Origin of the sequence: Herbiconiux moechotypicola (assembly GCF_024979255.1) — a bacterium.
Classification (GTDB): Bacteria; Actinomycetota; Actinomycetes; order Actinomycetales; family Microbacteriaceae; genus Herbiconiux; species Herbiconiux moechotypicola.
In genome coordinates this window covers 56,382-104,749 of the sequence record NZ_JANLCN010000015.1, presented here as the reverse complement: position 1 = coordinate 104,749, position 48,368 = coordinate 56,382, and the positions used below count along the sequence as shown (strand labels likewise).

Here is a 48,368-nt window from a genome sequence, read left to right as displayed (position 1 = left end):
CCCCCAGATGGATGCCTCCGAACGCGACCGCCAACTCCGCAACTGGAAGAAAGCCGTCACCAAGACCCTCGACTGGGTCGACGACGACGTCAGCTGACCTGGCCGCACGCCCCGCGTATCCGGGTCACTGGACGCCCGTCACCGGGCGGTGGCCGCCACCCACTTGTCGAGGGTGGCGGCCGCCGCACCGGAGTCGATGGCCTCGATCGCGAGAGCCTGCTTCTCGGCCAGGCGCTCTAGCAGCGGACGGTCGACCTGAGCGGGGTCACCCGCGAGTTCGAAGGCGGCGAGGCCCGCGGCGGCGTTCAGCACCACCATGTCGCGCACCGGGCCCTCCTCGCCCGCAAGTACCCGGCGCACCACCTCGGCGTTGTGGTCGGCGTCTCCACCACGGAGATCGTCGATGCGCGCGGTCGGGATGCCGAGATCGCGGGGGTTGAGGTCGTGCTCCTTCACCGAGCCGCGCGAGACCTCCCAGACGTGGCTGTGCCCCGTGGTGGTGAGCTCGTCGAGACCGTCGTCGCCGCGGAAGACGAACGCGGTCGCGCCACGGGTCTGGAACACGCCCACGATGAGCGGCACCCGGTCGAGGTGCGCCACACCCACGGCCGAGGCCTCGGCCCGCGCGGGGTTGCAGAGCGGCCCGAGGAAGTTGAACACCGTGGGCACCCCGAGCTGCGACCGCACGGCCGCGGCGTTCTTGAAGCCGGGGTGGAACTTGGCGGCGAAGGCGAAGGTGATGCCGGCCTCGGTGAGCACCTCGGAGACACGCCCGGGCTCGAGGTCCAGGTCGATGCCGAGACTGCGCAGCACGTCGGAGGACCCCGAGAGCGAGCTCGCCGCCTTGTTGCCGTGCTTGATCACCGGCACGCCGGAGGCCGCCGAGACGATGGAGGCCATCGTCGACACGTTCACCGTGCCGTAGCGATCGCCCCCGGTGCCCACGATGTCGAGTGCCATCGGGTCGACCTCGAGCGGCAGAGCGTGGTCGAGGATGGCGTCGCGGAAGCCGACGATCTCGTCGACAGTCTCTCCCTTGGCCCGCAGAGCCACGAGGAAGGCCGCCAGCTGGGCCTCGGTGACCGAGCCCTCCATCACGCCGTTCATAGCCCAGCTGGCTTCCGAGATGCTGAGATCCGCTCCGGAGAGGAGTCGGGCGATCAGGGTGGGCCAGCTGAGCTCGTCAATCATGTCTGCGATCCTACTTGCGGCGTGTTGCCCGTCGTGGCGCGGAACGACGCGGTGAGCGGGGTGCGCCGCACCCCCAAATGCAAAACGAGCCTGTGAATTCGGACATAATGGAGGAGTGACGAGCAGCTCATTGACCTCAACTCAGACTGCCCCCGTGGTCCAGCGCCCCAACATCGTGGCGGTCGGCACCATCGTGTGGCTCGGCAGCGAGGTCATGTTCTTCGCGGGCCTCTTCGCGATCTACTTCACGCTCCGCTCCACCAACCCGGCCGCGTGGGCCGAACAGGCGAGCATCCTGAACGTGCCGTACGCGCTCGTCAACACGATCATCCTGGTGATCTCGTCGTTCTGGTGCCAGTTCGCCGTCTGGGCCGCCGAGCGCGGCCAGGCCCACCGCACCAGCTGGAAGCCCCGCGACTGGGGTGTGACCGAGTGGATGTTCCTGGCCTACGCCTTCGGCGCCATCTTCGTCAGCGGTCAGGTGCTCGAGTACGCCACGCTCGTCAGCGAGGGCATCACCATCGACGGCGACGCCTACGGTTCGGCCTTCTATCTCACCACCGGTTTCCACGCCCTCCACGTCACCGGCGGTCTCATCGCGATGCTCCTCATGCTGGGGCGCGTGTTCGCGGTCAAGAACTTCGGGCACAAGGAGGCTACGAGCATCATCGTGGTCTCGTACTACTGGCACTTTGTCGACGTGGTCTGGATCGGCCTGTTCCTCGTCATCTACGTGCTCAAGTAGCACCGCCCATCCGCTTCACCGACGTCGACCCGAACAGAGAGTAGAGAGCATGCCCCGCAAGAGCAGGAAAGCCAACAGACGCCACCCGCTGGCAACTGTCGTGCTGATTGCGATCGGCCTGGCGTTCACGGGTGGCGGTTACGCGCTCTTCAGCAGCACCACGACCGCCACCGCCGAGACCACCGTGAGCCAGTCGACCATCGACGAGGGCGAGAAGCTCTTCGCGGCCAACTGCGCCACCTGCCACGGCATGAGCCTCGAGGGCACGCCCGACGGCCCCAGCCTCATCGGCGTGGGAGCCGCGGCCGTCAACTTCCAGGTCGGCACCGGCCGCATGCCCATGGCGATGCAGGGCCCGCAGGCCATGCAGAAGCCCACGCAGTTCACCGACGAGCAGATCGCCGCCCTCGCCGCCTACGTGGCCTCCATCTCCCCCGGTCCCGCCATCCCCGACGAGAGCCTCCTGCAGGCCGACGGCGACGCGGCCAACGGTGCCGAGCTCTTCCGCATCAACTGCGCCATGTGCCACAACGTGCACGGCGCCGGCGGTGCGCTCACCGAGGGCAAGTTCGCGCCCGAGCTCACCGGCGTGCTGCCCACGCACATCTACGAGGCCATGCTCACCGGCCCGCAGAACATGCCCGTCTTCAACGACGACAACCTCTCGCCCGAAGACAAGCGCGACATCATCACCTACCTGAAGTACCTCGAGGCCAACCCCTCCCCCGGAGGAAACGAGCTCGGCTCGCTCGGCCCCGTGGCGGAGGGCCTCTTCGTCTGGATCTTCGGACTCGGTGCGGTCATCGGCCTCATGGTCTGGCTCACCGCGAAGTCGAACTAGGCCCCGTGGTCTCCACAACACTTGAAGCTCGAAAGGGACAACAATGGCACATGACGAGGTGAGCGGCCACGACGCGACCGCCTCCGATTCGTCGGCCGTCGAGGCGAGTCGAGGCACGTCGACCGGTACCGCGGTCATCGCTTCCGACGTCGCCAACCCGGGAGAGCCGCCGCACCGCGAGCGGATCACGGATCTCGACCCCAAAGAGGCCAAGAAGGCTCAGCGTTCCATCTACACGCTGTTCTACCTCTCCATCGCGGGCAGCATCTTCGCCCTGGCCGCCTACATGGCGTTCCCGATCGAAGACGGCGACATCTCGGCCATCCGGCTCAACACGATGTTCATCGGAATCGGCTGCGCCCTGGCGCTGTTCGGCATCGGTCTGGCCGCCGTGCACTGGGGCAAGGCCCTCATGTACGACAAGGAGGGCATCGACGAGCGTCACCCGGTGCGGGGCACCGACGAGACCCGCGCCCGTGCCGTCGAGATCTTCCACGAAGCCGACCAGGAGTCGGGCTTCGGGCGCCGCACGCTCATCCGCAACTCCCTCATCGGTGCGATCATCGCCTTCCCGCTTCCGGGTCTCGTGCTCTTCCGCGGCCTGGCGCCGCAAGACCAAGACCCGGTGGAGCTGCTCAGCCACACCATGTGGGAGAAGGGCGCGCGGCTCACGCTCGACCCCTCCGGCATCCCGGTCAAGGCCTCCGACGTCACCATCGGTTCGGCGTTCCACATCATCCCCGAGGGGCTGAACGACCGGCACGACTGGCTCGAGCAGAAGGCCAAAGCGGCCGTGCTGCTCATGCGCCTCAACCCCGACGACCTCAACATCACGCCCGGCCGTGAGAGCTGGTCGTACGACGGCATCGTCGCCTACTCCAAGATCTGCACGCACGTGGGCTGCCCGGTGGCGCTCTACGAGCAGCAGACGCACCACCTGCTCTGCCCCTGCCACCAGTCCACCTTCGACGTGGTCAACGAGTGCGAGGTCATCTTCGGCCCGGCCAAGCGGCCGCTTCCGCAGCTGCCCATCACCGTCGACGACGAAGGCTACCTCGTGGCGCAGAGCGACTTCCACGAGCCCGTCGGCCCTAGTTTCTGGGAGCGTCAATGACCAGCACCATCGACCGCACGGAGCACGGCTCCTCGGCACCGGCCGACGCGAAGCCCGCCCCCAAGGGCGGTGGCTTCACCGGTGCCGCGGCCAACTACCTCGACGAGCGCACGAGCATCTCGGCCGTCGTCAAGGAGTTCGGCCGCAAGATCTTCCCCGACCACTGGTCGTTCATGCTCGGCGAGGTGGCCCTCTACAGCTTCGTGGTGATCGTGCTCTCGGGCACCTTCCTCACGTTCTTCTTCCAGGCCTCCATGGTCGAGACCCACTACGACGGCGCGTGGATCCCGCTGAAGGGCGTCGAGATGTCGGCGGCCATGGAGTCGGCTCTGCACATCTCGTTCGACGTGCGCGGCGGCCTGCTCGTGCGGCAGATCCACCACTGGGCGGCGCTGCTGTTCATCGCGGCCATCGGTCTGCACATGCTCCGCGTGTTCTTCACGGGTGCGTTCCGCAAGCCGCGTGAGCTCAACTGGGTCATCGGCTTCATGCTCTTCGTGCTCGCCATGGCCGAGGGCTTCACGGGCTACTCTCTCCCCGACGACCTGCTCTCGGGCAACGGCCTCCGCATCATCGACGGCCTCATCAAGGGCATCCCGTTCATCGGCACCTGGACCTCGTTCCTGCTGTTCGGCGGCGAGTTCCCGGGCACCGCGATCGTGGGGCGTCTGTACACGCTGCACATCCTGTTGCTGCCGGCGATCCTGGTCGCGTTCCTGGCCCTGCACCTCGTGTTCGTCGTCGTACACAAGCACACGCAGTTCGCGGGACCTGGCCGCACTGAGAAGAACGTGATCGGCTACCCGATCCTCCCGGTGTACGCCGCGAAGGCCGGTGGCTTCTTCTTCCTGGTGTTCGGCGTCATCGCCCTCATGGCCTCGTTCTTCACGATCAACCCGATCTGGAACTACGGACCCTACGACCCCTCCCCCGTGTCGGCCGGTACCCAGCCCGACTGGTACATCGGCTTCGCCGACGGCGCCCTGCGACTCATCCCGCCGGGCTGGGAGTTCGTCTGGCTCGACCACACCTGGTCGTTCAACATCATCGTGCCCGTGCTGGCGCTGCTGGTGCTGCTCGGTGCGGTGGCAGCGTATCCGTTCTTCGAGAGCTGGGTCACCGGCGACAAGCGCGAGCACCACATCCTCGACCGCCCGCGCAACGCCCCGACCCGCACCGCCATCGGCGCGGCCGGCGTCACCTTCTACGCGGCGCTGTGGGCGGCGGCCTCGTCCGACCTCATGGCCACCCACTTCCAGCTATCGATCGAGGGCGTCATCCACGTGGTGCAGGCCTGGGCGGTGCTCGGTCCGTTCATCGCGTACTTCATCACGAAGCGTGTGTGCATCGGCCTCATGAAGAAAGACCGCGAGATCGTGCTGCACGGCTACGAGTCCGGCCGCATTGTGCGTCTCCCCGGTGGCGAGTACATCGAGGTGCACGAACAGATGGACGAGTACGACCGCTGGAAGCTCGTCGACTTCGAGCAGTACGAGCCGATCATGCTGCGCCCCAACGCGCAGGGCAAGATCACCGGTGGCATGCGATTCCGTGCCCGCGTCTCGCGCTGGTTCTTCGAAGACCGCATCGCTCCCGCCCAGCAGCGCGAGCTCGGTCACGGCCACGACGACACCCACGGCGAGCTCGAGGGCGGCAAGGGCCACTAGCCCACGCTGCACTCCGCTCCCCCGAAGGGCCCGCACACTCCAGTGTGCGGGCCCTTTGTCGTGAGTACCAACTGCTTATAACCGTCATCCGCGCTGCTCGGCGAGGATGCACCCATGAACTCGCCCACACCCCACCGCTCCGGCCGAAGGCGCACTCAGGCGCTGCTCCTCACTGCGACCATCCCGCTCACCGTCGCTGTCGCGATCTCGTCCGTGCCCGCGTCCGCCGCCCCGGGGATCTCCGCGGAGATCTTCTGCCCACCGGCCAGTATGACGATCGGCGTTCCCACGAGCACCGACATCTACGACACCGACGGCGGTTCGTTCACTCCGAGCATCTCCGCCGGCACACTCCCCACCGGCCTGGCGCTCGTCAACCCGGCTCCACTCGCCGCCCAGGTCGTCGGCACTCCAACCACCCTCGGATCATTCGTCTACTCGATCAAGCTCACCGACAACCTCGGGCGATACGCCGAGAAGACCTGTATGACCGATGTGCTGCCGGTCGGGTCCACAGTGTCACGTCTGGGCGGACTCGACCGCTACCACGAGTCTGTCCTCATCGGCGACCAGGTGACCAAGGGGGCCGACGCTCCTCTCGTCTACGTCGCGAGCGGCGAGAAGTACGCCGACGCCCTCTCCGCTGCGTCGGTCGCAGCGCAGCGCGGTGCTCCGCTGCTCCTCACCACCACAGACAGAGTGCCCGAAGTCGTCACCCAGGCGATCGTCGCCTACAAGGCGCGACAGATCGTCGTGGTCGGGGGTGAGAGTTCCATCAGCATGACCGGCATGGCCCTCCTCTCCGTCGGTACGTCCGCCACCGTCACCCGCATCGGCGGCGTCGACCGCTACGACACGTCGAGAAAGCTCATCAGCGACACCACCTTCGGGGCAAAGCCCTCGACAGAGCTGTTCGTGGCGAGCGGAACGAAGTTCCCCGACGCCCTCAGCGCGAGTCCGGCAGCCGCCACCATCCCCGCACCCGTTCTGCTCGTGAACGGAGCCGAACCCACGCTCACGGCCGCCGAGCACTCACTGGTCACAGGACGTGGGGTGAAGAAGGTCACCGTGTTCGGCGGCGAAGACACGCTGAGTCGGGGACTCAACGACAGTCTGGCCGCGGCGGCAGGTGCCTCTTCGCGCATCGACGGTGCTGACCGCTATGCGGTTGCTGCTCGCTCTGTCGCGAAGCATTTCCCGTCCACCATCCCGAGCGACACGGTCTATCTCGCCACCGGCACGGACTTTCCCGACGCCCTGGCTGGAGGAGCACTGGCAGGTGCGAATCATGCGCCCATCCTCCTCGTCAGCAAGAGCTGCATGACCAGGGAGACCGCCGCGGAGATCACCCGGCTCAAGCCCCAGCACCTCGTGCTCCTGGGTGGCCCCAACACCCTCGACGCCGCGCTGGGCAGACTGCCGATCTGCAACTGAGATGACGGCCGTCGCGACAGCGCCCCCGATGTACGCACCGAGAGTAGTCACATTCGACCTGCCCTTACAGGCGCGCCTCTCGACCAGCTCGGCGCCGGAGGACTCGTGTTCGAACATGTGACGGCAGAATCGCTGCTGCAGCACCGATCGCTCAAACATGCCTACAAGGCCCTTGACCATCCCGAGTCGAGCATCAACGCCTGGTCTGATCTGCAACTGAGCATTCCGGCAATGGAGGGCACCGCGAGCGATTTCGCTGCGCTGATCGAACGACTTACGAGTGATGGGCGTGAAGACGTCATCGCAACAGTCGTCCTCAACCCACGAGTGCCCATGAAATCACTTCTCATGCTCGCCGAGCGAGGGCTCGCCGTGGAGGCGCTCGCTCATCTCGATCGCGGCTACGAGCTCGCTCGCGTGATCGCTGATCTTCACGGGACCAGCGAAGCGGTCACCACCGTGGCGATCGCGCTCTACACATCTCCCTCGATCTCGGCAACCGAATTCGCGTGCTACGTAGCACACCATGTGGACGACGAGATGGTCCTGTTCAACTTGGAATTGAATCAATCACACGGAGGCTCACCAGAGAAGCAAGATATCCTCGCCGCTCTCATTGAGTATGACTCCAAGGGAGGGTGAACCGGCACGCAGAAGGCCCGCACTCCCGAGTGGGGTGCGGGCCTTCTGCTGCGGCGCGGGCGCGACGCAGCGCGACTCGGCTCAGCGGGCGAAGTTGCCGCGGTAGTACTCGAAGGTCCAGCCGACGACTGCCACGAGGGTGAGGGCGGCGGCGATAAAGGAGATCCAGATACCCACGGCGAGGCCGAGCATGAGCAGGGCACCACCACCCGCGAGCATGATGGGCCACCAGCTCCAGGGGCTGTAGAAGCCCATCTCGGGGTCGCCGTCATCGATGTTGGAGTCGAGGCGGTCTTCGGGTAGTTCGGCACCCTGCGCCTTGTGCACACGGCTGAGGTAGAAGGCCAGGAACGCCGAGAGGATGGCTGCGAGGCCGATAGCCACGGTGCCGACCCACTCGACCTCGCCGTCGTACCAGATGAGCGACCAGATCGTGTAGGCCACGTCGGCCAGCAGCATGAAGACGAACAGGATCCAGAAGAGATTGGTGTTGACTCTCACGGCTCTACTTCACCTTTCCCTGCGAGACGTCGTAGGTAGGGGCGTCGGGCGCATCCTTCGCCGGTCCGACGCCGACGGGGATGCCTGCCTCGGGGTGGTTGAGGTCGAACGCCGGAGACTCCGAACGGATGCGCGGGATCGACGTGAAGTTGTGCCGCGGCGGCGGGCACGAGGTGGCCCACTCGAGCGAGCGGCCGTAACCCCACGGGTCGTTCACCGTCACCTTCGGAGCCTTGCGCGCCGTGATGTACACGTTGAGGAAGAACGGGATGAGCGAGGCCGCGAGCACGAAGGCACCGATGGTCGACAGCTGGTTCATCCAGGCATAACCCTCTTCAGGCTGGTACGTCGCGTAGCGACGGGGCATGCCGATGACGCCGAGCCAGTGCTGGATGAGGAACGTGGTGTGGAAGCCGATGAACAACAACCAGAAGTGCCAGTAGCCGAGACGCTCGTTGAGCATCTTGCCCGTCCACTTGGGCCACCAGAAGTAGAAGCCCGAGAACATGGCGAACACGACCGTGCCGAACACCACGTAGTGGAAGTGCGCCACCACGAAGTAGGTGTCGGAGACGTGGAAGTCGAGCGGCGGCGACGCGAGGATGACACCGGTGAGACCACCGAAGGTGAAGGTGATCAAGAAGCCGATGGCCCAGATCATGGGCGTCTCGAAGGTGACCGAGCCGCGCCACATGGTGCCGACCCAGTTGAAGATCTTCACACCCGTCGGCACCGCGATGAGCATCGTCATGAGCGCGAAGAACGGCAGCAGCACCGAACCGGTGACGTACATGTGGTGCGCCCACACCGTCACCGAGAGGGCGGCGATCGAGATGGTCGCGTAGATGAGCGTCTTGTACCCGAAGATCGGCTTGCGGCTGAACACCGGGAAGACCTCGGAGACGATGCCGAAGAACGGCAGCGCGATGATGTACACCTCGGGGTGACCGAAGAACCAGAACAGGTGCTGCCAGAGCAGCACGCCGCCGTTGGCCGCGTCGTAGACGTGCATGCCGAACACGCGGTCGCCACCCAGGGCGAAGAGGGCCGCGGCGAGCACCGGGAAGGCCATCAGCACGAGGATGGAGGTGACCAGCACGTTCCAGGTGAAGATCGGCATACGGAACATGGTCATGCCGGGGGCGCGCAGCGTGATGATCGTCGTGATGAAGTTCACCGCACCGAGGATGGTGCCGAAGCCCGAGAGCCCGAGGCCGAACACCCACATGTTTCCGCCGTCCCCCGGGGTGAACGTGGTCGACGAGAGCGGCGCGTAGGCGAACCAGCCGAAGGAGGCCGCACCCTGCGGGGTGAGGAAGCCGGAGACGGCGATGAGCGAGCCGAACAGGAACAGCCAGAAAGCGAAGGCGTTCAGACGCGGGAAGGCCACGTCGGGCGCGCCGATCTGCAGCGGCATGAGCACGTTCGCGAAGCCCGCGAACAGCGGGGTGGCGAACATGAGCAGCATGATCGTGCCGTGCATGGTGAACAGCTGGTTGTACTGGTCTTTGGTCTGCAGCAGCTCGAGACCGGGCTCGAAGAGCTGGGCGCGGATGACCAGGGCCATCACACCGCCGAGGCAGAAGAACAGGAACGACGAGATCAGGTACATGTACCCGATGGTCTTGTGGTCGGTGGAGGTGATCCACTTCACCAGGATGTTGCCCTTGCGGCCGACGGTTCTCGACGGGGTCGGGAGCGGAGCCGGTGCGCCGCCCGCGGGCGCAACGTCGACGGTTGCAGTCATTGTCGCGTTCCTACTCTTCCTCGTGGGCGGGCGTGCCGATGCCCGGGAGGTTCTGGTTGCGGTCGTACTCGTGGCCCAGCTGACCCTCGTTGCCGGAGTCGCGCAGGGACTGGATGTAGTCGTCGTACTCCTGCTGGGAGACGACCTTCACGTTGAAGAGCATCATCGAGTGGTACTCGCCGCAGAGCTCGGCGCACTTGCCCGAGAAGGTGCCCTCGCGCTCGGGGGTGACGTACATGTAGTTCGTCTTGCCGGGCAGCATGTCCTTCTTGTAGAGGAAGTCGATGACCCAGAAGGAGTGGATGACGTCGCGCGACTCGAGCTGGATCTCGACGGTCTTGCCGACGGGCAGGTAGAGCACCGGGATCTCGGACTCGACGAGCTCGCCGTTGTCGTCGTCGGGGTCGGCCTGACCCTGCACGCCCGCGTAGTAGACGTCTTCGTCGACGTAGTTGAAGTCCCACGCCCACTGCTTGCCGAAGACCTGGATCTTCACCTCAGGGTCGGCGTAGGGCTCTTCGATGGCGGCCTGGTCGCGCGCGGTGAAGGCGAAGAAGCCGAGCACCAGGATGAGGGGCACGATCGTGTAGAAGATCTCGATCGGCATGTTGTAGCGCAGCTGGGCCGGCAGGCCGGTCTGGCCCTTGCGACGGCGGTAGACCACGATCGCCCAGATGATGAGCGCCCAGGTGATGACACCGACGGCGAGCAGCACGATCCACGACGTGACCCAGAGGCCGATGACACGGTCGACGTTGTTGGTGGTGCCGGGCTCCGTGGGGAGCCAGCCCTGGAGCTGCTGCTGCGTGCATCCCGCCAGGACAACGGACAGTAACGCCGCGACGGGAATCGCGGCCCAGCGGAGACGTCGTTTCGAGCGCACCTGGAACCTTTCGGGAAGCTACACCTCAGTGTATTTGACCTTCTCCTAGCCTACTGTGTCGATTTCCCCGCCGTCGCCACAGCCACACGGCAGGCGGGTGTGTTAGGGCGCGAAAAAGGGCCGCTCCCGAAGGAACGGCCCTGAATCACTCGGCGTGTCGCGACTCAGTGGAACGAGTCGCCGCAGGCGCAGCTGCCCGAGGCATTGGGGTTGTCGATGGTGAACCCCTGCTTCTGGATGGTGTCTTCGAAGTCGATGGTGGCGCCCTCGAGGTAGGGCACGCTCATCTTGTCGACCACGACCTCGACGCCGTCGAAGTCGACTACGCCGTCGCCGTCGAGCATGCGCTCGTCGAAGTAGAGCTGGTAGATGAGGCCCGAGCAACCCCCCGGCTGCACGGCCACACGCAGACGCAGGTCGTCGCGACCCTCCTGCTCGAGCAGGCTCTTGACCTTGTTGCCGGCGGCCGCGGTGATGCCGACCTTGTGCGCGGGCGCCTCGACGGCCGCGGTGAGGGTTGATTCACTCATGAGCACTCCTATGCGAGAGACGGTGTGGGAAGTCTAACTCCGAAAACCGGGAGCACGGTCAGGACATTCCCGACCCGCGTTCCCGGTCACGCGCGATCGTTCAGCCTCGCCAGCAGCAGCGCCTCAGCTCCGATCGCCCGCTTGAACACCCCGAGGTGCAGCGACTCGTTCGGGCTGTGGGCCCTGGTGTGCGGGTCTTCGACCCCCGTGACGAGGATCTGCGCGGCGGGGAACTCCTCGACCAGCTGGGCGATGAACGGGATGGAGCCGCCGATGCCCGCCTCGACGGGCTCGGCGCCCCACGCGTCGCGCATGGCACCCAGCGCCTCGCCCACGGCCCACCCCGAGGTGTCGACGAGGAACGGGCTGCCGGTGTCGACGTCGTCGATGGCGACCTGCGCGCCGAAGGGCGCGTGCTCGCGCACGTGCTGCTCGAGAGCGGCCAGTGCTTCTGCCGGGTCTTGCCCGGGGGCGATGCGGACACTCACCCGGAGCGACACCGCGGGGATGAGCGTGTTGGAGGCGTTGGCGACGCTCGGCGCGTCGATACCGGTGACCGTGAGCGCCGGCTGCGACCACAGCCTGGAGAGGATGCTGCCCGTGCCGATGGGCGAGACGCCCTCGCCGAGGCCCGTCTCGGCCCGCAGCTGCTCGACCGGGTACTCCGGGGTCTCGGCCTCGCGCGAGACCAGCCCGCGCACCGCGACCGACCCGTCGTCATGATGGAAGCTGGCCGCCAGCCGCACCGCCGCCATCATGGCGTCGGGCACCGCTCCCCCGAACATGCCCGAGTGGGAGGCGTGCTCGAGCGTGCGCACCGTGAGGCGGAAGGTGACGTTGCCCCGGAGGCTCACGGTGAGCGAGGGCGTCACCTCGTTCCAGTTGTCGGAGTCGGCGACCACGATCACGTCGGCCGCGAGCTGTTCGCGGTTCTCGCGGAGGAAGTTCGCGAACGACCTGGAGCCGAACTCCTCCTCGCCCTCGATGAACACCGCCAGCCCGAGGTCGAAGTCGTCTCCGGCCACAGCGACCAGGGCCCGAATGGCGGCCACGTGCGACAGCACGCCGGCCTTGTCGTCGGCCGCGCCGCGCCCGTAGAGGCGGTCGCCCCGCACGGTCGGCTCGAAGGGCGGCGACTCCCACTCCGCGTCGTCGCCCTGGGGCTGCACGTCGTGATGGGCGTAGAGCAGCACCGTCGGCCGGCCGTTGCGCGCCGGCCGCGAGGCGAGAACGGCCGGCTGGCCCGTCTCGCCGGTGGCCGTGGTGGAGCGCAGCACCCGCACCTCGTCGAACACCCCCGTGGAGCGCACCAGCTCGGCCACCCGCTCTGCGCTGGCAGCGACGTGGGCCGGGTCGAACGCCGCCCAGGAGACGGACGGGATGCGCACCAGACCGGCGAGCTCGGCGATGGTGGACGGCAGCGCGGCCTCGACGGCGGCCAGCAGTTGCTCGTCGCGCGGGGGGAGCGCCGCTTCCTGGGAGAACGGGGAGTCGGATGGTGCGGTCATGCAGGTAATCTTAAGAGAACGACGAACGAGGAAACCGTGGCCAAGAAGAGCAGTGCACCCGAACCCGTGATCGAGACTCCTGTGGAGGAGCAGACGATCGGCAAGGGCCACGCCACCCCCACCCGCAAGGAGCGCGAGGCGGCGAACAAGCGCCCGCTCGTGCCCACCGACCGCAAGCAGGCCTCCCGCGAGGCCCGCGAGAAGCAGATGGTGCTACGCGACAAGGCTCGCGTGGGCATGGCCAACGGCGAGGAGAAGTACCTCCCCGTGCGCGACAAAGGCGCTCAGCGCCGCTACGTGCGCGACTACGTCGATGCGCGATTCAACCTCGGCGAGTTCCTCATCCCGGCGATGTTCGTGGTCATCCTGCTCACGCTGGTGCCCGCTCCCGAGATCCAGGCGGGCGTCATGCTCGGCCTCTACGCCTTCGTGGTGCTCGTCATCGCCGACTCGATCTTCCTGGGTTTCCGCCTCATGAAGAAGCTGCGCGAGAAGTTCGGCGCCGACAAGGTGGAGCGCGGCGTGCGCTGGTACGCCACCATGCGCGCCCTGCAATTCCGCCGGCTCCGCCTCCCGAAGCCTCAGGTCAAGCGCGGTCAGTACCCGAGCTGAGCGCCTGCGGCCGCACCGACGCCCGCCGGGCGAGGGTCACCGGCGACGGATGCGCGCCAGGCCCCGGTTGATCCCCCGCGCCCACAGCGGCCCGCGGTAGAGGAACGCCGTGTACCCCTGCACAAGCGTCGCGCCCGCTCGCAGTCTCTCGTCGACGTCGGCGGCGGTGTCGACCCCGCCCACCGAGATCACGCAGAGCGACTCCGGCACCACGCCCCGGATGATCCGCAGCACCTCGAGCGCCCGGGCCGCGAGGGGCGCACCTGAGAGCCCCCCGGCTCCCGCAGCCTCGACGACGGCGGGATCGGTCGTGAGACCCGAGCGCGAGATGGTCGTGTTGGTGGCGATGATGCCGTCGAGCCCGAGCTCGACCGCGAGCGTGGAGATCTTCACGACCTCGTCGTCGCTGAGGTCGGGAGCGATCTTCACGAGCAGCGGGGTGCGGCCGGCCTCGGCCTTGACGGCCGAGAGCAGCGGCGCGAGCTTGTCCAGCTCCTGCAGCCCGCGCAGCCCCGGCGTGTTGGGTGAACTCACGTTCACCACGAGGTAGTCGGCCATCGGGGCGAGCGCGCGGGCGCTCTGCAGGTAGTCGCCCACCGCGTCGTCGACGTCGACGACCCGGCTCTTGCCGATGTTCACCCCCACCACGGGCCCGGCGCCGCGGCTCGAGCGCACGCGGGCGAGCCTCAGCGAGGCCTCGGCCGCTCCCCCGTTGTTGAACCCCATCCGATTGATGACGGCGCGGTCGGGCACGAGCCGGAACAGGCGCGGCCGGGGGTTGCCCGGCTGTGCGCGTGCCGTGATGGTGCCCACCTCGACGTGCCCGAAACCGAGCGCGCAGAGCCCCTTGATGCCTTTGGCGTCTTTGTCGAACCCGGCCGCCACCCCGAACGGCGTGCGGAAGGTGAGCCCGAGCGCCTGCACCGACAGGTCGGTGGCCGGATGCGTGAACCGCGCCACGAGGCGGTCGAGCTTCAGCGCGGGGATGGCCTGGATGACGAGGAAGGCGAGGTGGTGCGCTTGCTCCGGGTCGAGGCGGGTGAGGACATGCCGGAAGAGGAATGGATACACGGCGGGCTACTCGGCCGACCCCGCCGGCGAGCCGGCCACCCCGGCCGACGCGGCATCCGCATCCTTCACCCTGGCCTCGTGCTCCACCCTCAACAGCGTGATGGCGGCCTCGAAGTCGTCGAGCGAGTCGAAGCCCTGGTAGACGCTCGCGAAGCGGAGGTACGCCACTTCGTCGAGCTCGCGGAGCGGCTGCAGGATGGCGAGGCCGATGTCGTTGGCCTCGATCTGCGCGGCGCCCGAGAGCCTCACCGTCTCCTCGACTCGCTGGGCGAGCACGGCCAGGTCGCTGTCGGTGACCGGACGGCCCTGGCATGCCTTGCGCACGCCGCTCACGATCTTCTCGCGGCTGAACGGCTCGACCACGCCGGAGCGCTTGATGACGTTGAGCGACGCGGTCTCGGTGGTGCTGAACCGCCGCCCGCAGTCGGGGCACTGACGGCGCCGGCGGATGGCGAGACCGTCGTCGGTGGTGCGGGAGTCGACGACGCGGGAGTCGGGGTAGCGGCAGTAGGGGCAGAACATGGCGCCTCCAGGCTACCGGTTCCACCGCCCGGTCAGGGTTGCACGATCGGGAACCAGAGCGGGAACTCGTCGAAGGCGCCGAACAGCCTGCGCACCACACCGAGATCACCCTCGATGTCGATACCGCCCTGCACGTCGTCGAACGGGCGGCCGCTGAAGAGGGCTTCGGCGAGCACCGCCTTGGTCGAGGAGGCGCGCGCGTCCGCTGCCGGCCCCTCGCCAGGACCCGTCACCCGCGAATACACCAGCACGCCGTTGCGCACCTCGAGCAGGAACACGGCCGGCCCGGCGGCATCGTCGGTGACGGTCCACTCGATCACCGCGGACACCCCCGCCACCTTGACGGCGTCGAGCTTGATGCCCGCGAAGTCGAGCAGCATCTCCGGGGTCATCGCGGCGAACACGTCGGGCGTGGCGAGCTCGATCCGGCCGAGGTCGGTGACGCCGTTCCGCAACTCGAGCGCGCCCATGAGGTACTCGTTGCGCCAGGTCGCGTTCTCGGCCTGGTAGCCGAGCTGCTCGAGCGCGTCGGCCTGCAGCAGCGCCGCCCCGCGATGGCCGGGATCGGCGAACACCACGTGGGTGAGCACCTCGGCGACCCAGCGGTACTCCCCCGCGTCGAAGGCGGCCTGGGCCTTCTCCACGACGGCGTCCGCACCGCCCATGAACTCGACGTAGCGGCTCCCCGCCTGCTCGGGCGGGAGCGGGTGAAGGTGGGCGGGATGCGAGTCGTACCAGCCGAGGTAGCGCTGATAGACGGCCTTGGCGTTGTGGTTGAGCGACCCGTAGTAGCCGTGGCTGTACCATTCCCGCTCGAGACCCTCGGGCAGCGCGATGCGCTCCGCGATCTCGGTCATGGTGTAGCCGAGGTTCGCGAGCCGGAGCGACTCGTCGTGGATGAACTTGTAGAGGTCGCGCTGGTTCTCGAGGTACTCGCGCACGTCGTCGCGACCCCAGCGCGGCCAGCCGTGCTGCGCAACGACGGTGTCGGTGCCGGCCGAGAACAGCCGTACCGTCTCGTCGAGCGTCTTCCACCAGGTCGCCGCATCGCGCACCTGGGCACCGCGCAGGGTGTAGAGGTTGTGCATCAGGTGGTTGACGTCCTCCGCCGCATCGAGCAGGCGGAGCGCCGGGAAGTGGATGAGGAACTCCGCCGGTGCCTCGGTGCCCGGGGCCATCTGGAACACCATCTCGACGCCGTCGACCGTGCGGGTCTCCCCCGTGCGCTCGATGAGGTCGGTGGGAGGCACGATGGTGGCGTAGCCCCCGTTCGAGAGGGCGTTCGCGAGCCCGGCGTTCACGTGCCCGCGCACGCCGGGCCGCAACAGCGGGCCGTACATGTAGAGGGCGCGCCGGGTCATCGCGGTGCCCGCGTACACCGTCTCGGCGGCGGCCTCGTAGAGGAATCCGCTCGGTGCGATCACCTCCACGGGCTCGGTCTGCCCCTCCACGATGGCGCGCGAGCCACCGTAGTGGTCAGGGTGGCTGTGCGTGTACACGATCGCCTTCACCACCCGGTCGCCGCGGTGGGCACGGTAGAGCGCGAGCGCGGCGGCGGCGGTCTCGGTGAAGGTGAGCGGGTCGATCACGATCACGCCCGCGTCGCCCTCCACGAAGGTGACGTTGGCGAGATCGAGTCCGCGCACCTGGTAGACCCCCGGCTGCACCTCGAACAGGCCGTGGTGGGCGTTGACCTGGGCGTGCCGCCAGAGACTCGGATGCACGGTGTCGGGAGCGTCGTCGGTCTCGATCACGAAGTCATGGCTCGAGGCGTCGTAGACGACCCGGCCGTCCGCCGCCCTCACGATCGGGTCGTCGAGCGTGCCCACGAATCCGCGCGCGGCGTCGTGGTAATCGCGCCGGTCGCCGAACGGCAGCGTCTCGCGCGCCGCGGCGTTGGCCGCCCGGGTGTGCTCGGTGGCCGGCTTAGGCTCGAGTCGTTCGTCATCCGTGCGCGCCATCGCACACTCCCCTCAGCTCGACTCCCACGCTAGCGCCGGTGCGGACGGCGCCACAACGGTCAGGCAGTGGTGTGAGCGGCCCAGGCCCGGGTGACGAGGGCCTCGAGCACGGTGCGGTCGACGGCGTCGAGGCGCGTGATGTAGAGGCAGGCCTTGCCGGTGGTGTGGGGGCCGAGACTGAGCAGGAGTGGGTCGGGCTCCGTGGCGTAGCCGTCGTGCACGCCGTAGAGGGTGAGCGCGCCCCGACGGGGTGAGAAACCCACGACGAACATCTCGTGGGCGCCCGAGGTGTTCGTGTACTCCGCCCGCCCGAAACCGACCATCGTCGGACCCCACATCGTGCCAGGCTCCCCCGTCACCGCCTCGAACAGCTCGCGGAGCACGTGACCCTCGGCGCTCCGTCTGGCCGGCTCGACCGCGTCGAGGAAGGCCGTCACGTCGGCACCGGTGGGGCGGGTCTTGATCTCGGCCATGCCGGGAGCCTAGCCCGAGGGCGCGGGCGACGGCGAGGGTGTGGGCGTCGGCGACTGCGGCGGACTCGTCCCGAGGTCGACGAGGTCCCAGTGCTTCACGAACAGGGGGAACTTCGCCGCGATCGTGAACAGCTCCAGATCGGCGAGGCTCCACGAGAAGATCTTCACCTGCAGTCGCCCGCCGAAGGTCACGACGAGACCGAACGAGAGGTCGAGCCCCACCACCGAGCCCACGTTGCTCACCGAGCCACTCAGCGCGGCCATGCCGGAGAGGGCGAACTCGGGGCCGGCGACCCCGTAGATCTTCGAGGTGACCGTCACCTCGGGGCCCACCGAGAAGTCGCCGGAGAGCTTGAACTCCACGTCGTCGAGCTTCTGGGGCAGCAGCGGCGTGGTGGTGATGGCGGGCGCCTTCGACAGCGATCGCGTGCCCGCCTCGGTGGAGTAGGTGAAGCCCGACACGTCGACGCGGGTGAAACCGATCGACGGCAACGATGCGGCGGCCTGCCACGCCATCGCGATCTTCACCGCCACCCCGACCTCGTTCGTGATGACCACCGGAACAGGTCCGACCGGCACCGTGAACGTGGGCAGGGTGAAGCCCGCGATCTTGTTCCGGATGGCGTGCTCGAGGGTGGAGGAGATGAAGATCTTGGCGCTGGCCGTCACCTTCACCTTCGTCTCGATCTTCATGGTCAGCTCGTCGACCACCACGTGCACGGCGAACCACGAGTAGGTGAGGTGCGTGCGCAGCGTGAAGGTGAGCTCGAAGCCGACCTGCGCGGTGGCCGAGAGCACGAGGCCGGTCTCATTGACGCGCGTCATCTCGCGGAACTGGGTGTCGAGCAGCTTCTGCGGGTCGCTGGATGCGGCCGTCAGGTCGGTGAGCCGGGGCGACTTGGTCTCGCGGTCGTAGGTGGCCTTGAGGTTGACGCTCGAGCGCATCGAGAGGCCGAAGTCGCTGGGGCCGACGTCGTCGGGGTCGGGCTCGGCGGCCGCAGCCGACGCGGCGAACGCGGCCACGGCGTCTCCGGCGCCGGCCGGGTCGGCCACGTGCCCGTAGTCGTCGGGGTCCTCCACGCCCGGCGCGTCGTAGGCCGGATCGCTGAGCGGCTCGGACGGCTGCTCGGCGAAGTCGGCGAGGTCGACCTCGTCGCCCTCGAGCACCTCGGCCGCGCTGTATCCTTCGTCAACGACCTCGTCGACCGGCGTCGACTCCGCATCCGGAGCCGGCGTGTCGTCGACCACGACCCCCGCGGGGTCGTCGGGCTGCACGGCCACGCTCGTGTCGACCTGCAGGAAGACCTGGTCGATCTTCGCGGGCACGGTCGCGACCCGCCACCGTGACCCGACTCGGTCGACGGCGGTGACCTCGACGAACACGCCCTCGGGCGCACCCTCGGTGGTGCCCGAGACGATGACATCTCCCGGTGAGACACCGGGATCCGCGTCGAACCACGCCTCTTCCTCGGTGGACTCCGCGACCTCCGGCCCCTCGGTCACCTGGAGAACGCCCGCCTGCGGCGTCAGCAGCCCCGACGAGCCGCCTCCGGCGACCGTGACGTCGGGGGCGATGACGGTGTCGTCGGCGTCGACCGCCTGCACGGCGAGCAGCACGTCGTCGGAGTCGCTCTCCCCCGCGCGGTCGAACACGGTGGCGGTGTAGCGGTGATCGCCGTCGCGAGGGGCCGACACCCGGTACGACCAGGTGAGCCGTTCGTCCTCGCCCACGGTGAGGTCGGCCGTGCCGATGAGGCCGTCGGGGCCGGAGACCTCCACCCGGTCGACACTGGCTCCCTGCGGGTCGACGACGCCGGAGAGCTCGACCGAGCCGTGCATCCCGAGATCGACCGTGTCGTGGTCGTCGTGCGAGTCGAGCGTGATGGCGGGGAGGTCGCCGGATGCGCGGGCCGGCGCGGCGCCGAGGATGTCACCCAGCGGGGCCACGGTGGCGGCCCCCGCTCCCCGGCGGAGCTCGAGCGCGGCGGTCCCCGCTGCCACGGCACCGTCGCCCTGCGCGACGGGTGCCACGACGAGCTGAGGCTGCGCTCCGCCGTCGCCGTCGACCACCACGCCGCGTGCCCGGCCCTCGTACGGGGCGCCGAGCTGCATCAGGGTCGTCTCCCCCGCGCCGGTCGCCGACACCAGCGCCACGCTGTAGGCCGCGTCGTCGACCTGGGCGAGCTGAACCTCGGCCGACGAGTCGTGCGCACCGCCGAGTGTGAGGCTGACGGGTGCGGTATCGGCGGCGGGCACGTACCCCCCTGCCACGTTGGCCCGCGCCGTGTCGTCAGCGGCGTCGGCCACCCACCCGCGCACGTCGAGGCGCAGAGAGGCCTCGCCGGCCGTGAGGTGGGCGAAGGTGCGGCCGTCGCCGTCGGGCGTGATGATCGTGGTGACCGAGGTGGTGCCGGCGGCGAGCGGGATGCTCTGGGCGTCGAGCACGAGAGTGGTCGCCGTCGGCGTGGTCACGGTCGCGGTGGCGTAGACGGCCCGCACGTCGTCGGCCGGCACTCCGCCGTCGCCGACCAACCCGATGGCGACGGGCTCGCTACCGAGGGTGGTGGCCGCCAGACCGTGGGCGGTGTCGGCCCTCGTCACCGGGTTCGGCAGTGCCGTCGTGGCTCCGGGAGCCGGAGCCACGACGCCCGCGTTGCCCTCGGTGCCGCCCGTCGTGACCGGGAACACCGCGAGCACCTCCGCCCGCAGCTGCACCTCGGCCGAGGCGTGCACGCCGACGCGGCCCGCCGCCACCGGCAGCAGCACCGCCGTCGACGACGAGCGCCCCGCCGCGGTGCTCAGCACGGGGGCGGCACCGCTCTCGGTGTCGGCCCCCGCCCACACCACGACGTCGGTGGCGGGCGAGAGCACGGAGAGGCGCACGAGCGCGGCGCCGTCGGCCGTGTCCAGCCCTGTGCCGACCAGGGATCGCGAGAGATCGAGGGTGGCATCGGGCGAGGTGCCGAGGGCCGACCCGAAGCCGATCTCGGAATCGACGGCGGGCACCGAACCGTCGGGCACCGAGAAGGGTGTCGACTCGGGCACGGCGGTGAGGGCCACCATCCCGCTCCCGGTGCCGAAGGCCGCGGCTGCGGCGGCACCTCCCGACAGCAGAGCGGCACCGGCCACGAGAGCCGCGGCGGTCACGACGCTGACTGCGGCGCGCACGGCGCGCACGGTGTTCTGACGGCGGCCGGTCATCGCGCACCCCCGCGACGACGGCGCACGAGGACGACTGCCACCCCGCCGGCCACCAGCAGCACCGCGGCGATCGCCCACGGCGCCGCCGCGAGACCGGTCGCCCCGAGGACGCTCGACCCGCCGTCAGGGGCCGTCGACACCTCTGTGGACGGGGCGGAGCCGGAACCGGGGTCGGACCCTTCGCCCGGCTGTCCCGTCGGAGCGGGCTCCGGAGCGCCGGGAGACGAAGGGGTGCCGGGAGACGAGGGCTCGGCCTCGAGATCGAGCCGCTCGTCGTGGGCCGCGACGACGGTCCCGGCCGCGTCGAAGCCGGTCACCGCCAGATCGGGCCGGATGCCCGCGGTGTCACCCAGCAGCCGCACGCGCACCCGCAGCGCCTCCGACCCGTCGGTCTCGATCTCGCCGTGCAGCCCGAACGTGGTCGGCGTGACCGCGAGCACCAGCCAGTCGTCGTCGTTCGTCGCCGTCTCGATCGAGACGTCGTCGGCCGACAGGCCGGCCTGCTCCAGTTCCACCCAGGCGGACTCGGCCGTGCCCGGCAACTCGAGGGAGACGACCGTCTCCGGCACCGGAAGGGAGGACCCTGCCGCCGTCGCGGCCGTCGCGGCCGTCGCCGGCACGAGCGCCGCCGTCAGCGCCGCCCAGCCCGTGACCACCGCGACCCCGACCCGGCGCATCCTGGTCGCCCGGTTTCCGTGTTCCCTCATCCGATCCCCCCGCACTCGAACCGATCCCTCCACGTGCATCCCTCTCACCCGCATCAGACCGCGCTCCACCCCGCCGCGGTCGCGGCGCTCCCCCGTGCGCACCCCGCGTCAGCTGTCGCCGGAGCGGAATCGCGCCGTCACGGCGTCGCCGTGGGCGGGCAGGTTCTCGGCGTCGGCGAGAGCCACGATGCGGTCGGCCACCTCGCGCAGTGCACCTCGGTCGTAGCGGATGAGCTGCTGCGGGCGGAGGAACGTGTAGGCGCCGAGCCCCGACGAGAAGCGGGACTGACCGCCGGTCGGGAGCACGTGGTTCGAGCCCGCCAGGTAGTCGCCGAGACTCACCGGCGAATAGGCGCCGACGAAGATCGCGCCCGCGTTGTGGATGCCGGCGAGCGTGGCGTCGGGATCGGCGGTCTGCAGCTCGAGGTGCTCGGGGCCGTAGGCGTTGCTGAAGGCACAGGCCGCCTCGATGGAGTCGACGAGCACGATCGCCGACTGCGGCCCGTCGAGGGCGACGGCCACACGCTCGGCGTGCGTCGTGGTGGCCGCCGCGCCGGCGAGCTCGCGCTGCACGGCCTCGGCGAGCTCCACGGAGTCGGTGACGAGCACGGCGGCAGCCAGTTCGTCGTGCTCGGCCTGGCTCACCAGGTCGGCGGCGACGAACGCCGCATCGGCCGAAGCGTCGGCCACGATGAGGATCTCGGTGGGGCCCGCCTCGGAGTCGATGCCCACGAGGCCGCGCACGACCCGCTTGGCCGCGGCCACGAACACGTTGCCCGGGCCGGTGATGACCTCCACCGGCTCGAGACCGATCTCGGCCACACCGTGCGCCAGCGCTCCGATGGCTCCTGCGCCGCCCACGGCGTACACCTCGGTGACGCCGAGCAGCGCCGCGGCACCGAGCACGGTCGGGTGCACCCGTCCGCCGAACTCCTTCTGCGGGGGCGAGGCGATGGCGAGCGAGCCCACCCCGGCCAGCTGGGCAGGCACCACGTTCATCACCACGCTCGACGGGTACACCGCCTTACCGCCGGGCACATAGAGGCCGACACGCTCGACCGGGTGCCAGCGCTGCTCCACCACCGCACCGTCGGCGAGGGTGGTGACGCGCGCATCCGGGATCTGCGCCGCGGTGGCCTGCCGCACACGGGAGATGGTCTCCTCGAGCGCGGCGCGCACGGCGGGGTCGAGCCCTGCGAGGGCCTCGTCGAGGTGCTGCTGAGGTACCCGCACGTGCTCCGGGGCGCCCCCGTCGAACCGCTCGGCCTGGCTGCGCAGAGCGGCGAGACCGTCGACACGCACCGCCTCGACCAGGGCGGCGGCGGCCTCGGCCGCGACCGTGACATCGGTGTCGGCACGGGGCACGACGGTGGCGAGCTCGGCTCGGGACGGGGTCTGACCGCGCAGGTCGATGGTCTGGATCATCTCCCGACCAGCCTAGCGAGCGGATGCGCTCGGCCGCGTCGCGTCGTCGGCGGCCCGCCCATCGACAAGATCGTGCATCCGCGACAGGATCGGAGCATGCCGCACCTTCCCGGACACGACGCCCACCGCATCGCCCCGTTCTCGCCGAACGAGGACGACGACTTCGAGATCCGCACCGTGCTGGGTCACGCCGTGGAGGGCTCCTCCGAGCCCGGTGAGGTGCTCGCGGCGGTGGCCGGCATCGGCAAGGGCGACCACGAGGCGTGGTTCACCGCGTGGGACCGGCTCGGCGACCGCGTCGCGGCCATCGCGGACGCCGCTGCCGTGGCCGGCCACCGGGCGAGCGCCTCCGGGGCGTACCTGCGGGCGAGCACCTACTACGGGGTGGCGGTCAACGCCGTGAGCGCCCTGCCCGACTCGAGCGCGCTGGCGCCCACCTTCGCGAAGCAGAAGGATGCGTGGGAGGCGTTCGTGAACCACGCGCCCGTGCCGGTGGAGCGGGTCGCCATCCCCCTCGAGTCCGACTCGATGCCGGGATACCTGTTCCGGCCGGCCGAGCCGACGGGAGCGGCGCTGGTGGCCGTCAACGGGAGCGACGGGTCGCTCGGCGGGCTCTGGGCGAGCTGTGTGGCGGCCGGCCTCCGCCGCGGCTACACGGTGCTCGTGTTCGACGGGCCCGGCCAGCAGTCGCAGCTGTTCGAGCGCGGCGTCCCTTTCCGCCCCGACTGGGAGAACGTGCTCACCCCCGTCTACGACTTCGTGGCCGCCCAGGCCGGAGTCGACGCGGCGCGCGTAGGGCTCTACGGCATCAGCCAGGGTGGCTACTGGGTCGCCCGGGCGCTCGCCTACGAGCACCGATTCGCCGCGGCCGTCACCGACCCGGGCGTGGTCGACGTGTCGACGTCGTGGACGGCGCACCTGCCGCACTCGCTCACGAAGCTGCTCGACGCCGGCGACACCGAGAAGTTCGACAAGGAGATGGCCTTCGGCCTCAAGCTCTCCCCCGCCACGGCGCGCACCTGGCAGTTCCGGGCGCGACCGTACGGCAGCGGCGGCGTCGCGCTCGGCTACGCCGAGACCCTGGAGCAGGTGCGGCGGTACACGATGGCCGACGTGGCCGACCGCATCACCACCCCGCTGTTCATCACCGACCCCGAGGGTGAGCAGTTCTGGCCCGGCCAGTCTGCCCGGCTGGCCGAGCTCACCGCATCCGTGTCGACCCTCCAGCCGTTCACGGCCGAGGAGGGCGCTGCCGGGCACTGCCAGCCGCTGGCGCGCACCCTCACCGCTCAGCGCATGTACGACTGGCTCGACGCCCGCCTCACGACGACGTGAGGCTCCGCCCCGCGGCCACGACCGCCTCGCTCGACGGGCGCGGCACCCACCCCAGGAGCGTGCGGGCGCGCCCGCTCGACATCCGCCGCGCGTAACCGAGGTCGGGCACGATGGCGCGCATCTCGGGCGACACCACGGCCGAGGCCCGCACCACGGCGCTCGGCAACGACCGCGTCGGCACCTTCGCGGCGGCGGCGCCGAGGGCTTCACGGAGCAGGGCGCCGATCTCCTTCATGGGCATGGCCGGGTCGCTCGCGAGCAGGAACCGGCGGCCCGCCGCCTCCGGCCGGATGAGGGCCAGGATGTGCGCCGCGGCCACGTCGCGCACGTCGACGATCGGGAACCACAGGTCGGGATAGGCCGGCACGGCTCCGGCGAGCAGGCGCTGCACGATGTGGTTCGCGCCCGAGACCGTGCCGCCCAGCACCGGGCCCATCACGGCCACCGGCAGCACCGTCGCCAGCTCGAAGCCGTCGCCCGCCTCGGCGGCGAACTCCCACGCGGCCCTCTCGGCGAGCGTCTTGCTGCGCCCGTAGGCGTCGACACCCGGGCCGTCGAGCACGGTCCAGTCGTCCTCGGTGAAGACGTGGTCGTCGTGAGGGTGCCCCCAGCCCACCGCGTGGAAGGCCGAGGTGAGCACCACTCGCCGCACACCGGCCGCACGCGCCGCACGCAACACCCGGAGCGCGCCGTCGCGGGCGGGCACGATCAGCTCGTCCTCGTCGTCGACCGGTCCGGGATGCACGGGCGACGCCACGTGCAGTACGCCGTCGACTCCCTCCAGCGCCGCGCCCCAGCCGTCGTCGGAGAAGAGGTCGGCGGCGGCGAACTCGAGCCGCGCCAGCTGCTCGGGCCCGGCGCCGGCGGCGGCCAGCGCAGTGCGGACGGCGTCCACCCGTCCGAGGTCGCGCACCGTGGTGCGCACGCGGTCACCGCGCTGGAGAAGCTGAAGGATGCAATGGCCGGCGATGAAGCCGGAGCCGCCGGTGACGAGGATGCGAGAGTCGTGGATGCGAGAGTCGTGGATGCGCGTGTCAGTGGAATGGGTCATGGTGTCCTCCCGTGGTGATGGCCGGATGCGACACCAGCTTCGGCCGGCGCGGCTCCCGCGACCATCCGTCTCGTTGTCGTAGGACTCGCAGACCCAGGACGGATGACGCCCGCCGGAGCACACTGGAACCATGGAGAGCACCGAATTCGGCCGCGCGGTACGTCGCTGGCGCGACCGGCTCGCACCCGCGTCCGTCGGACTGCCCGACGGCGGCCGGCGCCGGGCCACGGGACTCCGGCGGGAGGAGCTAGCCGCGCTCACCGGCATCTCGGCCGACTACCTCACCCGGCTCGAACAGGGCCGAGCCGTCTCCCCCTCGTCGCAGGTGGTCGAGGCACTCGCCCGCGCACTGCGCCTCGGCGACCACGACCGGGCGCTCCTGTTCCAGTTGGCCGGGCTGGTACCGCCCGGCCCCGAGCTGGTGCCGAGGCGCATCCCGCCCAGCGTGCAGAGACTGCTCGACCGCTTCGACGGCACGCCGGTGGCGGTCTTCGACGCGGCCCTCACCCTGGTCGACGCCAATCGTCCGTACGAGCTGCTGCTCGGCGTCGACCGCCAGGCCCGTGGCCTCGAGCGCAACGCGGTGTGGCGCAACCTCATGGGGCCGGGCACCCGCGTAGTGATGACCGACGAGGAGCGCGACTCGTTCCACGCCTCCCAGGTCGCCCAGCTGCGCTGGGCCGTCACCCGCTACCCCGCCGACCGCGAGCTGGGCCGGCTCGTCCGCGAGCTCACGGCGGCCAGCACGAGGTTCGCGCGCCTGTGGAACACCGTCGAGATCGCCGACGCGACAGAACCCGGTCGCTCGAAGCTGATCGACCATCCCACGGTCGGGCGCATCCGGCTCGACTGCGACACCCTCGTGGTGACGGCCGACGACCTGCGCATCCTCGTCTACACCGCCGAGCCCGGCACCCGCGACTCCGACCTCCTCGCCCTCGCCCTCGTCGTCGGCACCCAGTCCCTCGTCGACTGACCCGAGCGGCTTACCGCCGATAGGGTGAGGTGACCGGTTGGCGGGTGAGGGACGGGGGACGGATGAGCGACGAGAGCGGCACGACGGCAAGCGGCGGTGCGACGACGAGGGCGGTCGAGTCGCCGTGGCGGCGGTTCTGGAACCGCGGCGGGTGGTGGAAGGCGCTGCTCGTGGTCGGCGTCTACTGGGTGCTCTACCAGCTCGCGGGGCTCGCCATCGGTGCGCTCTTCGGCCACCTGGTCGACAAGCAGAACCTCTTCGCCAACGGGCTGAGCGTGATCGTGGGGCTGGCCGCGCCCATCTTCGTGGGCGGCGTGCTGCTCGTGGTGTTCGCACTCTCGCTTGGCTGGCTGAAGCAGCTGTTCGGCCGGCAGCCCATCCGCGGTTCCTGGTGGATGTGGATCGGCGTCGCGGTGGTGCTGCTGTTCAACGTGCTGCGCTTCGCCAGCGCCGACTACGGGGCGTGGGATGCGGGGGCCGTCATCGCCGTGCTGCTCGCCGGGCTCTGCGTCGGCTTCGCCGAAGAGGTGCTCACCAGGGGTTTCGCCGTCAACCTGCTGCGTCGCGGCGGCTACGGCGAACGCTCCGTGATGCTGCTGTCGTCGCTGCTGTTCGCCGCGCTGCACTCGGGCAACCTCCTCTCGGGCAACAGCGTGGTGACCGTCGCCTTCACAGTCGTCTACACCTTCCTCTTCGGCGTGACCATGTACGTGGCACTGCGGGTGACCGGCAACCTCATCTGGCCCGTGCTGCTGCACGCCAGCACCGACCCGAGTCTGTTCCTGCTCACCGGGGGCGTCGACGCCACGAACTCGGCGATGCATCCCGGGCCCCTCGCCCCGATCGCCGGGCTGGCCAACTACGCCGTCATGATCTTCGGCATCCTCGCCATCATCTTCGTGCGCGGCCGCATCGACCGCACGGCGGCGTTCGGGATGGAGCCGCGGTCACCGCTCGCCTGAGCGCCTCGCCTCGAAGAGCGCCGACTCGAAGGCCTCGTCGGGGTCGTCGAGCAGGCGCAGGACGGTGGCGGCGAGCACGCGCGTCTCGCCCCGGGAGGACTCCCTCGCCTCCTCCAGCGGAGCACGGGCCGCCTCACCGAGCGCGGCCAGAGCACGCGCGAGGCTCCGCTGCACCTCGTCGCCGTGGCCCTCCCGTGCGAGTTCTCGCACGAGCTCGGCGGCCAGCTGCGGCTCGCCGCCCTCCGGCACCAGCACCACCGCCGCCCGCCAGGCGGCCCGTGCCACCTCGTCGTCGCCGTCGTGCAGCAGGTCGGACGTGATGGCGGGCCAGGCCGACGGGTCGCCGATCTTCGACAGGGTGTGCAGCGACTGGCTGCGAGCCAGCGACCGCTCGCCGACCGCATCCGCCGGCCCGCCCACAGCGCCCAGCTCGGCGATCAGTCGCGGCACGGTCAGCGACGGGGGATGCCGCACCAGGGCCCAGGTGAGCATCTCCCGCACGAAGAAATCGGGCTCCACCGCCGACCGCGCCACCAGCACCTCGACGTAGTCGCCCTGCGGACGCGTTCCAGCCGCCAGCGCCGCCTGCAAGCGAGCCGACGCGTCTTCGCTCAGGAGCGCCCGCCGCAACCTGTCCGCAGCCCCAGCCGTCACGGTCGAGCCACCGTCCCTCACACCTCACTCCGTCCGGTAACCCTGCAGCACCTCGGTGAATCGCCGCTCGTCGCGCCGATCTCGCTCCGTCAGAACGAGCGCGGATGCTCCCACCGGCCGGGCGAAGGCACCGCGGCACGGCACCACCACCACAGTACGGAGCCCCCGCCTCCACGCCGGCACGAGCGCGTCGAGAGACCGACGCTCGGGGGTGTCGTCGAGGGAGAGCGGCCTGCGGAGCCCGAGCACCGTCCGTTCCCGCTCCTGCCAGCGCAGGAAGGACGCGGTGAGCGCCCGGGGGCCGAAGCGGTCGAGCCACCGCGGCCCGGTGAGTCGAGCGATCAGACGAGCCCGCTCCGCAGAGGCATCGACGGTTCGCGGGAGCAGGGCAGCCGCTTCTTGATCGAACTCCTTCCCCGCGAAGGCGAGGGCGGATCGCCACAGCAGAGGCCACCCACGAGTCCACGAAGCGCGCTCCTCGACCGTCACCGCCGTCCGCTCCTCGAGTTCCGGGGTGCGGTCCAGCAGCGGCGGCAGATCTCCGCCCTCGGGGCTCAGCTGCCAGGCCTCCCGCACCCAGAGCAGCTCGAGCAGGGCATGCGGGGAGTCCTCCACCGCGATGACCATCTCGTGCGGCCACGATTCGCCGGGGATCGGCGCCGCCGCGCGCATCAGGCCAGGCAGTTGGGGCCGAGGAGCGACTTGAGCTCGCCGAACAGATCGGCCGTGACCGACACCTGGAACGGCACCTCGAACACGCGCACGTTGTCGCGCTTCACGAGCCGCAACCGCACCTCGGTGTCGCCGGAGTGCCGGATGAGAACGTCGTTGAGCGCCTGCACCGTGTCGGTGGTGGCCCTCGTCTCCGCGAGCGAGATGTGCAGCGGACCCGAAGCCCCACCGGCCGTGCCGAGCGCGGGCTGGAACATGCTGAACGCGTGCAGGTTCATGCCGTCGTCGCGCAGCGACACCCGCCCGCGCACCACCACGATCGAATCGTTCGAGAGCGCCGGCCCGAACTCCTGGTAGGTCTTGCCCATGAACATCGCGGTGATCTCGCCCGCGAAGTCCTCGACGGTGATCATGCCGTACTGGTTGCCCGAGTTCTTCGCCGTGCGGTGCTGCACGCTCGTGATGAGTCCCGCCACCGTGACCTGGTCGCCGTCGTTGACATGGTCGGACTCGAGCAGGTCGAGGATGCTCGTGGAGGCGTGTTTGGCCAGCTCCACCTCGAGCCCCGCGAGCGGGTGGTCGCTCACGTAGAGCCCCAGCATGTCGCGCTCGAACGCGAGCTTGTCGCGCTTGGCCCACTCGGGGCGCACCGGGATGTCGTGCACCGCCTCGGGCGCATCCCACAGCGAGTCGAAGTCGAAGCCCACCTGGCCGTTGGCCTCGTTGCGCTTCTCGCTCACCGCGTTGTCGATCATCGCCTCGTGCACCTCCATGAGCGCACGCCGGGTGGCCCCGAGCGAGTCGAAGGCTCCGGCCTTGATGAGCGACTCGATGGTGCGCTTGTTCGTGGCGCCGAGCGGGATCTTCTTGAGGAAGTCGCCGAAGGAGGTGAACGCCCCCTTCTCCTCGCGGGCGCCGCGGATGAGCTCGACCACGTTCATCCCGACGTTGCGCACCGCGCCGAGACCGAAGCGGATGTCGGCGCCGACGGCGGTGAAGAAGCCGATCGACTCGTTCACATCCGGCGGCAGCACCTTGATGCCCATGCGGCGGCACTCGTTGAGGTACATCGCCATCTTGTCCTTCGAGTCGCCGACACTCGTGAGGAGCGCCGCCATGTACTCGGCCGGGTAGTGCGCCTTGAGGTACGCGGTCCAGTACGAGATGACGCCGTAGGCGGCCGAATGCGCCTTGTTGAAGGCGTAGTCGGAGAACGGGAGCAGGATGTCCCACAGTGTCTTCACCGCGGCCTCGGAGTAGCCGTTGGCGTGCATGCCCGCGCTGAAGCCCTCGTACTGCTTGTCGAGCTCGCTCTTCTTCTTCTTGCCCATCGCGCGGCGCAGCAGGTCGGCCTGGGCGAGCGTGAAGCCGGCCAGCTTCTGCGCGATCGACATGACCTGCTCTTGGTAGACGATGAGGCCGTAGGTGCCGCCGAGCACCTCGGCGAGCGGCTCGGCCAGTTCGGGGTGGATGGGCGTGATGGGCTGGATCTTGTTCTTGCGCAGCGCGTAGTTGGTGTGCGAGTCCGCACCCATCGGGCCCGGCCGGTAGAGCGCGAGCACGGCCGAGATGTCTTCGAAGTTGTCGGGCTTCATGAGGCGCAGGAGGCCGCGCATGGGCCCGCCGTCGAGCTGGAACACACCCAGCGTGTCGCCGCGCGCGAGCAGCTCGTAACTCGGTGCGTCGTCGAGCTCGAGGTCTTCGAGCACCAGGTCTTGCTGCCGGTTGGCCCGGATGTTGTCGAGCGCGTCGTCGATGATGGTGAGGTTGCGCAGCCCCAGGAAGTCCATCTTGATGAGACCGAGCGACTCGGCCGCCGGGTAGTCGAACTGCGTGACGATCTGGCCGTCCTGCTCCCGCTTCATGATCGGGATGATGTCGATCAGCGGGTCGCTCGACATGATGACGCCGGCCGCGTGCACGCCCCACTGGCGCTTGAGGTTCTCGATGCCGAGCGCCGTGTCGAACACGGTGCGCGCCTCCGGGTCGGTCTCGATGACGTTCCGGATGTCGACGGCCTCTTTGTAGCGCGGGTGGTTCTTGTCGAAGATGCCCGAGAGCGGGATGTCTTTTCCCATGATGGGCGGCGGCATCGCCTTGGTGAGCTTCTCACCCATGCTGAACGGGAAGCCGAGCACGCGGCCCGAGTCCTTCAGCGCCTGCTTCGCCTTGATGGTGCCGTAGGTCACGATCTGGGCGACGCGCTCGTCGCCGTACTTCTCGGTGACGTACTTGATGACCTCGCCGCGGCGACGGTCGTCGAAGTCGACGTCGAAGTCGGGCATGGAGACGCGGTCGGGGTTGAGGAAGCGCTCGAAGATGAGGCCGTGCACGAGGGGGTCGAGGTCGGTGATGCGCATCGCGTACGCGGCCATCGAGCCGGCGCCCGATCCGCGCCCGGGCCCCACGCGGATCCCGTTTCTCTTCGACCAGTTGATGAAGTCGGCCACGACGAGGAAGTAGCCCGGAAAGCCCATGCTCTTGATGACGCCCACCTCGTAGTCGGCGCGCTCGCGCACCTCCTGCGAGATGCCGCCCGGGTAGCGCTCCTTGAGCCCCGCCTCGACCTCCTTCTCGAACCAGGTGGCCTCGGTCTCGCCCTCGGGCACCGGGTAGCGCGGCATGTAGTTCGCCTTGGTGTCGAACTCCACCTCGCAGCGCTCGGCGATGAGCAGGGTGTTGTCGCAGGCATCGGGGTAGTCGCGGAAGAGCTGCCGCATCTCCTGCGCGCTCTTGAGGTAGAACTCGTCGGCGTCGAACTTGAAGCGGTTGGGGTCGCTGAGGGTCGAACCCGACTGCACGCAGAGGAGCGCGGCGTGGCTCGTGGCGTCGTGCGCGTGCGTGTAGTGCAGGTCGTTGGTGGCGACGAGCTTGAGGTCGAGCTGCTTGGCGAGCCGGATGAGGTCGCCCATGATGCGGCGCTCGATCTCGAGGCCGTGGTCCATGATCTCGCAGAAGAAGTTCTCGCGGCCGAAGATGTCGCGGAAGTCGGAGGCCGCCTTGACCGCCTCGTCGTACTGCCCGAGGCGCAGGCGCGTCTGGATCTCACCCGACGGGCATCCGGTGGTGGCGATGAGGCCCTTGCTGTATTCGCTCAGCAGTTCGCGGTCCATGCGCGGCTTGAAGTAGTAGCCCTCGATCGACGCCTTCGAGCTCAGGCGGAACAGGTTGTGCATGCCCTCGGTGGTCTCGGAGAGCAGGGTCATGTGCGTGTAGGCGCCGGCGCCCGACACGTCGTCGCCGCCGCCGTTGCCCCAGCGCACGCGCGTCTTGTCGCCGCGGTGGGTGCCGGGGGTGAGATAGGCCTCGGTGCCGATGATGGGTTTGATGCCCGCCTCGGTGGCGGTGCGCCAGAAGTCGAAGGCGCCGAAGACGTTGCCGTGGTCGGTGACAGCGACCGCGGGCATGCCCTGCTCTTTGGCCGCCTCGATGAGGGGTTTGACCCTCGCCGCACCGTCCAGCATCGAGTATTCGCTGTGGACGTGCAGGTGCACGAAGGAATCGTTCGAGGGCACTGGGTCTCCGGCTGGTCTCGGCTTGGGAGTCAATTCTAGACGGCGACAGGATGCGCGGGGGCCCTGACATGCGGGGTCGCTCGCCGTCGCCGCGCCGGCCTCGCTCGGGGCCGCCGCTGTCTTGGCGTCACCCCAACGGTGGTACAGGAAGGCGCGTGCCGACGTGCCCGGAGGCCAGCGCGTCTTCGACGATCGCGATCGTGCGTGGCGTGAGACCGTCGCCCGGGTAGAACCCGTCGAACAGCTCCTCGGCAGCTTCGACGGTCATGACGCCTGAGGCGTCGAGCAGAACCGCGAGGTCGCGGAACTCTCGCATGCCTCTCCGCTGTGCCGCGAGAAGCTTCATCGCCAACAGCATCTCGGCCGAGCCGACCGCGATCGTGCAGCGGCCGTCGTCGTAGACGGTCTGCCACTCGGGATCACGTGCACCGAAGCCGGCGGGGATGAACTGTGCCGCCGCGTCGTTGAGCCAATCGTCGGGCCAGCCGTGACGGGCACCGATCGCCGCGGCCTCTCCGAGCACGGCGAGGCGGGGAGAGAGCTGAGCGTCGATGTCGACCGTGCTGCGTCGTTCGGGATCGAACACCAGCGAGATCGCCGCCCCACCGACGAGCCTGACCGTGACGGTCTCGCCCCGTGGCCGCGAGAGCCGAGACGAGTTCGCGGAGACCGATCACCACATCATCGCGCGTCAGTGCCCCCACCGTCATGCCGACTCGAGTTCTGCACCGGAGACCCACACGCCTCGCCGCAACAGTGGAGCAGGAACCTCGGCTGCGTCGACACGGACGGCGCCCGGCCAGATCGACCAGCGGCTCTCGACGTCTCCGAGAGCATCCGACACCCACTCGGGCAGAGGGAGACCGAATTGCGTCAGCCGCCATTCGACGAGCCCGGCGATCGCCGCATCCCACTCCGCATCGATCGGGCGCGGCGGCTCAGCCGCGATGAGGACCTTGACGAAGGGATCGGCACCGACGAGGTCGTCGGAGAGCTGCACGAACAGGCGCGCCTGCCGCCACCGATCACCAGTCGGTTCGGCCTCGGCGATCTCCCCTGCGATGTCGGCGGCACTCGACCTGCCATGGAGATCGACCACGAGCAGATGCAGCCCTGCGCCACGCGCGGCACGTTCGAGGTTGCGTGCCGTGGGCTCGCGGGAACCGCTCTCGATCGCCGAGAGGTTACTCGGCTGCAACCCGCTCCGGCGAGCGACCTCGGCGACGCTCAGCCGCTTGCGGCGTCGCGCTCGCGTCATGGCGTCGACTGTCGTCATCGGAATCTCCCTTCGATCTCCAAGCGTATCGAAATCGATACGCATGAGCACCGCTCTGTTTTCCACTCCGATCAGAACCTGGGCCGCGGACCGGCGACGGCTCACTCGACCTCGACGACAACGAGTGCGCGATCGGCGCTGAGATCGACCGTGTGCCGGCCGAGTCGGGCGAACAACGGCCAGACGGCGGCGTCGATACCGCGACGGTGGGTGCCGGTGAGGGAGAACACGATCGTGAGCGCCGCGCCCGCGCTCGCCTGCGTGCCCGCGGCCGACGCGGCCGGCAGCAGGGTGAGGTCGAGCGCCGGCGCCGTCGCCTGGTCGACGCACAGCCACGTGAGCGCGAGCAGGTCTTTGCGCCGTCGCGGGTCGAGGCCGGCGGCCAGCACGCCCGGGTCGATCACCCGCACGGTGCGGCGCAGGTGATCGGACTCCGTCACCGCGATCTGCAACCAGCTCTGCTCGTGATCGGCGATGAGCGCGAACCTGAGTTCCTCACTCACCCGCTGCGCATCCCGGGCGACTCCGCCGGGAATCGGCGCGGACGCGGGGAGCCGCGCAACGGTCGCCAGCAGGCGTTCGGCGTCGCCGTCGATACGCCGAAGCTCCGAGACCGCCGTGACCCCGTGCCCGAGCGCCGGCGCCGTCACCAGGCTCTCCGTCACGGCCTGCTCGATCTTGCGCCCGAGCGAGCGGTCGGCACCGTGGATGAGGGCGAGGCACGCCACCACGGGCGTGAGCCCGAGCACGAGACCCGTCACTCCCGCCGAGAGGCTCGCCGGCTCGGCCAGCCAGCCGACCACGACGGCGAGAGTGCCGCTCACAGCCAACCCCGTCGCGGCCACGACGCTCCGCCGCAACGACTGCAGCGGAAGGCACGCCAGCAGGCAGGCGCCGTAGCCGATGGTGGTCGTGGGGTAGAACGCCGTGCCGGCACCGGCGAGCAGGAACGCCGCCAGATCGAGCGCCACCACCCCCGGACCCATGGCCGTGACCAGCACGGACACCCGGCCCGGCAGCAGTCCCCCACTCCACCGCGCCGTGAGCACCACCCCGGCGAACGCCACGAGCAGCGATGCCCAGGCGACGACGGAGAGCCATCGGGCGGGTTCATCGCTCCACGACCAGGCCAGAGAGGCCAGTCCGCGCACGAAGAGCAGCCCGCCCAGCACCGCGAACCCCGCACCCAGATAGCCCGCGCTCAACCGCCGGTCCTGGCGGATGCGCGCCCTCAGTCGCCCGATCGACACAGGCCCGTCGCGGTAGGCGGCGACGAGCTGCGCAATCGTGCCCGCCGGATCCGGCGCCGCACCGCGCGTCACGCCGGCACCTCGAGCAGCACGGTCGTCCCTCGTCCGAGCGCCGAGAACACGCGGACCGAGCCGCCCACCGAAGCGATCCGTGCCTCCACAGACTCGGCGAGTCCGAGCTTCCCGCGCGGTACGGTCTCGCGTTCGAAGCCGACGCCGGTGTCCGTCACCACGACCCGCACGACGTCCCCGTCACCGCTCATCGTCACCTCGGCGGTCTTCCGGCCGGAGTGCCGCCGCACGTTCTCGAGGCATTCCGCCACGGCCCCGGCCAGCGCCTCCCTCGCCTCGGCCGAACCACCGCTCTGGTCCGAGCCGTGCCACACCACCGAGAACCCCGCCTGAGCGAACCTCTCCCCCACGAGTTCACGCAGGCTCTCGCCGCCCGCACCGCTCGCAGACTCCGCCGCACCACCACCCGTCCGCGCGACCCGCGCATCCGGAGCGCCCGGAGCGCCCGCAGCACCCGGAGCTCTCGGAGCATCCCCCTCCCGCAACCGCCCGAGCAGCGCCCCGTCGGCCGCCGCCTGCGCCCGCAGGGCAGCCGCCGACACCCCCTCGCCCGAGTGCGCCACCACCGAGAGCGTCGCGAGCACGGTGTCGTGCAGCACCCTGGCGCCATATCGCAGCCGCGCCTCGGCCTCGGTCGACCGCCGCTCGGCGACGTAGGCTTCGCGCAGCCGCTCCACGCCCGACTCGATGCGCGCCATGCTCCGCCCCAGCCAGAGCGCGGCGAACGACATGCCGGTCCAGCCTCCGGCCACCGAGAGCGCCACGAAGGCCGACCGGCCGCTGGGCAGCGTCGCGAGCACCGCGAGCGCGAGCACGGGCACTCCGGCGCCCACGACGAACCACGGATGCACGCCGCGGTCGGCGAGCCCCACGATCAACGACGGGATGGCCCACGACGAGAGCAGTGTCGCCGTCGCCAGCGTCGAGCCGTCGACCACCCCGGCGCCGGGCACGAGAAAGGCCGTCAGCGCCAGGAGCCCGGCCAGGTACACTCCCGCGATCCGCAGCGGCCTCGACCGCTTACCGTCGGGCACGGCGAAGCCCACGGCCACCAGAGTCAGCCCGGCCAGCACCGGCAGCACGCTCGGCAACCGGTCGAGCGCCGGCAGCACCAGGTTGACCATGGCCGCGACGGTGAACACGAGACCGAGGCTCCGGCCGCTCGCCACCGCCAGCCGCCGCGCCTCGGGCGTGACCGTGCCGCCCGCATCCCGCGGCGCTGGGTGGGTCTCCCGTGCTGACGTCACCTGTGCAACCTAGCGCGGTCGCCACGTCGCACGACCGGTCCGGCGGATGCGGACGCCCGATTGACCCGATCGGGGGCGGCCGCGGGCGGCCCGGCCGTGGCAGGGTGGCAGCATGGCCGGTTCCCCCATCCGTCTCGCCGTCGTCGACGACCACCGGATGCTCCTCACCGCTCTCGGAGACTGGATCAGGGCGGCCGACGACGGCATCGAGGTCGCGGCCGAGGTGTCGACCTGGCCCGCGCTCCTCGCGCATCCCGCCTTTCCGGTCGACGTGGTGCTGCTCGACCTCGATCTGCGCGACGAGCTGCCGGTGTCGGTCAAGCTGCGCGCGCTCGACACCATGGGCGTGCGCACGGTGCTGATGAGCACCTACTCCGAGCCGGCGGTGGTGCGGGATGCGCTCGCGGCAGGAGCGCTCGGCTACGTCGCGAAGAGCGAACCCACCGAGACCCTCGTGCTCGCCGTGCGCTCGGCGGTGGAGGGCGAGGTGCACCTGTCGCCGCGACTGCGCGCCCAGTTGGGCACCCCGGCCGGTTCACCCCTGCTCTCTCCTCAGGAGCGCCGCATCATGGCGCTCTACAGCACCGGCGAGTCGGCCAAACGCATCGCGTCGATGCTCGGCATCACCGAGCAGACCACCCGCTCGCACCTCAAGCGCATCCGCGCGCGCCACCTCGCCGCCGGCATCGACATCAGCACCAAGTTCGCGCTGCGCGCCCAGGCCATCCGCGGCGGACTCATCGTGGTCGACGACCATGGCGGCCCCCAGCTCCCCCGCGACGCCGGCCCGCTCCCGGGCTAGGAACCCCCTTGCCGAGTCGATCAATGCTCACTATCGTCATGTCATGGTCTTAGCCGCATTCATGGAGCCGCCGACTAGTACACTTTCCGGTACCACACCGGGAGGCTCGATGTCTGCAATCACCGCAACCGAAGCGCGAAAGACGCTGTTCGGTCTCATCCAGCGCGTCAACGACGACCACTCGACCGTCGAAGTGGTCTCCAAGCACGGCAATGCCGTCCTCATGTCGAAGGACGACTACGATGCGATGGTCGAAACGGGCTACCTGCTGCGCAGCCCAACCAACGCAGAGCGTCTGATCGAAGCCGCCGAGCGAGCCCGCCGTGGCGAGTTCCACTCGCACGATCTGATTCAGGAGTGACTCGACCGCCACTCTCGACCGGATCGGGACCCACGGGCCGCGCCCTGGCGTTCGACAGACTGGGGCGGGAAGACTACGTCTACTGGCAGACTCAGGACAAGAAGACCCTGAGGCGTATCAACCAGCTCATCGCCGACACGCTCCAGGATCCGTTCACGGGCATCGGCAAACCCGAGCCGCTGAAGCACCTGCTGTCGGGATGCTGGTCGCGACGCATAGACGAGACTCACCGCCTCGTCTATGTCGTGACGGATTCCCATCTCGTGATCCTTCAGGCGCGCTACCACTACTGACCCGCCCAGATCAGCTGGGCGCGGTGTCGAAGTGCACGCCGGTCACGGCGGTGGGGGTGATGGCGAAGTAGTTCCACTTGTTCGTGGGGGCCAGCGTCGGCAGCGCCGCGATACCGACGGCCTCGATCTCCTCGTCGTCGTTCAGCCGCCTGGCTGCGCCCCGCACCACGACACTCCACCACCCCGTCGCGTGCCGTCCGTCGACTTCGACGGCGACTCCCGGATGCGCGGTGAGGTCGACGATCTTGCCGCCGGGCGCGCTGCGGAAGTAGACCACTCCTTCGCGTACGAGCACGTTGACCGGGAAGATGTCGGCCCCGCCGTCGTCGACCACCGCGAGACGCGCGACCTCGGCCTCGCCGAGCCGCTCCCAGCATTCCGCCTCGGTGAGTGCGGGCAGCTTCGCCTCGTCATCGAACCGGCGCACCCGGTAGTACGGATTGAACCCCTGCTCGACTCGCTCGTCCATACAGCGATTCTGCCGGTTCGCGACCCGTGCTCGCAGCCTCTTGACGCCCCACTTGTTTTTTGCAAGTGTGTGTACAGCGTCCACATCGCGGGCGTCCTCCCCCGAGGAGATCACGAAGGAGAATCGCATGCCCATGATGTTCGTCAACCTGCCGGTCACCGACCTCGACCGCGCCAAGACCTTCTACGAGGCGCTCGGCTTCAGCATCAACCCGCTCTTCACCGACCACAACGCCGCCTGCGTCGTGGTCGAAGACGACCACAACTACTTCATGATCTTGAAGCGCGAGTACTTCCAGACCTTCACCGACCTGCCCATCGGCGACCCGGCCACGAGCCCCAGCGTCTCGACGGCCATCTTCCTCGACAGCCGCGAGGCGGTCGATGGAGCCGTCACCGCGGGCCTCGGCGCCGGTGGCAGCGAACCGCGCCCCGCCTCCGACTACGGCTTCATGTACCAGCGCCAGCTCACCGACCCCGACGGCAACATCATCGAGTTCGGCTGGATGGACCCCACCGCCGCCGAGCAGGGCCCCGAGGCCTACACCGAGAGCACCGGCGCGTAGGCGCGGGCCGGGCACGACAGGGCGGGATGCGGCGATGGCGTCGCGCGACTACGGCCAGTTCTCGGGCATCACGCGGGCGATGGAGCTGGTCGGCGAACGGTGGGCGCTGCTCATCGTGCGCGACCTGCTCGTGGGCCCGCGGCGCTACGGCGAGCTCGCCACGGGTCTCGCGCGCATCCCGAGCAACATCCTCGCCTCGCGCCTCAAGGAGTTGCAGGCCGCGGGGGTGATCCGCCGCGCGCCGCGCTCGCGCGTGATCGTCTACGAGCTCACCCCGTACGGCCGCGAGCTCGAGCCGGTGGTGCTGGCCCTCGGCGCCTGGGGCTTCAAGGCGCTGCAGGATGCGCGCGACGACCAGTTGATCACCCCGGAGTCGATGACGATGGACCTGCGCAGCGCCTTCCGGGCCGACGTGGCGGGGGCGCTGCCCGCCACCGCCTACTCGGCGCGGCTGGGGGGCGCCGAACTGCTCATCCGGGTGAATGGGGAGCGCCTCGACGTGAGCGCGGGAGAGGGCCCGGCCGATCTGGCGTTCGAGGCCGACGCCCGCATCCGGCGGCTCATCACCGGCGAGCTCGACGCCTCCCGGGCGGTCAGCGACGGCGTGGTGCGGCTGCGGCACGGCGACGACGCACTGCTCGGCCGCTTCGCCACGACCTTCCATCTGGCCGCATGAGAGGCACCCTCCGCTGTCATGTTGCGGAGTGTGACGCTCCGAATCCTCTCCCCCTTCTCGCGATGGGTAGCCTGAGCCCCAGGCACAGCACGCCCACCCCATCCCACAGAAGAGGCCCCCATGAAGACCTTCCGCACCGCGCTCCTCGGAGCAGCCACCGTCGCCGTCCTCCTCGGCACGGCGGCCTGTAGCAGCAGCGGAACGGCCTCCGACGACACGGCAGGTGACAGCACCGCGGCGGCGAAGACCGAGATCACCGTCGGCTTCAACCCCGGCCCCTACCTGGAGATGTTCCAGGGCGGCATCCAGCCCATCCTGGAGTCGGAGGGCTACACCGTCCAGACGCAGGACTTCACCGACGGCATCGTGGTGAACGTGGCGGTCGCCGACGGCGAGATCGACGCCAACATCATGCAGCACCCGGTGTACCTCGAGTTCGTCAACGCCCAGGAGGGCATCGACAACGCCGCCCTGGTGCAGGTGCCCACCCCGCGCATGGCGCTGTTCGGCGGCAAGTCCACGTCGCTCGACGACGTGAAGGACGGCGCGACCGTCACCGTGCCGAACTCGCCCTCGAACCTCTACCGGGGCCTGCTCATCCTGCGCGAGGCCGGCCTGATCGACTTCGACGACGTCGACGACCCCAACACCGCCGACCTCTCGATCATCACCGAGAACCCGCACAACCTGCAGATCACCCCGATCGAGAACGCCCAGCAGGTGCCCGCGCTCCAGGACGTGGACTATGCCACCATCCAGGGCAACTTCATCATCTCGGGCGGGCTCGACTACAACGACGCGCTCGCGGTCGAAGACCAGCCGATCGAGTTCTCGAACGTGGTCGCGGTGCGCTCGGAGGACGTCGACTCCGACTGGGCCCAGGCCATCAAGGCGGCCTACGAGTCGCAGGAGTTCATCGACTTCATCGAGGCCGACCCGCAGTACGACGGCTACAACCTCCCCGAATGGTTCCAGTGACCTCAGAGTCAGGCCGCATCGAGTTCGAGTCCGTCTCGAAGTCGTTCAGCCCTCGCAAGAACGTCACCACGACCGCCCTGCACGAGATCAGTCTGACGGTCGACCCCGGGTCGATCTTCGGAGTCATCGGCTACAGCGGGGCCGGCAAGTCGACGCTCATCCGGCTGGTGAACGGGCTCGAACGCCCGAGCACCGGCCGGGTGCTCGTCGACGGCCTCGACGTCGGCACCCTCAAGGGCCGCCGGCTGCGCGAGGCCCAGAAGCGCACGGGCATGATCTTCCAGCAGTTCAATCTGCTCGAGACCGTCAAGGTGCGCGACAACGTCGCGATGCCGCTGCGGCTCGACGGAGTGGGTGCGGCGGCGGCCCGGGCCAAGGCCGAGGAGGTGCTCGACTTCGTCGGGCTCTCCAGCAAGGCCGACAGCTTCGCCGGCGACCTCTCCGGCGGGCAGAAGCAGCGCGTGGGCATCGCCCGCGCCCTGGTGCGCAACCCCCGCATCCTGCTCTCCGACGAGGCGACCAGCGCACTCGACCCCACCACCACCGCGCAGATCATCGAGCTGCTGCGGAGCATCAACCGCGAGTACGGCACGACGATCCTCGTGGTGACCCACGAGATGGACGTCATCAAAGACCTGGCGCACCGGGTGGCGGTCGTGGCCGACGGAACCGTCGTCGAGCAGGGCACCGTGCTCGACACCTTCCTGCGCCCCCGCTCCCCCATCACGCGCGACTTCGTGACCACCGTGGTGCCGCAGGGACTTCCCGACCGCGTGATCGACCACCTCGGCGGCGACGGCCTCTGGCGCTTGCTGCTGCTCGACGAGCAGGTCACGCAGCCCCTGCTCTCCGACCTCATCTCGAAGCTCGGTGTCGAGGTGAACATGCTGCACGCCGACATGACCGAGATCCAGGAGCACACGGTGGGCCAGATGATCGTGAAGGTCACGGGTGCCCCCGACCGAGTGGCCGCCGCCCGGGCCTTCCTCACCGAACGCGTCGTGCACCTCGAGGAGGTGCGCCCGTGAACGGCGACAAGTGGACCCTCATCACCCCCGAGCTGTTCTTCAAGGCGCTCGGCGAGACGCTGCAGATGCTCGGCGTCTCGCTCGTGCTCGGGTCGATCCTCGGTGTGATCATCGGCGCCGTGCTCGCCCTCACTCGGGCGGGCGGAGTGCTCGAGAACCGTCCGATCAGCCTCGGCCTCGCGGTGGTCGTCAACCTCATCCGCTCGCTGCCGTTCATCATCCTGCTCGTGGCGATCCTCCCGTTCACGCGGCTGCTGGTCGGCACGAGCATCGGCGTGTGGGCTGCCATCGTGCCGCTCACGGTGATGATCGCGCCCTACATCGGCCGCCTGGTCGAGAACTCCCTGCTCGAGGTGCCGCGCGGCGTCATCGAGGCGGCGCGGGCGATGGGCGCGTCGCCCTGGCAGATCTTCTGGCGGTTCATGCTGCCCGAGGCGCGCGGTTCGCTCATCCTGGCCATCACCATCGCCTCGGTGGGTCTGCTCGACGCCACCGCGATGGCCGGCACCGTGGGTGCAGGCGGAATCGGCGACCTCGCGCTCTCCTACGGCTACCAGCGCTACGACGGCTTCGCCATGGTCATCACCGTGGTCACCCTGATCGTGCTCGTGCAGGGCATCCAGCTGCTCGGCACGGTCATCGCCCGCCGGTTCCGGAGGCGGTGACGGTGGTCGAGTTCGCACCCGCCGCCCGCGTGCAGGCGCTGCCCCCGAACTTCTGGGGTGAGATGGACCGCGAGATCGCGCGGCTCGGCGCCCAGCCGGGTCCCCGCATGATCGACGTCTCGAAGGGCAACCCCGACCTGCCCACGCCCGAGCACATCGTGACGGCGATGCAGCGCGAGGTGGCCGATGCGGCCAACCACCGCTATCCCTCTTACGCCGGCCGGGCCCGCTTCCGTGAGGCGGTGGCGCTGCGCTACCGCGACGACCACGGCGTCGAGATCGACCCGGATGCGCAGGTCGCGGTCTTCCACGGGTCGCACGAGGCCATCATGGCCGCGGTGCTCTCCCGGGTCGACCCCGGCACGACTGTGGTGCTGCCCGATCCCGGCTACCCCATGTACACCTCGGCGACCGATCTCGCGGGCGGGCGCATCGCATCCGTGCCTCTGTCGGAGCCGGGCTACCAGCCCGACTTCGCCGCGCTCGACGGTCTCGACGAGGCCGCACTGCTGCTGCTCAACTACCCGAACAATCCCACGGGTGCGCTCGCCACCCCGGCCGCGTTCGAGGAGGCGATCGCCTTCTCGCTGCGCACGGGAGCGTCGTTCGTGCACGACTTCGCCTACTCCTCGCTCGGGTTCGACGGGCGCGCGCCCCTCTCGGCGCTCGCCGTCGACCGCGAGCTCGCGGTGACCGTGGAGGCGCAGACGCTCTCGAAGACCTACAGCATGGCGGGCTGGCGCATCGGCTTCGCGGCCGGCAACACCTCGCTCGTCACGGCCATGAAGAAGTACCAGTCGCAGGCCTTCAGCACCATGTTCGGCGCTTCGCAGGAGGCCGCGGCAGCAGCTCTCGGCGGCGACCAGACGGCGGCGCGCGAGCTCGTCGGCGTCTACCAGCGCCGGCGCGACCTCGTGGTGTCGGGCCTGCGACGCCTGGGCTGGGACGTGGTGGAGCCCGAGGGCACCTTCTTCGTGTGGGTGCGGCTGCCCGAGGCCGCTGCCGCCGAGGGCGGGGCGATCGGATTCGCGGCGCGGCTGCGCGAGGAGGCCAGGGTCGCCGTGGCGCCCGGTGAAGGCTTCGGACCGCGTGGCGCCGGGCACATCCGGCTCGGGCTCGTGAGCGACGACGCCACCCTGCACGAGCTGATCGAGCGCCTCGACGCGTTCACGAGAACCTCCGGGCGGATCGTCGCGCCCGGCCCCACCCGACAGGAGAACGACTGATGGCGGAGATCGAGAGCTTCACGCTCGACCACAACGCGGTGCTGGCCCCCTACGTGCGGCGCATCGGGGTGGAGCACGGCCCGGGCGGCGGCACGGTCACGAACTTCGACGTGCGCCTCACCCAGCCGAACGTGCAGGAGATACCGACCGCGGGCATCCACACCCTCGAGCACCTGCTCGCCGGGCTGCTGCGCGACCGCATCGACGGCGTCATCGACATCTCGCCGTTCGGCTGCCGCACCGGGTTCCACCTGCTCATGTGGGGCGAGCCCGAGGTGGCCGACGTGGTGGCCGCGCTCGACGCGAGCCTGCGGTTCATCGCGTTCGAGGCCGTCGAGTCGGATGTGCCGGCCGTCACCGCGCGCGAGTGCGGCAACTACCGCGACCACTCTCTGCACACGGCCCGCGAGTGGTCGAAGCACGTGCTCGACCAGGGCATCAGCCTCGACGCCTTCGAGCGGGTGCTGCCGCAGGCGACGGTCTGACGCGATCCGGGCGGGCTCATCCGCCCACTTGCATCTCGCCGATGACGGTCACGCCGTCGGACTCGTACACTGGCACGAGGTAGGTCCTCCCGGCGGTCTCCTCTTGCCAGCGGGTCACGTCGTCGAAGCTGCGGAAGCCTTCCATCGCGGCGGTGCCGTCGACGAATGCGAGCTCGCTTCGGCGCACGTAACCGCGGGCGCCGTTCGTGCCACTCGCCGACAGAAGATCGGGTTCGCCGGCGCCCTCCTTGTAGGTGCCGTAGGTCTCGCCCCGGGCGTTCACACCCCACGTGGTCTCGACATGCAGCAGGAACTCGAACGTGAGCACGACGCTCGTGCCGGGGTCGAGGTCGACGTAGTAGATGAGGCCGTCGGAGAGCGGCTCGTCCTGGCCGGTGCGCGGGCCGGTGACCGGCCCCTCCCACGGCCCTCCGCACGTCGATGACCCGTTGTTGCCGTCGGCGTTCTGCCCCGCGCGAACCGCTCCTGGTGTGAGGCACTGGGTCGCGACGCGCATGTGGGTGGCCCGTTCTGGTGGTGCCAGCGGAATGACCGCCGTCCATCCCGAACCCTCCGGCGCCGGGTAGAGCGAGCTGCCGTCGGCCTCGATGATCACCGACTGCGCACCGCCGACGAGCACCGGGATGGGCGCGCCGGGTGGTGTGCCCACAAGTGCGGGCATGCCGTCGAGACCCTCGGCCGGATCGACGGGTTCGCCTGAGACGGAACCCACGACGGTGCTCGGGCCAAAACTCGCCGACGCCGCCGTCACGGCGCCGCCCGCCAGGAGGCCCGCGAGCACGAAGGCGGCGAAGCCCGCCCAGGGGACACGCCGCGCGCGGCGGGGCGCCGACACCGTGTCGGCGAGCATCCGCCGCACCGCGGCGCGGCGGCGGAGGTCGAATTCGGGGATGCTCATGCTCGTGTCTCCTCCATCCGCACGGCGACGAAAGGGTCGCCCATGCTCTCGGTCAGCAGGCTCTTGGCGCGTCGCCGCGCCCGGGTCAGCCGTGCTTTGGCAGCGTCGTGGCCGATGCCGAGCGCCGACGCGCACTCGGCGAGCGAGAGTCCCTCCACCGCCGACAGCACCAGGATCTGCCGGTCGGCCGGCCGCAGCTCCCGGAGCGCGGCGGCCACCCGCCGGTCGCGCTGGAGCGCCTCGATGGCGTCGAGCGCCCCGTCGGCCGGGTCGGGCTCGTGCTCGTCGGGTGGCAGTTTCGCCAGCAGCGTGCGGTAGCGGCGCCGACTGCGGGCCACATTGCGCGACACGTTGGCGCACGTCACGAGCAGCCAGGGCAGCAGCGAACCGTCGACCACCCGCACCCGTGCCCGTGACCGCCACAGCTCCAGGAACACCGTCGACACGATGTCCTCCGCGTCGTGCACCGTACTCGCATCCCTCAGCGCCGCGCGAAAAAGGCGCCGCTCATGCCGGTCGAACAGCATCGCCATCGCCTCGCCGTCCCCGTCGAGGCACCGCCCCCACAACACCGCGTCCGCCTCATCGGCCACCGCGATCTCATCCCCGGAATCCATACTCACATCCTGGTATGTCCAACACCCGTCGAATGGGGACACCCCACCCGCATCCGCCGCTACGATCACCCCGTGCCCCGCATCGTCAAGACCGGCTGGAAGCTGCTCTACATCGTCGGTGCCGTGGTTGCGATCTTCCTCGTCAACACCCTTCTCCGCGCGACTCCCTGGGTGGTCGCCGAAGTGCTGGGCAATGCCTTCTTCGTGCTGGTGTTCGCCGTCGGCACCCGCTCGTTCCGCGGTCGAGACGAACCGCTGCTGCCCCCTCGGGCCTGGTGGCGGATGACCTCGCGGCCCACCGCCGGGTTCGTGGTGGCGAGCCTGTTCGCCGTCTTCACCGTGACCGGCGTGGTCTTCGCCCTGACCGGATTGAGCGCTGCGCATCCCGCCCAGGCCGTCAGCGGACTCCTGTTCGACGGCCTGATCGCGACCGCCTACGCCCACTCCTCGGTGCGCCTGCTGCGCCATCCGCCGGCCACACAGAAGCCGCTCAACAAGGTGCGGGTACGACTCCGGTAGAGGCGATCAGGAGCGAGACGGTCAGTCGAGAGACGATCAGAGCGCGGCGCTGCGGAACTCGGGCTCACGCACGGACTGGATGCCGAGGAAGAAGTCGCGGGAGGCGACCGGGTCGGCCGCCACGCGCCGGTACAGCTCGAACGCCTCGTCGATGTCGGACTGCACGCCGTCGTAGACGAGGTGCTTGAACCGTGTGGCCGCCGGTGAGGCGTGCTCCAAGAAGGCGGTGCGCCGCCGCCGCGCGTAGTCGTCGAGCGCCGAGTCGCCCTCGGCGCCGGAGATCACCGCGAGCAGCCTGTCGGCCAGCAGCTCCACGTCGAAGACCCCGGTGGTGAGCCCCATCGCCCCGGTCGGGTTGGTGAGGTGCGCCGCATCTCCGGCGAGCAGGATGCGCCCCACCCGATAGCTCGAGGCCGACCGCTGGTGCATGTGGTACGGCGAGTACTGCACGAGCTCAGCCCGCTCACCCGCGGGCAGCAGCCTCGACAGGAACGCGTCGATGCGCTCGGGGATGGTCTCCTCGGCGAGCTCCTCGCTCTCGGCGAAGGTCACCCGCCACAGGTTCTCGCGGTCGAGCAGCGCCACGATGCAGCCGAGCTCCGCATCCATCACCATGTTCGCCCGCCCGTAGCCGAACGCTTCGAAGTCGAAGCGCACGTTCGTGGCCACGAAACGGTCTCCCCACGTCATCCCCTCGAAGTCGAGACCCAGCGCCTTGCGCACGGCGCTCCGGCCGCCGTCGGCACCGACCACCCAGTCGGCCGAGAGCACACGGCCGTCGGCCAGGGTCACCGACGCACTGTCCGCCTCCTGCGACACACCCACCACCTCGGCGCCCCAGTCCACCTCAACTGCGGGGAGACGCGCCAGGTGCCTCAGCACGATCTCGCCGAGCGCGTCCTGCCCGAGGTTGAGGTTGTAGGGGAACGGAACCACGCCGGCGATCGCATCCTGCGACACCTGCACCGACTCCCCCGTCGACGGCCGGTGGAAGGCGTTCGCCCGCACGATCACTCCCTCGGCCTCGGCGGCCTCCCGCACACCGAGCTTGTCGAGCACCTCGAGCACGCACCAGTGGTAGACAGCGGCCCGGGGCGAATCGTTGAGGGACTTGCCACGTTCGAGCACCGTCACGGCCACATCTGCACGGCCCAGCGCCAGCGCCGTCAGGAGTCCGACCGGACCGGCGCCCACCACGAGAACGGATGCACGACTGCTGCCCATGAGAACCTCACTGTTCCCAGCCCTCAACTTGGTAGGACTGTCAGACAAAACAGTAGTGCGTCACAAGCGACGGGTCACGTGATTCCCGCCGTATCCAGGATATCGCGAGGCACGGGGCTTGCGGCAAGCACCCCACGAGGGGGCAGAATGGCTGATCGCGCGCCAGATACACGTCGCGCGCGGCACACGGGAGGAGAACGGATGCACGACGTGATCGTGGTCGGGGCGGGGCCGACGGGGGCGATGCTGGCCGCCGAGTTGCGCCTGCACGGGGTCGGGGTGCTGCTGCTCGAACGGGAGACGGAGCCCACCCCGCTCGTGCGCTCGCTGGGTCTGCACCCGAGGAGCGTCGAGATCCTCGACCAGCGCGGCCTGCTCGAACGCTTCCTCGAGCACGGCACCCGCTACCCCGGGGCGGGCGGCCGCTTCGCCGGTCTCGCCCCCGCGCATCCGGTGGTGCTCGATACCGCCCACGACTACATCCTCGGCATCCCGCAGCCCGTCACCGACCGCCTCCTGCTCGATCACGCGCTCGACCTGGGCACCGAGCTGCGCCGCGGCGCGCGTGTCGTCGGACTCGAGCAGGATCCCGAGGGTGTCACGGTCGAGCTGGCCGACGGCGAGCGGATGCGCCCCGGCTGGCTCGTGGGCTGCGACGGCGGCCGCAGCACGGTGCGCAAGGCCGCGGGCATCCTGTTCCCAGGCAACGCCGCGACGACGGAGTGGATGCTCGGCGAGGTGCAGGTCACGGCTGCCCCCGACGAGATCGCCCGCGTGTCGGAGGAGGTGCGCCGCACACGGCTCGGCTTCGGCATCGGCCCCGCAGGGCAGACCGCCGGCGACGGCGCCCCGCTCTTCCGTGCGGTCGTGCCAGCGGCCGAGGTGAGCACCGATCGTTCGGTCGCGCCTACCTTGGAGCAGTTCCGCGCCCGCCTGCGCGAGTACACCGGCACCGACTTCGGGGTGCACTCGCCGCGCGCGCTCACCCGCTTCACCGACGCCACCCGGCTGGCCGAGCGCTACCGCGACGGCCGGGTGCTGCTCGCCGGCGACGCCGCCCACGTGCATCCCCCGCTCGGCGGCCAGGGGCTGAACCTCGGCATCCAGGACGCCTTCAACCTCGGCTGGAAGCTCGCCGCGACGGTGAACGGATGGGCGCCCACCGGACTGCTCGACAGCTACGGCGCCGAGAGGCATCCGGTCGCGGCCGAGGTGCTGAGCCTCACCCGGGCGCAGAGCGAGCTGCTCTCCCCCGAGCCCGGACCGCAGGCCGTGCGCCGCCTACTCGCCGAGCTCGTGCAGCTCGACGACGTCGCCCACCTGCTCGCCGAACGGGTGAGCGGTATCGGCATCCGCTACGACCTCGGTCCCGACCCTGACCCCGCCGCCGCCGGCGCGTCCGATCCGCTCCTCGGCCGCCGCCTCCGCGACCTCCCGCTCGCGCACGGCCGCCTCTACGAGCGGATGCACGGCGGCCGGGGGCTGCTGCTCGACCGCACCGGCACCCTCTCGGTGGAGGGCTGGCAGGACCGCGTCGACCTCGTGGCCGACCCCCTCGCCGGAGACCCGGCCGCGCCCACCGCGACCGCCGTGCTGCTGCGGCCCGACGGCCACGTGGTGTGGGCCGGCGACGACCAGCGAACGCTGGACGCTCAGCTCTCCGCGCGCTTCGGTGCGAGAGCGGTGCCGGCCTCCTCCTCGTGATCGAACACCGAAGGGTTGGTGAGCACCTTCACCGTGAAGTAGACACCGCCCA

At 69.7% G+C, this 48,368-nt stretch carries 48 protein-coding genes (1 of these 48 only partly in view); 22 read left to right on the top strand and 26 right to left on the bottom strand.

Translation table 11 applies throughout. The annotated features are described in order from the left end of the window. Positions 1-138: 138 nt before the first annotated feature. On the bottom strand, positions 139-1,191 hold the full coding sequence (trpD, locus tag N1031_RS19075; protein WP_259481520.1) for an anthranilate phosphoribosyltransferase: 1,053 nt from the start codon (positions 1,189-1,191) through the stop codon (positions 139-141). A gap of 130 nt (positions 1,192-1,321) precedes the next feature. On the opposite strand from trpD, the gene ctaE reads away from it, so the two are divergent. From ctaE to N1031_RS19045, 6 genes are all read left to right on the top strand, one after another. Further along, on the top strand, positions 1,322-1,936 hold the full coding sequence (gene ctaE, locus N1031_RS19070) for an aa3-type cytochrome oxidase subunit III (RefSeq protein ID WP_375163659.1): 615 nt from the start codon (positions 1,322-1,324) through the stop codon (positions 1,934-1,936). 49 nt (positions 1,937-1,985) lie between these two features. Next, positions 1,986-2,777: a cytochrome bc1 complex diheme cytochrome c subunit gene (gene qcrC, locus N1031_RS19065; protein ID WP_259481518.1), complete on the top strand. Its 792-nt coding sequence runs from the start codon at positions 1,986-1,988 to the stop codon at positions 2,775-2,777. A 43-nt stretch (positions 2,778-2,820) separates the two neighbouring features. Beyond that, positions 2,821-3,891, top strand: a complete 1,071-nt coding sequence (qcrA, locus tag N1031_RS19060) for a cytochrome bc1 complex Rieske iron-sulfur subunit (protein WP_259481517.1) — start codon at positions 2,821-2,823, stop codon at positions 3,889-3,891. Beyond that, positions 3,888-5,558, top strand: a complete 1,671-nt coding sequence (gene qcrB, locus N1031_RS19055) for a cytochrome bc1 complex cytochrome b subunit (RefSeq protein ID WP_259481516.1) — start codon at positions 3,888-3,890, stop codon at positions 5,556-5,558. The genes qcrA and qcrB overlap by 4 nt, the downstream gene beginning before the upstream one ends. 114 nt (positions 5,559-5,672) lie before the next feature. Continuing rightward, positions 5,673-6,992 carry a cell wall-binding repeat-containing protein gene (locus N1031_RS19050; protein ID WP_259481515.1) on the top strand — a complete coding sequence of 440 codons (1,320 nt, stop codon included), beginning with the start codon at positions 5,673-5,675 and terminating at the stop codon, positions 6,990-6,992. 105 nt (positions 6,993-7,097) lie between these two features. Continuing rightward, positions 7,098-7,634 carry a hypothetical protein gene (locus tag N1031_RS19045; RefSeq protein ID WP_259481514.1) on the top strand — a complete coding sequence of 179 codons (537 nt, stop codon included), beginning with the start codon at positions 7,098-7,100 and terminating at the stop codon, positions 7,632-7,634. 81 nt (positions 7,635-7,715) lie between these two features. On the opposite strand, the gene ctaF is transcribed toward N1031_RS19045, so the two are convergent. From ctaF to N1031_RS19020, 5 genes are all read right to left on the bottom strand, one after another. After that, positions 7,716-8,135: an aa3-type cytochrome oxidase subunit IV gene (gene ctaF, locus N1031_RS19040; RefSeq protein ID WP_259481513.1), complete on the bottom strand. Its 420-nt coding sequence runs from the start codon at positions 8,133-8,135 to the stop codon at positions 7,716-7,718. A 4-nt stretch (positions 8,136-8,139) separates the two neighbouring features. Then, positions 8,140-9,882, bottom strand: a complete 1,743-nt coding sequence (ctaD, locus tag N1031_RS19035; protein ID WP_259481512.1) for an aa3-type cytochrome oxidase subunit I — start codon at positions 9,880-9,882, stop codon at positions 8,140-8,142. 10 nt (positions 9,883-9,892) lie between these two features. Continuing rightward, positions 9,893-10,765, bottom strand: a complete 873-nt coding sequence (gene ctaC, locus N1031_RS19030) for an aa3-type cytochrome oxidase subunit II (protein WP_259481511.1) — start codon at positions 10,763-10,765, stop codon at positions 9,893-9,895. Positions 10,766-10,929: 164 nt separating this feature from the next. Continuing rightward, positions 10,930-11,295, bottom strand: a complete 366-nt coding sequence (gene erpA, locus N1031_RS19025; protein ID WP_259481510.1) for an iron-sulfur cluster insertion protein ErpA — start codon at positions 11,293-11,295, stop codon at positions 10,930-10,932. A gap of 86 nt (positions 11,296-11,381) precedes the next feature. Continuing rightward, positions 11,382-12,803: a dipeptidase gene (locus N1031_RS19020; protein WP_259481509.1), complete on the bottom strand. Its 1,422-nt coding sequence runs from the start codon at positions 12,801-12,803 to the stop codon at positions 11,382-11,384. Positions 12,804-12,839: 36 nt separating this feature from the next. On the opposite strand from N1031_RS19020, the gene N1031_RS19015 reads away from it, so the two are divergent. Continuing rightward, positions 12,840-13,415, top strand: a complete 576-nt coding sequence (locus N1031_RS19015) for a DUF3043 domain-containing protein (RefSeq protein ID WP_259481508.1) — start codon at positions 12,840-12,842, stop codon at positions 13,413-13,415. 36 nt (positions 13,416-13,451) lie between these two features. On the opposite strand, the gene N1031_RS19010 is transcribed toward N1031_RS19015, so the two are convergent. The 7 genes from N1031_RS19010 to hisD form a co-directional block, all read right to left on the bottom strand. Then, a complete protein-coding gene (locus N1031_RS19010; protein ID WP_259481507.1) occupies positions 13,452-14,486 on the bottom strand; it encodes a quinone-dependent dihydroorotate dehydrogenase in 1,035 nt (344 codons plus the stop codon). 6 nt (positions 14,487-14,492) lie between these two features. Continuing rightward, entirely contained in the window at positions 14,493-15,008 is a 516-nt protein-coding gene (gene nrdR / locus N1031_RS19005) for a transcriptional regulator NrdR (RefSeq protein WP_259481506.1), read from the bottom strand. Positions 15,009-15,040: 32 nt separating this feature from the next. Beyond that, positions 15,041-16,969: an alkyl/aryl-sulfatase gene (locus N1031_RS19000; RefSeq protein ID WP_259481505.1), complete on the bottom strand. Its 1,929-nt coding sequence runs from the start codon at positions 16,967-16,969 to the stop codon at positions 15,041-15,043. Positions 16,970-17,028: 59 nt separating this feature from the next. Further along, a complete protein-coding gene (locus N1031_RS18995) occupies positions 17,029-17,442 on the bottom strand; it encodes a DUF1801 domain-containing protein (RefSeq protein WP_259481504.1) in 414 nt (137 codons plus the stop codon). A 9-nt stretch (positions 17,443-17,451) separates the two neighbouring features. Continuing rightward, positions 17,452-20,643: a hypothetical protein gene (locus tag N1031_RS18990; protein ID WP_259481503.1), complete on the bottom strand. Its 3,192-nt coding sequence runs from the start codon at positions 20,641-20,643 to the stop codon at positions 17,452-17,454. After that, entirely contained in the window at positions 20,640-21,350 is a 711-nt protein-coding gene (locus N1031_RS18985; protein ID WP_259481502.1) for a hypothetical protein, read from the bottom strand. The genes N1031_RS18990 and N1031_RS18985 overlap by 4 nt, the downstream gene beginning before the upstream one ends. A 108-nt stretch (positions 21,351-21,458) precedes the next feature. Beyond that, positions 21,459-22,775 carry a histidinol dehydrogenase gene (gene hisD, locus N1031_RS18980; protein ID WP_259481501.1) on the bottom strand — a complete coding sequence of 439 codons (1,317 nt, stop codon included), beginning with the start codon at positions 22,773-22,775 and terminating at the stop codon, positions 21,459-21,461. A 96-nt stretch (positions 22,776-22,871) separates the two neighbouring features. Between hisD and N1031_RS18975 the strand changes: the two genes are divergently transcribed. Next, positions 22,872-24,110 carry an alpha/beta hydrolase family protein gene (locus N1031_RS18975; protein ID WP_259481500.1) on the top strand — a complete coding sequence of 413 codons (1,239 nt, stop codon included), beginning with the start codon at positions 22,872-22,874 and terminating at the stop codon, positions 24,108-24,110. Here the strand turns inward: N1031_RS18975 and N1031_RS18970 are convergent. Continuing rightward, the gene (locus tag N1031_RS18970) at positions 24,097-25,161 is read right to left on the bottom strand and encodes an NAD-dependent epimerase/dehydratase family protein (protein WP_259481499.1); all 1,065 of its coding nucleotides are present in this window, start codon (positions 25,159-25,161) and stop codon (positions 24,097-24,099) included. The genes N1031_RS18975 and N1031_RS18970 overlap by 14 nt on opposite strands. 130 nt (positions 25,162-25,291) lie before the next feature. Here N1031_RS18970 and N1031_RS18965 point away from each other — a divergent pair, with 130 nt between their 5' ends. Together N1031_RS18965 and N1031_RS18960 are read left to right on the top strand one after the other, a co-directional pair. Next, on the top strand, positions 25,292-26,137 hold the full coding sequence (locus N1031_RS18965; RefSeq protein ID WP_259481498.1) for a helix-turn-helix transcriptional regulator: 846 nt from the start codon (positions 25,292-25,294) through the stop codon (positions 26,135-26,137). Positions 26,138-26,199: 62 nt separating this feature from the next. Then, positions 26,200-27,099, top strand: coding sequence for a CPBP family intramembrane glutamic endopeptidase (locus N1031_RS18960; RefSeq protein WP_259481497.1), 900 nt, complete (start codon positions 26,200-26,202; stop codon positions 27,097-27,099). Here the strand turns inward: N1031_RS18960 and N1031_RS18955 are convergent. The 7 genes from N1031_RS18955 to N1031_RS18925 all read right to left on the bottom strand — a co-directional run bounded on the left by N1031_RS18955 (position 27,085) and on the right by N1031_RS18925 (position 35,785). Then, entirely contained in the window at positions 27,085-27,753 is a 669-nt protein-coding gene (locus tag N1031_RS18955; RefSeq protein ID WP_259481496.1) for a HEAT repeat domain-containing protein, read from the bottom strand. The genes N1031_RS18960 and N1031_RS18955 overlap by 15 nt on opposite strands. Positions 27,754-27,777: 24 nt before the next feature. After that, positions 27,778-28,425, bottom strand: coding sequence for a hypothetical protein (locus tag N1031_RS18950; RefSeq protein ID WP_259481495.1), 648 nt, complete (start codon positions 28,423-28,425; stop codon positions 27,778-27,780). Then, complete coding sequence (gene dnaE / locus N1031_RS18945) at positions 28,425-31,889, bottom strand: DNA polymerase III subunit alpha (RefSeq protein ID WP_375163660.1); 3,465 nt, start codon at positions 31,887-31,889, stop codon at positions 28,425-28,427. The genes N1031_RS18950 and dnaE overlap by 1 nt, the downstream gene beginning before the upstream one ends. Positions 31,890-32,067: 178 nt before the next feature. Beyond that, positions 32,068-32,526 carry a hypothetical protein gene (locus tag N1031_RS18940; RefSeq protein WP_259481493.1) on the bottom strand — a complete coding sequence of 153 codons (459 nt, stop codon included), beginning with the start codon at positions 32,524-32,526 and terminating at the stop codon, positions 32,068-32,070. Between the two features lie 120 nt (positions 32,527-32,646). Continuing rightward, positions 32,647-33,216, bottom strand: coding sequence for a helix-turn-helix domain-containing protein (locus N1031_RS18935; protein WP_259481492.1), 570 nt, complete (start codon positions 33,214-33,216; stop codon positions 32,647-32,649). 101 nt (positions 33,217-33,317) lie between these two features. Beyond that, positions 33,318-34,538: a hypothetical protein gene (locus tag N1031_RS18930; protein WP_259481491.1), complete on the bottom strand. Its 1,221-nt coding sequence runs from the start codon at positions 34,536-34,538 to the stop codon at positions 33,318-33,320. Continuing rightward, on the bottom strand, positions 34,535-35,785 hold the full coding sequence (locus N1031_RS18925; protein ID WP_259481490.1) for a sensor histidine kinase: 1,251 nt from the start codon (positions 35,783-35,785) through the stop codon (positions 34,535-34,537). Before N1031_RS18925 ends, N1031_RS18930 begins: the two co-directional genes overlap by 4 nt. 112 nt (positions 35,786-35,897) lie before the next feature. Between N1031_RS18925 and N1031_RS18920 the strand changes: the two genes are divergently transcribed. From N1031_RS18920 to N1031_RS18910, 3 genes are all read left to right on the top strand, one after another. Further along, on the top strand, positions 35,898-36,587 hold the full coding sequence (locus N1031_RS18920; protein ID WP_259481488.1) for a response regulator transcription factor: 690 nt from the start codon (positions 35,898-35,900) through the stop codon (positions 36,585-36,587). Between the two features lie 109 nt (positions 36,588-36,696). Beyond that, positions 36,697-36,948, top strand: a complete 252-nt coding sequence (locus tag N1031_RS18915; RefSeq protein WP_259481487.1) for a type II toxin-antitoxin system Phd/YefM family antitoxin — start codon at positions 36,697-36,699, stop codon at positions 36,946-36,948. Then, the gene (locus tag N1031_RS18910; protein ID WP_425551845.1) at positions 36,945-37,241 is read left to right on the top strand and encodes a Txe/YoeB family addiction module toxin; all 297 of its coding nucleotides are present in this window, start codon (positions 36,945-36,947) and stop codon (positions 37,239-37,241) included. Before N1031_RS18915 ends, N1031_RS18910 begins: the two co-directional genes overlap by 4 nt. Positions 37,242-37,251: 10 nt before the next feature. Here N1031_RS18910 and N1031_RS18905 read toward each other — a convergent pair whose 3' ends face one another. After that, positions 37,252-37,710 (bottom strand): pyridoxamine 5'-phosphate oxidase family protein, encoded by a 459-nt coding sequence (locus N1031_RS18905; protein WP_259481486.1) that lies wholly within the window; start codon positions 37,708-37,710, stop codon positions 37,252-37,254. A gap of 127 nt (positions 37,711-37,837) precedes the next feature. On the opposite strand from N1031_RS18905, the gene N1031_RS18900 reads away from it, so the two are divergent. The 7 genes from N1031_RS18900 (at position 37,838) to N1031_RS18870 (ending at position 43,333) form a co-directional block, all read left to right on the top strand. Continuing rightward, entirely contained in the window at positions 37,838-38,275 is a 438-nt protein-coding gene (locus tag N1031_RS18900; protein WP_259481485.1) for a VOC family protein, read from the top strand. 34 nt (positions 38,276-38,309) lie between these two features. Beyond that, positions 38,310-38,951: a winged helix-turn-helix transcriptional regulator gene (locus N1031_RS18895; protein WP_259481484.1), complete on the top strand. Its 642-nt coding sequence runs from the start codon at positions 38,310-38,312 to the stop codon at positions 38,949-38,951. A gap of 120 nt (positions 38,952-39,071) precedes the next feature. Next, positions 39,072-39,929 (top strand): MetQ/NlpA family ABC transporter substrate-binding protein, encoded by an 858-nt coding sequence (locus tag N1031_RS18890; protein WP_259481483.1) that lies wholly within the window; start codon positions 39,072-39,074, stop codon positions 39,927-39,929. Then, positions 39,926-40,957 (top strand): methionine ABC transporter ATP-binding protein, encoded by a 1,032-nt coding sequence (locus N1031_RS18885; protein WP_259481482.1) that lies wholly within the window; start codon positions 39,926-39,928, stop codon positions 40,955-40,957. The genes N1031_RS18890 and N1031_RS18885 overlap by 4 nt, the downstream gene beginning before the upstream one ends. After that, positions 40,954-41,622 (top strand): methionine ABC transporter permease, encoded by a 669-nt coding sequence (locus tag N1031_RS18880; RefSeq protein WP_259481481.1) that lies wholly within the window; start codon positions 40,954-40,956, stop codon positions 41,620-41,622. The genes N1031_RS18885 and N1031_RS18880 overlap by 4 nt, the downstream gene beginning before the upstream one ends. A 2-nt stretch (positions 41,623-41,624) precedes the next feature. After that, entirely contained in the window at positions 41,625-42,848 is a 1,224-nt protein-coding gene (locus N1031_RS18875) for an aminotransferase class I/II-fold pyridoxal phosphate-dependent enzyme (RefSeq protein WP_259481480.1), read from the top strand. After that, entirely contained in the window at positions 42,848-43,333 is a 486-nt protein-coding gene (locus N1031_RS18870) for an S-ribosylhomocysteine lyase (protein ID WP_259481479.1), read from the top strand. Before N1031_RS18875 ends, N1031_RS18870 begins: the two co-directional genes overlap by 1 nt. Positions 43,334-43,349: 16 nt before the next feature. Here N1031_RS18870 and N1031_RS18865 read toward each other — a convergent pair whose 3' ends face one another. Continuing rightward, positions 43,350-44,252 carry a hypothetical protein gene (locus N1031_RS18865; RefSeq protein ID WP_259481478.1) on the bottom strand — a complete coding sequence of 301 codons (903 nt, stop codon included), beginning with the start codon at positions 44,250-44,252 and terminating at the stop codon, positions 43,350-43,352. After that, complete coding sequence (locus tag N1031_RS18860) at positions 44,249-44,869, bottom strand: RNA polymerase sigma factor (protein ID WP_259481477.1); 621 nt, start codon at positions 44,867-44,869, stop codon at positions 44,249-44,251. Before N1031_RS18860 ends, N1031_RS18865 begins: the two co-directional genes overlap by 4 nt. Positions 44,870-44,941: 72 nt before the next feature. On the opposite strand from N1031_RS18860, the gene N1031_RS18855 reads away from it, so the two are divergent. Beyond that, on the top strand, positions 44,942-45,388 hold the full coding sequence (locus tag N1031_RS18855; RefSeq protein WP_259481476.1) for a hypothetical protein: 447 nt from the start codon (positions 44,942-44,944) through the stop codon (positions 45,386-45,388). A gap of 36 nt (positions 45,389-45,424) precedes the next feature. Here N1031_RS18855 and N1031_RS18850 read toward each other — a convergent pair whose 3' ends face one another. Further along, positions 45,425-46,612: an FAD-dependent oxidoreductase gene (locus N1031_RS18850; protein WP_259481474.1), complete on the bottom strand. Its 1,188-nt coding sequence runs from the start codon at positions 46,610-46,612 to the stop codon at positions 45,425-45,427. A 201-nt stretch (positions 46,613-46,813) separates the two neighbouring features. Here N1031_RS18850 and N1031_RS18845 point away from each other — a divergent pair, with 201 nt between their 5' ends. Beyond that, positions 46,814-48,316 (top strand): FAD-dependent monooxygenase, encoded by a 1,503-nt coding sequence (locus tag N1031_RS18845; RefSeq protein ID WP_259481472.1) that lies wholly within the window; start codon positions 46,814-46,816, stop codon positions 48,314-48,316. On the opposite strand, the gene N1031_RS18840 is transcribed toward N1031_RS18845, so the two are convergent. Further along, on the bottom strand, positions 48,265-48,368 hold the final stretch of the coding sequence (locus N1031_RS18840) for an APC family permease (RefSeq protein WP_259481471.1). Its footprint extends 1,321 nt past the window's final position; 104 of the gene's 1,425 nt are visible here — the last part of the coding sequence; its start codon lies off the right edge, out of view — the gene reads right to left on this strand; it ends in the stop codon at positions 48,265-48,267. The genes N1031_RS18845 and N1031_RS18840 overlap by 52 nt on opposite strands.

What these genes read in the sequence shown, in the direction of transcription:
- qcrC (WP_259481518.1), top strand. Translation starts at nt 1,986, where the DNA reads ATGCCCCGCAAGAGCAGGAAAGCCAACAGACGCCACCCGCTGGCAACT.
- N1031_RS18890 (WP_259481483.1), top strand. Translation starts at nt 39,072, where the DNA reads ATGAAGACCTTCCGCACCGCGCTCCTCGGAGCAGCCACCGTCGCCGTC.
- N1031_RS18950 (WP_259481495.1), bottom strand. Translation starts at nt 28,425, where the DNA reads ATGCGCGCGGCGGCGCCGATCCCCGGCGAATCGTGGCCGCACGAGATG.
- hisD (WP_259481501.1), bottom strand. Translation starts at nt 22,775, where the DNA reads ATGATCCAGACCATCGACCTGCGCGGTCAGACCCCGTCCCGAGCCGAG.
- nrdR (WP_259481506.1), bottom strand. Translation starts at nt 15,008, where the DNA reads ATGTTCTGCCCCTACTGCCGCTACCCCGACTCCCGCGTCGTCGACTCC.
- N1031_RS18915 (WP_259481487.1), top strand. Translation starts at nt 36,697, where the DNA reads ATGTCTGCAATCACCGCAACCGAAGCGCGAAAGACGCTGTTCGGTCTC.
- N1031_RS18845 (WP_259481472.1), top strand. Translation starts at nt 46,814, where the DNA reads ATGCACGACGTGATCGTGGTCGGGGCGGGGCCGACGGGGGCGATGCTG.
- N1031_RS18870 (WP_259481479.1), top strand. Translation starts at nt 42,848, where the DNA reads ATGGCGGAGATCGAGAGCTTCACGCTCGACCACAACGCGGTGCTGGCC.
- N1031_RS18965 (WP_259481498.1), top strand. Translation starts at nt 25,292, where the DNA reads ATGGAGAGCACCGAATTCGGCCGCGCGGTACGTCGCTGGCGCGACCGG.
- N1031_RS18995 (WP_259481504.1), bottom strand. Translation starts at nt 17,442, where the DNA reads ATGGCCGAGATCAAGACCCGCCCCACCGGTGCCGACGTGACGGCCTTC.
- N1031_RS18900 (WP_259481485.1), top strand. Translation starts at nt 37,838, where the DNA reads ATGCCCATGATGTTCGTCAACCTGCCGGTCACCGACCTCGACCGCGCC.
- N1031_RS18960 (WP_259481497.1), top strand. Translation starts at nt 26,200, where the DNA reads ATGAGCGACGAGAGCGGCACGACGGCAAGCGGCGGTGCGACGACGAGG.
- erpA (WP_259481510.1), bottom strand. Translation starts at nt 11,295, where the DNA reads ATGAGTGAATCAACCCTCACCGCGGCCGTCGAGGCGCCCGCGCACAAG.
- N1031_RS18920 (WP_259481488.1), top strand. Translation starts at nt 35,898, where the DNA reads ATGGCCGGTTCCCCCATCCGTCTCGCCGTCGTCGACGACCACCGGATG.
- N1031_RS18865 (WP_259481478.1), bottom strand. Translation starts at nt 44,252, where the DNA reads ATGAGCATCCCCGAATTCGACCTCCGCCGCCGCGCCGCGGTGCGGCGG.
- N1031_RS18990 (WP_259481503.1), bottom strand. Translation starts at nt 20,643, where the DNA reads ATGACCGGCCGCCGTCAGAACACCGTGCGCGCCGTGCGCGCCGCAGTC.
- N1031_RS18895 (WP_259481484.1), top strand. Translation starts at nt 38,310, where the DNA reads ATGGCGTCGCGCGACTACGGCCAGTTCTCGGGCATCACGCGGGCGATG.
- N1031_RS18985 (WP_259481502.1), bottom strand. Translation starts at nt 21,350, where the DNA reads ATGAGGGAACACGGAAACCGGGCGACCAGGATGCGCCGGGTCGGGGTC.
- N1031_RS18860 (WP_259481477.1), bottom strand. Translation starts at nt 44,869, where the DNA reads ATGGATTCCGGGGATGAGATCGCGGTGGCCGATGAGGCGGACGCGGTG.
- qcrA (WP_259481517.1), top strand. Translation starts at nt 2,821, where the DNA reads ATGGCACATGACGAGGTGAGCGGCCACGACGCGACCGCCTCCGATTCG.
- dnaE (WP_375163660.1), bottom strand. Translation starts at nt 31,889, where the DNA reads ATGCTGGACGGTGCGGCGAGGGTCAAACCCCTCATCGAGGCGGCCAAA.
- N1031_RS18975 (WP_259481500.1), top strand. Translation starts at nt 22,872, where the DNA reads ATGCCGCACCTTCCCGGACACGACGCCCACCGCATCGCCCCGTTCTCG.
- N1031_RS18935 (WP_259481492.1), bottom strand. Translation starts at nt 33,216, where the DNA reads ATGACGACAGTCGACGCCATGACGCGAGCGCGACGCCGCAAGCGGCTG.
- N1031_RS19000 (WP_259481505.1), bottom strand. Translation starts at nt 16,969, where the DNA reads ATGGCGCGCACGGATGACGAACGACTCGAGCCTAAGCCGGCCACCGAG.
- N1031_RS18905 (WP_259481486.1), bottom strand. Translation starts at nt 37,710, where the DNA reads ATGGACGAGCGAGTCGAGCAGGGGTTCAATCCGTACTACCGGGTGCGC.
- N1031_RS18970 (WP_259481499.1), bottom strand. Translation starts at nt 25,161, where the DNA reads ATGACCCATTCCACTGACACGCGCATCCACGACTCTCGCATCCACGAC.
- N1031_RS19020 (WP_259481509.1), bottom strand. Translation starts at nt 12,803, where the DNA reads ATGACCGCACCATCCGACTCCCCGTTCTCCCAGGAAGCGGCGCTCCCC.
- ctaD (WP_259481512.1), bottom strand. Translation starts at nt 9,882, where the DNA reads ATGACTGCAACCGTCGACGTTGCGCCCGCGGGCGGCGCACCGGCTCCG.
- N1031_RS19050 (WP_259481515.1), top strand. Translation starts at nt 5,673, where the DNA reads ATGAACTCGCCCACACCCCACCGCTCCGGCCGAAGGCGCACTCAGGCG.
- qcrB (WP_259481516.1), top strand. Translation starts at nt 3,888, where the DNA reads ATGACCAGCACCATCGACCGCACGGAGCACGGCTCCTCGGCACCGGCC.
- trpD (WP_259481520.1), bottom strand. Translation starts at nt 1,191, where the DNA reads ATGATTGACGAGCTCAGCTGGCCCACCCTGATCGCCCGACTCCTCTCC.
- N1031_RS18850 (WP_259481474.1), bottom strand. Translation starts at nt 46,612, where the DNA reads ATGGGCAGCAGTCGTGCATCCGTTCTCGTGGTGGGCGCCGGTCCGGTC.